The organism is Marivirga lumbricoides (assembly GCF_014636295.1).
GTDB classification, from domain to species: Bacteria; Bacteroidota; Bacteroidia; order Cytophagales; family Cyclobacteriaceae; genus Marivirga; species Marivirga lumbricoides.
Window position 1 is genome coordinate 230687 of the sequence record NZ_BMEC01000009.1, and the last position, 54668, is coordinate 285354.

Annotated in this window: 44 protein-coding genes, 1 tRNA gene and 1 pseudogene (1 of these 46 cut by a window edge); 22 read left to right on the top strand and 24 right to left on the bottom strand. The window is 36.5% G+C overall.

Annotated elements, in window-relative coordinates:
- From IEV85_RS14895 to IEV85_RS14935, 9 genes are all read right to left on the bottom strand, one after another.
- Positions 1–3313: the beginning of a fibronectin type III domain-containing protein gene (locus IEV85_RS14895; protein ID WP_188464776.1), read on the bottom strand. The gene continues 6062 nt to the left of window position 1, outside the view; 3313 of the gene's 9375 nt are visible here — the first part of the coding sequence; it begins with the start codon at positions 3311–3313; its stop codon lies off the left edge, out of view.
- Between the two features lie 431 nt (positions 3314–3744).
- Positions 3745–4788, bottom strand: a complete 1044-nt coding sequence (locus tag IEV85_RS14900) for an acyltransferase family protein (RefSeq protein ID WP_188464778.1) — start codon at positions 4786–4788, stop codon at positions 3745–3747.
- Between the two features lie 51 nt (positions 4789–4839).
- Positions 4840–6294 carry a PorP/SprF family type IX secretion system membrane protein gene (locus IEV85_RS14905; protein WP_188464780.1) on the bottom strand — a complete coding sequence of 485 codons (1455 nt, stop codon included), beginning with the start codon at positions 6292–6294 and terminating at the stop codon, positions 4840–4842.
- On the bottom strand, positions 6294–12209 hold the full coding sequence (locus tag IEV85_RS14910) for a PKD domain-containing protein (RefSeq protein WP_188464782.1): 5916 nt from the start codon (positions 12207–12209) through the stop codon (positions 6294–6296). The genes IEV85_RS14905 and IEV85_RS14910 overlap by 1 nt, the downstream gene beginning before the upstream one ends.
- Before the next feature lie 191 nt (positions 12210–12400).
- The gene (locus IEV85_RS14915) at positions 12401–13276 is read right to left on the bottom strand and encodes a glycosyltransferase family 2 protein (protein WP_188464784.1); all 876 of its coding nucleotides are present in this window, start codon (positions 13274–13276) and stop codon (positions 12401–12403) included.
- 3 nt (positions 13277–13279) lie between these two features.
- The gene (locus IEV85_RS14920) at positions 13280–14485 is read right to left on the bottom strand and encodes a glycosyltransferase family 2 protein (RefSeq protein WP_188464786.1); all 1206 of its coding nucleotides are present in this window, start codon (positions 14483–14485) and stop codon (positions 13280–13282) included.
- A gap of 94 nt (positions 14486–14579) precedes the next feature.
- Positions 14580–15692, bottom strand: a complete 1113-nt coding sequence (locus tag IEV85_RS14925) for a sugar transferase (protein WP_188464788.1) — start codon at positions 15690–15692, stop codon at positions 14580–14582.
- A gap of 5 nt (positions 15693–15697) precedes the next feature.
- A complete protein-coding gene (locus IEV85_RS14930; RefSeq protein WP_188464790.1) occupies positions 15698–16078 on the bottom strand; it encodes a response regulator in 381 nt (126 codons plus the stop codon).
- Positions 16079–16532: 454 nt separating this feature from the next.
- Positions 16533–16739, bottom strand: a complete 207-nt coding sequence (locus IEV85_RS14935; RefSeq protein WP_188464792.1) for a hypothetical protein — start codon at positions 16737–16739, stop codon at positions 16533–16535.
- A 185-nt stretch (positions 16740–16924) separates the two neighbouring features.
- On the opposite strand from IEV85_RS14935, the gene IEV85_RS14940 reads away from it, so the two are divergent.
- Positions 16925–17446: a hypothetical protein gene (locus IEV85_RS14940; protein WP_188464794.1), complete on the top strand. Its 522-nt coding sequence runs from the start codon at positions 16925–16927 to the stop codon at positions 17444–17446.
- 429 nt (positions 17447–17875) lie between these two features.
- Here the strand turns inward: IEV85_RS14940 and IEV85_RS14945 are convergent, their stop codons facing one another.
- The 6 genes from IEV85_RS14945 to IEV85_RS14970 form a co-directional block, all read right to left on the bottom strand.
- Positions 17876–19318, bottom strand: coding sequence for a lipopolysaccharide biosynthesis protein (locus tag IEV85_RS14945; protein WP_188464796.1), 1443 nt, complete (start codon positions 19316–19318; stop codon positions 17876–17878).
- Between the two features lie 156 nt (positions 19319–19474).
- On the bottom strand, positions 19475–20491 hold the full coding sequence (locus IEV85_RS14950; RefSeq protein ID WP_188464798.1) for a threonine aldolase family protein: 1017 nt from the start codon (positions 20489–20491) through the stop codon (positions 19475–19477).
- A gap of 19 nt (positions 20492–20510) precedes the next feature.
- Complete coding sequence (locus IEV85_RS14955) at positions 20511–20729, bottom strand: hypothetical protein (protein WP_229712602.1); 219 nt, start codon at positions 20727–20729, stop codon at positions 20511–20513.
- 36 nt (positions 20730–20765) lie between these two features.
- Positions 20766–22283, bottom strand: coding sequence for a bifunctional GNAT family N-acetyltransferase/carbon-nitrogen hydrolase family protein (locus tag IEV85_RS14960; RefSeq protein ID WP_188464802.1), 1518 nt, complete (start codon positions 22281–22283; stop codon positions 20766–20768).
- A gap of 159 nt (positions 22284–22442) precedes the next feature.
- The gene (lipA, locus tag IEV85_RS14965; protein ID WP_188464804.1) at positions 22443–23330 is read right to left on the bottom strand and encodes a lipoyl synthase; all 888 of its coding nucleotides are present in this window, start codon (positions 23328–23330) and stop codon (positions 22443–22445) included.
- Between the two features lie 25 nt (positions 23331–23355).
- Positions 23356–24066: a hypothetical protein gene (locus IEV85_RS14970; RefSeq protein ID WP_188464806.1), complete on the bottom strand. Its 711-nt coding sequence runs from the start codon at positions 24064–24066 to the stop codon at positions 23356–23358.
- Between the two features lie 62 nt (positions 24067–24128).
- Between IEV85_RS14970 and IEV85_RS14975 the strand changes: the two genes are divergently transcribed.
- Entirely contained in the window at positions 24129–24539 is a 411-nt protein-coding gene (locus IEV85_RS14975; RefSeq protein WP_188464808.1) for an OsmC family protein, read from the top strand.
- Positions 24540–24548: 9 nt separating this feature from the next.
- Here the strand turns inward: IEV85_RS14975 and ytxJ are convergent, their stop codons facing one another.
- The 3 genes from ytxJ to IEV85_RS14990 are packed head-to-tail and all read right to left on the bottom strand — an operon-like array spanning position 24549 to position 28248.
- The gene (gene ytxJ / locus IEV85_RS14980; protein ID WP_345259708.1) at positions 24549–24887 is read right to left on the bottom strand and encodes a bacillithiol system redox-active protein YtxJ; all 339 of its coding nucleotides are present in this window, start codon (positions 24885–24887) and stop codon (positions 24549–24551) included.
- Positions 24888–24928: 41 nt separating this feature from the next.
- Positions 24929–26212: a hypothetical protein gene (locus IEV85_RS14985; RefSeq protein ID WP_188464810.1), complete on the bottom strand. Its 1284-nt coding sequence runs from the start codon at positions 26210–26212 to the stop codon at positions 24929–24931.
- 56 nt (positions 26213–26268) lie between these two features.
- Entirely contained in the window at positions 26269–28248 is a 1980-nt protein-coding gene (locus IEV85_RS14990) for an alpha-ketoacid dehydrogenase subunit alpha/beta (RefSeq protein ID WP_188464894.1), read from the bottom strand.
- Between the two features lie 186 nt (positions 28249–28434).
- Between IEV85_RS14990 and IEV85_RS14995 the strand changes: the two genes are divergently transcribed.
- From IEV85_RS14995 to tpx, 7 genes are all read left to right on the top strand, one after another.
- Positions 28435–29673 carry a M16 family metallopeptidase gene (locus IEV85_RS14995; RefSeq protein WP_188464812.1) on the top strand — a complete coding sequence of 413 codons (1239 nt, stop codon included), beginning with the start codon at positions 28435–28437 and terminating at the stop codon, positions 29671–29673.
- The gene (gene ispF, locus IEV85_RS15000) at positions 29670–30185 is read left to right on the top strand and encodes a 2-C-methyl-D-erythritol 2,4-cyclodiphosphate synthase (RefSeq protein WP_188464814.1); all 516 of its coding nucleotides are present in this window, start codon (positions 29670–29672) and stop codon (positions 30183–30185) included. Before IEV85_RS14995 ends, ispF begins: the two co-directional genes overlap by 4 nt.
- 8 nt (positions 30186–30193) lie before the next feature.
- On the top strand, positions 30194–30877 hold the full coding sequence (mnmC2, locus tag IEV85_RS15005) for a tRNA (5-methylaminomethyl-2-thiouridine)(34)-methyltransferase MnmC2 (RefSeq protein WP_188464816.1): 684 nt from the start codon (positions 30194–30196) through the stop codon (positions 30875–30877).
- 116 nt (positions 30878–30993) lie between these two features.
- Entirely contained in the window at positions 30994–32151 is a 1158-nt protein-coding gene (locus IEV85_RS15010) for a formimidoylglutamase (protein WP_188464818.1), read from the top strand.
- Between the two features lie 8 nt (positions 32152–32159).
- Entirely contained in the window at positions 32160–32891 is a 732-nt protein-coding gene (locus tag IEV85_RS15015) for a DUF6503 family protein (RefSeq protein WP_188464820.1), read from the top strand.
- Entirely contained in the window at positions 32888–33331 is a 444-nt protein-coding gene (locus tag IEV85_RS15020) for a hypothetical protein (protein ID WP_188464822.1), read from the top strand. Before IEV85_RS15015 ends, IEV85_RS15020 begins: the two co-directional genes overlap by 4 nt.
- Before the next feature lie 119 nt (positions 33332–33450).
- Entirely contained in the window at positions 33451–33951 is a 501-nt protein-coding gene (gene tpx / locus IEV85_RS15025; RefSeq protein ID WP_188464825.1) for a thiol peroxidase, read from the top strand.
- A 95-nt stretch (positions 33952–34046) separates the two neighbouring features.
- Here the strand turns inward: tpx and IEV85_RS15030 are convergent, their stop codons facing one another.
- Complete coding sequence (locus IEV85_RS15030) at positions 34047–35009, bottom strand: hypothetical protein (protein WP_188464827.1); 963 nt, start codon at positions 35007–35009, stop codon at positions 34047–34049.
- A gap of 417 nt (positions 35010–35426) precedes the next feature.
- On the opposite strand from IEV85_RS15030, the gene IEV85_RS15035 reads away from it, so the two are divergent.
- Together IEV85_RS15035 and thrC are read left to right on the top strand one after the other, a co-directional pair.
- Positions 35427–36191 (top strand): hypothetical protein, encoded by a 765-nt coding sequence (locus IEV85_RS15035; RefSeq protein ID WP_188464830.1) that lies wholly within the window; start codon positions 35427–35429, stop codon positions 36189–36191.
- 76 nt (positions 36192–36267) lie between these two features.
- The gene (thrC, locus tag IEV85_RS15040; RefSeq protein ID WP_188464832.1) at positions 36268–37569 is read left to right on the top strand and encodes a threonine synthase; all 1302 of its coding nucleotides are present in this window, start codon (positions 36268–36270) and stop codon (positions 37567–37569) included.
- On the opposite strand, the gene IEV85_RS15045 is transcribed toward thrC, so the two are convergent.
- On the bottom strand, positions 37570–39078 hold the full coding sequence (locus IEV85_RS15045) for a hypothetical protein (protein ID WP_229712603.1): 1509 nt from the start codon (positions 39076–39078) through the stop codon (positions 37570–37572).
- A 221-nt stretch (positions 39079–39299) separates the two neighbouring features.
- On the opposite strand from IEV85_RS15045, the gene IEV85_RS15050 reads away from it, so the two are divergent.
- From IEV85_RS15050 to ilvA, 10 genes are all read left to right on the top strand, one after another.
- Positions 39300–40463: a 2-isopropylmalate synthase gene (locus IEV85_RS15050; protein ID WP_188464836.1), complete on the top strand. Its 1164-nt coding sequence runs from the start codon at positions 39300–39302 to the stop codon at positions 40461–40463.
- Between the two features lie 12 nt (positions 40464–40475).
- Positions 40476–41870 carry a 3-isopropylmalate dehydratase large subunit gene (leuC, locus tag IEV85_RS15055; protein ID WP_188464838.1) on the top strand — a complete coding sequence of 465 codons (1395 nt, stop codon included), beginning with the start codon at positions 40476–40478 and terminating at the stop codon, positions 41868–41870.
- Positions 41871–41873: 3 nt separating this feature from the next.
- The gene (gene leuD, locus IEV85_RS15060; protein ID WP_188464840.1) at positions 41874–42470 is read left to right on the top strand and encodes a 3-isopropylmalate dehydratase small subunit; all 597 of its coding nucleotides are present in this window, start codon (positions 41874–41876) and stop codon (positions 42468–42470) included.
- Positions 42471–42628: 158 nt separating this feature from the next.
- A complete protein-coding gene (leuB, locus tag IEV85_RS15065) occupies positions 42629–43714 on the top strand; it encodes a 3-isopropylmalate dehydrogenase (RefSeq protein ID WP_188464842.1) in 1086 nt (361 codons plus the stop codon).
- A gap of 184 nt (positions 43715–43898) precedes the next feature.
- Positions 43899–44789 (top strand): branched-chain amino acid transaminase, encoded by an 891-nt coding sequence (locus tag IEV85_RS15070; protein WP_188464844.1) that lies wholly within the window; start codon positions 43899–43901, stop codon positions 44787–44789.
- Between the two features lie 4 nt (positions 44790–44793).
- Positions 44794–46473, top strand: a complete 1680-nt coding sequence (ilvD, locus tag IEV85_RS15075; RefSeq protein WP_188464846.1) for a dihydroxy-acid dehydratase — start codon at positions 44794–44796, stop codon at positions 46471–46473.
- 1 nt (position 46474) lies between these two features.
- Positions 46475–48202: a biosynthetic-type acetolactate synthase large subunit gene (gene ilvB, locus IEV85_RS15080; protein WP_188464848.1), complete on the top strand. Its 1728-nt coding sequence runs from the start codon at positions 46475–46477 to the stop codon at positions 48200–48202.
- An 11-nt stretch (positions 48203–48213) separates the two neighbouring features.
- The gene (ilvN, locus tag IEV85_RS15085) at positions 48214–48747 is read left to right on the top strand and encodes an acetolactate synthase small subunit (RefSeq protein WP_188464850.1); all 534 of its coding nucleotides are present in this window, start codon (positions 48214–48216) and stop codon (positions 48745–48747) included.
- 49 nt (positions 48748–48796) lie between these two features.
- Positions 48797–49843 (top strand): ketol-acid reductoisomerase, encoded by a 1047-nt coding sequence (gene ilvC / locus IEV85_RS15090; protein WP_188464851.1) that lies wholly within the window; start codon positions 48797–48799, stop codon positions 49841–49843.
- A gap of 66 nt (positions 49844–49909) precedes the next feature.
- Complete coding sequence (gene ilvA / locus IEV85_RS15095) at positions 49910–51178, top strand: threonine ammonia-lyase (protein WP_188464853.1); 1269 nt, start codon at positions 49910–49912, stop codon at positions 51176–51178.
- Between the two features lie 83 nt (positions 51179–51261).
- On the opposite strand, the gene IEV85_RS15100 is transcribed toward ilvA, so the two are convergent.
- The 4 genes and pseudogenes from IEV85_RS15100 to era all read right to left on the bottom strand — a co-directional run.
- Positions 51262–51480, bottom strand: coding sequence for a hypothetical protein (locus IEV85_RS15100; RefSeq protein WP_188464855.1), 219 nt, complete (start codon positions 51478–51480; stop codon positions 51262–51264).
- A 69-nt stretch (positions 51481–51549) separates the two neighbouring features.
- The gene (der, locus tag IEV85_RS15105) at positions 51550–52854 is read right to left on the bottom strand and encodes a ribosome biogenesis GTPase Der (protein WP_188464857.1); all 1305 of its coding nucleotides are present in this window, start codon (positions 52852–52854) and stop codon (positions 51550–51552) included.
- Positions 52855–52936: 82 nt separating this feature from the next.
- Positions 52937–53293, bottom strand: coding sequence for a four helix bundle protein (locus IEV85_RS15110; RefSeq protein ID WP_188464859.1), 357 nt, complete (start codon positions 53291–53293; stop codon positions 52937–52939).
- An 86-nt stretch (positions 53294–53379) separates the two neighbouring features.
- Positions 53380–54276, bottom strand: a pseudogene (era, locus tag IEV85_RS15115) (GTPase Era); the annotation flags it as partial.
- Positions 54277–54386: 110 nt separating this feature from the next.
- Between era and IEV85_RS15120 the strand changes: the two are divergent.
- A tRNA-Met gene (locus IEV85_RS15120) sits at positions 54387–54459 on the top strand.
- Positions 54460–54668 lie beyond the last annotated feature (209 nt).

The window sequence follows — 54668 nt, forward strand, 5'->3', positions numbered from 1 at the left end:
AGACAAAGTCGGGTTTATTTGAGACTGAAAGAGTTAAACTACCAAGCGTTTCATCAATTACAGCCACATCAAAAGTTACTGTATAACCTTCCTTCATGATAATATTATCAATTGAGCTTATAAATGGATTTTCATTATCGCTAATAGTAATTACAAAGCTTTGAGTATCTACGCCTCCAGAACCATCATTTGCACTAATTTCCAGAGGATATTGACCAGCATTACTTATATCTGAATTAACAGTAAGCTGCGCTCTACCATATCCATTATCTGACAGTGACATAAAAGCAGGTAAAGCATTTGAAAAGCTAAAAGTAATAGGATCTCCATCCGGATCGTTAGCTATAATTGGCAACTCAAGTGTAGTACCATATTTTACTGACCTGTTAATTATTGACTCTATTACAGGAGGATTATTATCAGTAGTAATATTTAACACACTTGTAAAATCAGAAAAACTACCCTCTCCTTTTGCCCGTATTCTATAATAATAGGTGCGATTCCCCTGTGTTTGTTGGTCCAGATAGGAATTTACATTAGTCGATGTAGTATGAATTAAAGTGAAGGTAGATACTACTGAGGATGTAGATCTATAAACTTCATACCCCAATTCCGCTGTAGCATTATCTGTCCAGTTTAACCTAACATTACTACTATTCTCTACTATTAAGCTAAAATTAGCAGGAGATGCAGGAGAAGGAGGGTTACCTGTTGTTGTAGCCGAAATTGGGCCAGTAAAATCTGAGCTGCCATTGAAATTAATAGCCTTAATTTTATAATAATAAGTAGTACCTCCAGATAAATCACTATCTGTCCATGATGTTTCATTGGCAGCAGATAAATGTACAAGTTGGTAATTAGCATTCTGATTAAGAGAGCGATAAATTTCAAAGCCTTCCTCGTTATTACTATTATCTGTCCAATTTAAATCTATTTGACTATTTGATATAATTGTGGCTTGTAAATTAGATGGCTGAGAAGGAAAGCCGGATAATTCAAAACTATTATTAAACAACCTGTTATCAGGAATAAATTGCTTACTAATACCAGGGCCTTGCCATCTTACCTCCAGGCATTGTCCTCCACCATTTTCAAACATTAGTACTCTTATTGCAGCCAATCCTACTGGCAAATTAATAACCCCATTTCTTTGCTGACAACCATGTGTACCATCATTATCTACAATCAACTGATTATTTATGAACAATTTAGAACCATCATCTGAATTTGTAAAAAAAGTATAATCTCCTGCAGTAGGAATTTCCACCAAGCCTTCAAAAATGAAAGCGAAACGATCCTCCCGCTCTCTGTTATTCATATTAAAATTATTAACAATGCCTGTTTTAATAACAGTACCATTTGAGACTATTTGATCTACACTATTAAAATTATTGTGATGATAATATGTATACTTTAAGCCTTGGCTGACAGAGGTTTTTGCAGTTACCTGATTACTTGCTAATGAAACATTTCCTGTTGCATCTTTCGCCTTTACAACATAACTATATGTTTGGTCAATAGCCAGGCCAGTATTGGTAAATTGGAACTGATCATTTGGCAATGAAGCTATTAATGCATTATTTCGAAATACCTCATACCCCACTACACCAATATTATCTGTGGATGCAGTCCATTCCACGCTGACACTATTCGTTGTTGATCCAATTAGGTTTAAAAAAGGGGCTGAAGGACTTTCACTATCTACCAATGTTGAAGCACTTTCTTCTCTTGTATATTCTGATCCTCCAGAATTATTTACAGCACGCATTCTGTAAAAATAATTAGTATTTGCATTGAGCGGAGTATCAACATAAGATTGAGGGTTAGCCCCAGTAGTTGCATTTATTCTCTGAACCAGCTTATATCCTGAACCACTCTGTACACTTCTATACAATTCAAAAGCTAATTCATCAGATGAATTATCATCCCAGTTGATTACAATACTGTTATCATTTAATAAGTTGACAAAAAAATTAGTAGGTTTCGCAGGAACATTTAAACCATTTTGTGAGGTGACCACTAATGGTTCGGATGGATCACTAAAACAGGGTTGTGGAGGTGCTTGAAATTCTGAGGGTACTGTTTCAGCCTCGTCTTGCCAAGAGGATTCTTTTTCTGTTCTGACACTTACTGCATATTCACCACCATTGGAAGTGGTAAAAACATAATTAGTAGCACCCGGAATGATGGTAGCATTTCGGAACCATCTGTAGGAATCCATATTCTGCGGACCAGTGATTTCTACGGATTGTTGACCAGCAATAGTAGGCAAATTTAGACTCTGGTTACCAAAGCTGGTAGTAGGCTGAGAGGTCTTATTTAAATTTCTATTCACATGTACGGGTTTCGACCACTTAGTCCAAACTCCATTAGCACGCTGGAACCGCACATAATAGTACCCAATATCTGTAACATTTATAGTATTAGATCCTGAACCAGTTGCAATATAATTTGTACTGGTAGTATCATTTTTAACCCACTGATAATTAGCAAAACCCGCAGTAATTCCGAGAGTAATGTCAATCGGATCATTTTCACAAAAAGAACTTTGCCCATAGAGCACAGTTATATCTGTTTTGTGCTTTTCTAAAAACCAGGGAAAAAATTCTGATTTAGAGTATTGAGCATTCCATGTGCCATGTCCAGTAGTAGGCATATAGCTGTATCGAATGTTTGCTCCCTGCTCTCTCCAACTTATCACTCTATTATTACCTGTGGAGGGTTCGGGATTTTTATCCAAACCACCTTGCGACAGCCAGGTAGGAATAAACCTTGTAACTCCTGCTACATTACCACCTACCACACCTGACATAGGAAAAATAGCAGCGGCATATTGAGGGTATTGAAAGGCAAATCTCCATACACCTTCTGCACCTAACGAAAGCCCATGCACATAAATTCTGTCAGGATCTGCATTACATTTTGCAATAAGTTCATCTAAAATAGCTACTACTGATTGCAGATTACTACCATCCCAACTCACCCCAGTTGTCTGAGGGTAAAACGCTATACCTGGAAATTCACCGCTGTTGATAGCATTAAGGGTTCTTTGCCCTCCATGTTTTAATTGATTTTCGTTATCTGTCCCTCTCTCTCCGAATCCATGTAAAAATAAAATAACCGGATACTTTTTTGTACCAAGAGAGTCAAAATCATTAGGATATTTAATTCTGAAATGTTGTCCCTGATAGCTATAAGATTTATAAGGAGAAGCCCAATTAAACAGTACCTCATTTGGATATTTTGTGAACTGGCTATATCCATGTTGCACAAAAAAAACAGCAAAGAGTAGAATGATGTAATATTTTTTCATTTAAGAATGCATTAGGGATTACGCTTATCTACAAAATTAAAGCTTATTATTTGTAAAATTCAATTATATTAACAAATATTTCACTTTTTTAGATAAACCAAACAATAAAACAGATAAATAAATTCCCTAAGCAGCAAATAAAAGATGTAAGATTAATTAAAAAATATACGTTTGCTTATATTTAGGGGTTGCGTTTTAATTCTGATCTTCCCGCAATTGCAAAATCTTAGTTTACTATGAGTAATGCGCCCTTTTTAATACAGGCTGAAATTAACTGCTCTCCTCAAAGTTAAAGGTATTGTTATGTAGGGCTCCTCATTCTACGAATGTCAGATAGGAGCCTTAATTATTTCATTATATAGGAAAACTACGAAATGCGATATGTTCTTAAATATAAACTAACAACTCTGATGAGCTAGAATCAAAATAACTCAGCAACCAATCAAATACCGGCTCCTTTTAGGGAAAATAAACTTTATTATTCTTACAGAAAGCAAAGAAAGAAGAAGTGTTAAAGCAAATACAAACAGCCAGTTAAAAAGTGAACCAACTAAAAAGTGAGGGAAAGCTTTTTCGAAAATCATTTTCAGCACAAGAAATATTATATAGTGAATAAAAAATACCCCAAAGCTGTAGTCAGCAAAAAAACCTAAAAATTGATTGATCTTCTTGGGAATAGCGCCTTCCATTTTATATAAAAAATAGAATAGTATCCAACATAATAACATTTTCTGAACATATAATAATTGATCATACCAAGCAGCTTGATGGTACAAAAGAGTTAATCCAAATAAAGTAAAGAATAAAACAATAATTATCCACTTGAACTTCTCTGACCAATTTAAAATCTTAGCACTATAATGCGAAAACCACATGCCAAAAGTATAAACTGATAGAAAATGTACGAAATTCTTATGTATGTTGTGCAAATCTCCCCTATTTCCTCTTTCTATAAAAAGAGAAAGTAATATTAAGATAGGCAATATAAACTTATACAGATGAGGCCTATTGTCTAAGTATATAAAAGCAGGTGAAATTAGATAATAGAGGAAAATCATTGGTATAAACCAAAATGGCAATAAGTGAGTACCTGTAACGAGAAAAAAAATCACCTTCTTAATCAAAGACCATTCAAAGTAATCAGGAAAAGCATTATAGACATCCTCAGGTGGGCTTATAAAAAATCTAAATACAATTACTGGAATTGAGATTAGGAGATAAGGTAAAATAACAAACTTAATTTTTTTTACTAAGTAGTCCTTATAGTTATATTTAGATTTCAAGTATTGAAATAAATACCCTGCAATAAAAACAAATAATACTGTACCGTTTCTCCATATGGCATCAAGAATAATTTTAATAACGGGGGTCCCTTCTTCTATTTCCCACAACAAGAATATATGCGCTGCTACAATAAAAATAATGGCAATCCCTCTGAAATTGTGGATATAATTTAAAAATGTTCTGGTTTGCATATAGTCTTAAAATAGAATTAGAAATTTATAAAATCTGAACGAAAAAACAATTTACTCCACCTTGTAAACCCAAACATCGTTAAATTGCTTCATTTTATTATAGATAGATTTCGTATATCTTGCTTCCAGAAGATTATCAGTAGAAAGCTTATAGACATAATAAAATTGATTCTCAGGATTAATTGCCAATTTAAATAAGAAACCCTGATCAGCCATTTTTGCTATAAACTTTTCTGCATTTTCTCTATGATTAAATACGCCAGTAACCACGTAATAACCTTTACTAAGCACCGGGACTCCTTCAATTTCTCTTAATGGGACAACCTCGTTATTAACTAACTCACTAGTTAACGAATCATTAGCTTTAGGTGAAGTTTCTCCTATAACAGAATCAGTAGGTATATGATAGTTTTCCGGGCTTTCGATACTACTATTACTTTTTGGTTCTGTTTTTGAATAGTAAACAGAATCATGTGCTTTTTCCTCTTCTACCGTTACATCTTTTTTATTTTCCTCTTTAGGAACAGGCGTCTCAGCACTTAATTGTTGGCTATCCTGAGCCTGATATTCATTTAGTGTAGTTTCAGATACGTTTTCACTAATTATATTTTTCTTGCTTTTTCTTCCAAAATTATAGCTAAACATTAATTCATGAGAGCCTCCACGGAAGCTATTCAGTTCTTTAGGTGGAAACTCAAAAGAATAACTTAATTTCAAATTTCTAAATAGGTTGAACCCAACAAAAATTGCAGGATTACTCTCATATCGGTAAGCCCCTCCAAGCCAGAATTTATCTTGATAATAGAAAACACCAGCAGCTTCCGCTTGTCTAAAATCAGGGCCTGAACTTCTATACAACAAATAAGGCTCAAATGTAATTGGATTGTTTACAAACTGAAACCGATAACTCACTGAACCTACTATACTCTCTAAATTTGAGAATTTTATGTCTCTAAAGTTCTCCTGCGAATACGGGTTTGCATCAAAAATATTATTGGCTGCAAAACTCAGCTTTAAATCATTAAGCTGATACATAAATCCGAAATTTCCATCCGCATATAAAGTAGAGCTTAAGGCATTACTAAGAGCAGGATCAGAAAGATCTACCTGGCTTAGATCTAATCCGTATTTACCAATTCCTCCAGACAAGCCAAAAGTTAATGAATGATTATAACCTAAAGGCAAACGATACCCCACCGTAAGCAACGCAGCATTATTTTCCAGAATCACCGCACTCTCGTGTATTACTGTTAAACCTAAACGTAAATTAGATTCGCCTGCGTACTGCAAAGTTAGAGTACCTGAAATTGGAGCATCATCCACTCCTAACCACTGCTGTCTAAGAACAGTATTAATTTCTGTACCACCATTACTTCCTACAAATGCAGGGTTATACAAAAAAGGATTAAAATAAAACTGATTATATACAGGTAAATCTTGTGAGTGACCTCTTTTTGCACCTAACAAGAAAGTTACTCCAATTAATATAAATAAAAATTTATGCATTATTTTTTTACTCTTACACCACCTTTTTTAACAAAATTGTTTTCACATGAGATAATATAAAAATAGGCTCCCTCTTCAACCAACCTTCCATTTTGGTCTGTCCCATTCCAATCATTTTGGTAATTCTCTTCTTCAAAAATTTTAACTCCCAATCTGTTAAAAATAATGACTGAACAAGTTCCCAGCTCTTCTAAAATCTCCGAAACCCATACATCATTAATACCATCGCCATTAGGAGTAAATAGCTTAGTAAACTCAGGATCAATAACCGGAGGTTCTTCAGGAGCAATTACAAAAACACGGATTTCCCCTGTTGACCGGAGACCTTCATTATCATCAACTTCCAAAAGAAATACATACCTTCCCTCCTCTAAATTTTCAACCAAAGTCTGCTCTTGATTAGGTGTTGCAAAAGTATACTCACCTCCTTCAATTTTTTTCCACTGATACCTCGAAATACTTCCATCTATATCTTCTGTTTCAGCAGAAAGTAAGGTAGAATTTTCTGGCAACTGAAGTGTAATATCATCTGCCATTGTAATGATTGGAGCCTTATTTTGAGCTTCCTTATTCACTATTACATTTACTACATCAGTAGATTCAGCACCCCTATCATCCACCACGCGGAATTCAAACTGATAACTACCTTCTACCAAATCAGAAATATTGGTTTCAGCAGAGTTAGGACTCTCAATTAATGCGTTATTGGGACCATTTAATTGCACCCATTCAACTGTTACAATACTTCCATCAGTATCTGAACTCTGCCCCACTAGCTTAGCACTGTTTAACGGTAAAGTGACTACAATATCCTCTCCCGCATCAACTAAAGGAGCTATATTCTCAGAGTTATCAACTACTTCAACATTTAGAATATCAAAAGATTCAGCACCTTTATTGTCCGTCACTCTAAACTCAAACTGATATTTACCTACTATTAAATTACTTATAGCAGTTTCGGCCAAATTGGCATTATCTATTTCAGCTTCATTAGGACCACTTAATTGTTTCCATTTATTACCTGTAATTGTACCGTCATTATCTATCCCTTCACCTATTGCTACAAAGTCTGTTACTGGTAAAGCAAGAGTAGTATCCGAACTAGTGAAAGCAAAAGGCGCTTGATTTGCCAATGCATGAACAGTGATAAGATCAAAATTTTGTAGATTTTCACTATTCTTAACTATCAGCCTAAATATATAAGTCCCAACATCTAAATCCGAAACAGAGGTCTCAAAAACAGTGGCATTATCAATTGCCGCAGTTGAAGGGCCTGATAACTGCTCCCAAAGTACTTCTACAATAGTGCCATCCGTATTAGTGGCGGAACCTTCCAATTGGATACTCTCTTCAGGTAAAATAACATTTATATCCTCTCCTGCATTAACCGTTGGAGGAGACTTAGGTATGGCATTATTTACAGTTACCGAGACATCATCAAAATCACTAGCCCCATTATTATCTGTTACCATTATGCGGAAAACATAAAAACCCGCACTTAAATTAGAGACTGAAAGCTCCGCTTGATCCTCACCATTTAGAATAGTACCAGCCGGACCAAATTCTTGCACCCACTGAATAGATTGAATATTACCATCCGGATCAGATGCTTCACCTTCCAGCGTGGTGAAATTCTGGGGAAGAACCAATACTTTATTTGCACCAGCACTGGCATTTGGAGGCAAATTAACACTTTGCTCATTTATTCTGATGCTGAGTTGATCAAAACCAGCAAGACCTTGATTATCTATAGCCTCCAATCTAAACACATAAGTGCCCAATACAAGGTTACTTATTTCAGTATCCACACTACTTGCATTGGCAATAACAGGGGTATTTGGACCACTTATCATTGTCCACAATACAGAACTAATACTGCCATCTCCATCTTCTACATGCCCGCTTACCTCCACACTTGACTGTGGGGCAAAAATCAATTGGTTTTGTCCCGCATTTACTGTAGGTGGCTGATTTGCCAAAGCCTCTAAAACTCGAACATTAACTTCATCAAAAGCAGATACTCCTGCATTATCAGTAACTGTAATCCTAAAAATATATGTTCCTACAATCAGGTTTTCTACTCCTAAATTAAGCGAATTACTATTTGTTAAAGTAGCTGTAGCAGGCCCACTTTGCTGGCTCCATTGAATTGTAGCTATACTTCCATCACTATCAGAAGCAGTGGCAGATAAAGATAAACCAGATTGCGGAAGATTGATTATTTTATTTGTAGTAGCTACTACTATCGGAGGCTGGTTAGCAGGCTCAGGATTAACTCTAACGTTTACCTGATCAAATGCCTCACCTCCATCATTATCCTCAACAGATAACCGAAAGGTGTAAATTCCTTCTTGAAGGTTATCTACCTGAGTTGAATTTTGAGCTGCCATTACAATATTTGCCGCGTTAGGTCCACTTATTTGGGTCCAATTGAAGGATGTTATAGAACCATCAATATCAAAAGCACTTCCGTTTAAAGTTGTAGTTGTAGTCGGAAGAGTAACAGTAATATTGGGACCGGCATCAACAGTAGGTAATTGGTTTCCTGGTGCTGCCAATACAATTATTCTTACATCATCAGAACCTTGGGCACCATCGTTGTCTGTTGCTGTCAAACGAATGGTATAATTACCTTCTGCAAACCCAGAAAATGTAGCTCTTCTTGTATTTAAGTTTCTTCCAGTTAAGGTAGTAGGCCCATTTAATTGCGACCATGTCAAATTGCTAATTGATCCGTCAGTATCATTAGCTGTTCCATTTAAAGTAAGCTGCGCAACTGGTAATGTAACCTGCACATCATTTCCAGCATTTACATTTGGAGGAACATTAGGAGGAGCAGGTTTTACAGTAATACGCACTTCATCATTATCAGCCAATCCATCATTATCCTCTACATGTAGATTGAATATATATATACCCTGGCTCAAATTTGTTACTCTTGTACTCAAACTCAAAGGATTAACAATTGACGCTGTACTGGGACCAGAAACTTGTTCCCACAAAGTAAAATCAACAGTTCCATCAGAATCCGAAGCTGTTCCAGTAAGGTTAACCGTATTTTGAGGTAAGGTAATAGTAATGTCTTGACCAGCATTAGCACTTGGAGTTAAATTGGGTGTATTCACAAAAACTCTTACCTGATCATTTGCAGAAGCACCTCTATCATCAACAACTGTCAATCCAAAAGTGTATATCCCCTCTTCTAATCCTGAAACACTTAAATTTTGCACCTCAAAGTTATCTATATCATCAATATTTCGGTCTCCTGCATCTATAACACTCCAAATATATGAGACAATAGAACCATCTATATCTGTGCCTTGTCCCATAAGTGTGGTGCTATTATCAGGTAGAGTGAGAAATACATCCTCTCCTGCATCAGCAGTTGGAGGAACATTTGCAGGTTCAGGCAAAACTGTTACTGTTACCTGGTCAGTGTCGTTTGCACCAGAATCGTCAGTTACTGTTAATCTAAACCTATAAACTCCTTCAGTAAGTCCCTCGATTAATGTACTAGCTTGCGAAGGATTTACAATAACAGCTGTATTGGGCCCTGTAGACTGGGTCCAATTATAAGAACTAATTACACCATCATTGTCCGTCCCACTTCCTTCTAGTCTTATATTATCATTTGGAAGAGTAATCGTTATATCCTCCCCAGCGTCTGCAGTAGGCACTTGATTTTGTGGAGGAAACACATATATCTGTACTTCATCTTGCGCTGTAGCTCCGTCATCGTCTGTTACAGTAACTGTAAATTGATATATGCCTTCCACTAAATTAGAAATAGTAACTTCTGCGCTATTAAAAGAATCAAATACGGCTGAATTTGGTCCTGATACTTGCTGCCATAAGTAGCTCTCAATAGTACCATCGGAATCGGTAGCAGAAGCAGTAAAACGTGTAAAACTTGTGGGTAAAGTTATATACCTGTCATCACCTCCATTTACTACAGGCGGCTCATTAGGAGGCAAAGGCAAAACTGTTATTTGTACATTATCAGTATTTGAATCACCTTGATCATCGGTAACTGAAAGAGAAAAAGTATATACTCCTTCTACTAAACCTTCTGCTACAGTTGCTTCATTAGCTGGATTTATAATAGTTGCCTGGTTAGGTCCGTTTAGTTGTCCCCAAAGATAGCTTACGATATTTCCGTCAGTATCTGTTCCTGATCCATTCAAATTCACTGTATTTTGTGGAAGTGTAATAGTTTGATCAGCACCTGCATTTGCTTTTGGAGGATCATTCGGAGGCGAAGGCAGTACATTAACTATAACCTGATCGCTGTCTGTGTCACCATCATCATCTGTCACTGTTAAAGTAAATACATATACTCCCTGGATCAAATTACTAATTCCAATTTCAGCCATATTTAAATCACTTGTAGCAGCGGTATTAGGACCAGAAGTTTGCACCCAGGAAAATGATATAACATTTCCGTCCGGATCAGTTGCAGACCCGGTGAGTGTGGCAGTATTTTCAGGTAGGGTTAATTCTAAATCATTACCTGCATTTGCTACCGGAGGAATATTAGGAGGCTCAGGCTGAACTGTTACATTTACATTATCTGTGACTGAAGCCCCATCATCATCTATAGCAGTTAAGCTGAAAATATAACTACCCTCTACTAAATTATCTACTAAAGTATTTAACGAGTTAGCAGATGCTATTCCTGCAACATTAGGTCCGGAAACTTGTTCCCACAGAGTGCTTGCTATAGATCCATCGGGATCGGAAGAGGTACCGTTTAAAGTTAAAGAATTAGTGGGAAGCGTAATTACTTCATTATTTCCTGCGTTTACCGTAGGAGGTATGTTCACGGGTTCCGGCAGAACTGTAATAATTACCTGGTCAGAAGCAATTAAACCATCATTATCTGTAACGGTAATTTTATAATTATACACGCCTTCAATTAAGCCATTTAGAGACAGGGTGAGTTGATCTAAAGGACCTGATGTCGGAGAATTGGGGCCTGATACTCTTTCCCACTGAATGTTAGTTAATTCCCCGTCAGAATCACTTGCTGTTGCAGATAATTCAACTGAGTTTTCAGGCAATGTAATTGTAATATTGTTACCAGCGTTAACTGTAGGTGGACTTGGCGGCTGAACACCTAATCTCTGAGCCAAAAGCCACTGATAAAGATTAGGTGTATGTAGAGAATTATCCACTCGATAAGCCTTATTCCATGTTTCAGAATGCCCTGCATTTTCATAAATAGTGAATATAGGAATAGGGTCAGGATCACACGCAAGCATTCCATTTATAGGTCGCTGTCCGGAAGAGAGTGACATTGCATTGTCAGCATCCCCATGAAAAGCCCATACTGGAATATTGCTTTGAGCTACAAAACAAGCTTTTTGATAATCTCCTCTTCCCGCAATTGGAGCTAAAGCGGCAAAGATATTTTGAGCATTTTCGTCACTATAAGACACCTTCCAGGTTCCTTCCCCTCCCATGCTTAAGCCTGTCATGTAAACTCTATTAGGGTCAATTCGATAAGTCTCTAAAGCATTATTTATAAAAGGTATAATTTCATAACCCACAAAGGTCCACCTATTTGTCTGGGGGGATAAAACGATAAAGCATTCTTCTACTCCATTATACTCAAAGCACATAGTATGTCCATCCCGAATATACTTAGGAGGACCATTTCTTTTTACTTTCTCCAGAGCATTGGGAGACCCATCTCCTCTTTCTCCACTCCCATGTAAAAAAATAATTACAGGATATAAATCATTATTTTCATTATAACCAGGAGGTAAGTACTCTAAGTACCCTTGCCCATTCTCATCTCTCTTTGCCGTTTGCTGGGCTATTGCGCTATGAGCAATTAAATAAAAGAGCAGTATAAAAACTGATACAGGAATTTGCAACCATTTTGTTAGTAGTTTTATACATGCAGTCCGCATAAATATACTCTTTATATCGTGTAGATTACTAAAATTTATTGATAAAATTATAGTATAAAATCTTATAAAAAAAACTAATACAGTAAAAACATACTTATTCTCAGATAATTGACCAATTAAGGATAATATAGGATGAATACAGGTTAATAATCGACAAGTAAAATATTGAAAATTAAAACTGAGGCAGTAAATTAATTAGCAAGGTTCCAGAAAACACCTTTGTAAAAGGACTTTAAACTTTGAAAATCTCTTTTGAAAATATAAAGCAATGTACTTTTAGGCATAGTAAATATTAAGAAAAACAATACCCATGATAGTCTTTTCACTCCTTCTGTATTTCTTCTTAAAAAAAGGATTCTATTCCTTGTCATGTAGTAAAGTTTAAAAGGTGAGTTTTTACCCACACTCATTGATTCTTTATGAAATATAGTAGACTTACCAATTACCCATGTCTCATAACCTTTTTTTTGCGCCCGGGTACACCAATCAAGTTCTTCATAATACAGAAAGAAAGACTCAGGCATTAAACCTATTTCTTCAATCACCTTATCCCTCACTAACAATGCCGCTCCATGAATCATCCCGGTCTTAAAGTTAAAATCATACTGTCCATGATCCTCCTCCTTAAAACCTAAGCGTTTACTCCTTCCGGTTAATAAATTTACTTTGCTATTCCCAGCATACTGAATAATGTTGGTATTAAAATATTTGATGAGGGGAGAAGCCATTCCTGCATTTGGGTGACTTAGAAAATGATCTATTAAAGGCTCTAAAAAATTAATTGGAACCTCCGTATCATTATTAATAAATAGCAGATATTCTCCCGAAGCTTGTTTAATTGCCAAATTGTTACCTCCGGCAAAACCCAGATTCTTCTCACTGATAATAAATTTAATTTCAGGATACTTCTGCGTTAAAGGCTCCAAAGGCTCCTGTTCAGAACCATTATCAACGATAAAAACTTCAACAGGAGAGTAGCTAATCTGCAGAATACTTTTAATAAACTCTTCCGTTATTTTTGTACCATTGAAATGGACACTAATAATGGATACTAAAGGATTGCTCATTCTTTAAGCTTTGCTTTTTGGCGTTTCACCATGTGGAGTATGTATAAACTTTTTATTAGCTCCTTTCAACTTAAACATTAGAAGAAGCATTTTTAAAAAGATGCCAGGCAGTAAGATAATTGACTTTACTAGCCTACCATTCAGATATTCTTTTGAAATAGCAAGAAAAACGCCTACATCCACTAGCACTGCAACTAAAATATATAACCCTAACTGAATTTGTAAAACAGAAAAAACGGCTGTTAGCACTATAGCTAAAACTAGTATAAAATTAACCAAACCTATATTCAGAAGCCTGGGTAATTGAATATTTCGTAATATAATACTGTTGAATAAAACAAAATTACCCTTAAAGAGTGCTGCCAAACCTTCAGTAAAATAAAGTCTTAGATAATGATATTGACTTGATATCCATCTTTTTCGCTGATTTTCAAAAACCTCATTCTTTTCAACCTTTTCATCTCTTATTACTGCATTTTCTGAGTAATAAACCTTCACCCCTTGCTTTACGAGTCTTAATTCTAACTCCCTGTCAAACCCTCCTATAGAGGCCATCTGAGCTAGTTCTGACTTTAGAAGTGCAAAACTAAAGGACATACCTGAGCCTTTTAAAGACGAAGAGCAGCCCAATGCAACACTACCTTTGCCATAAATATTATTATTAATATCCTCACTTAACCCATCAAGGTATGCAAGCGTGGACATATCATTCTTGGCTGCACGTCTTCCCTGAATTGCTTTAAATCCTTGCTGATGCAGCGTGTTCATTCTCTCCAAAAAGCTTTCATCCATCAGATTATCTGCATCCAGAATAACAGCATAATCGTAGCCTGAGCCATCTCCAATCCTACCTAATACTTCATTTAACGCTTTTACTTTCGTACTTTTTTCAAAGGAAACTATTTCTGTATGAATTGGTAATTCAGCTAACTGCTTTAAGGTTTCCTGTTGAAAAGAGTCAGCAATTACAACAATATCAAATTTATCTTGCGGGTAATTTTGTTTAACAGCGTCCTTTGCCACGCTTACTATTACTCCATCCTCTTTATACCCAGGAATTAATACAACAAACCGACCTTTCGCTGTTGAGGCTTTGGTGGCTTTGGATCGATAGAAATGCGAAGCAAATCCAAACATAAAAGTATACAAACCTACATAGAGAAAGTAAGCTACTACTATAAGTTCGAATATTAAAAAGATAGTCTTCAATGGAATGTTCTTTTTTTAAAATAAAATAAAAAAGCCGCTCATAATTACCAAAAGGTTAAGATGAAAACGGCTATTCTAATGTGATTTAAGTGCGTTAAACTCTTTCTTCCTGAACTAAAGCAGGAAATGTTTTCAAAAGGAGTTTCATATCTTTCATGAACGAATTCTCTTTTGCATAGGTAACATCCAAAGAAATTCTTTCTGCTTCCGACATGTCAGCTTTTCCTCTTTTAGTTACCTGCCACAAGCCAGTTATACCAGCAGCGGCCATAAATCTTAAAGCGCACTGATCTTTAGTCAACTGCTGCGCCTCATAAAGAGGAAGTGGTCTGTTACCTACAATTGACATATCTCCTCTCAGAACATTAATGAGTTGAGGCAATTCATCAAGACTAGTATCTCTAAGAAATTTGCCAAATCTTGTAATTCTAGGATCATCTTTTATTTTGAAGAAAACAGGATTAACTCCATTACTTTCTTTATTGCCGCTGTACTGATTTAAGTGATGTAATTTACTTAACTCTTTATCTGCTCCGGCTGACATAGATCGGAATTTCATAAAGTTAAAAACCTTGTATCCCACACCAGCTCTTTTAGAGATATAAAAAACAGGCCCTTTTGATTCTAATTTAATGATTAGCGCAATAACTAACATGAGCGGACTAAGCAAAAGCAGCAATGTCCCTGATACTAAAATATCAAATACCCTCTTTGTAGTAGAAATCTTAAAAGATATTCCGTCCTCCTTTTCACTATTTTCTTCTTTGGCTAATTTCTTAAATAACTTTAAAAAATCGATCCAATAATTAAGTTTCTCAGGATTAAATATAGTAGGAAAGCAATCATCAGCTCCATGCTTCAAAACCTTCTTCTTGTTTTCAGAATCAATTTTATCCGAAACTATAATAAGAGGAATAATGTATCCTGAAGTTCTTATAACATGCCCCAAAGAACTTAAATTCTCAAAAAATATTCCGTCAATATAATTTGTAAAAAATATAACTGCGTCAGGAGCTTCAGAAAATTTTATACTCTCTAAATGTCTTAAAAGAGAGCTTACTGTAAATTTTTCTGTACTCTCAAAATCTTTTAATTGTTCAGTTTCATAGTATTCACTACTCACACAATATAATTTCTTTTTGAAGGTAGGATTTTTTACTAAAACCTCTTTAAAATCTTTGTCTACCAAGTAATTTATGGATTCCATATCTTTCAATTTTCTACTGTAGATTCAATAACTTTATCTAATAATTTATATAATTGTGATGGATCGAAAGGTTTATCCAGAAAACCTCTTGCCCCGGCACTAAAACATCTTTTTTTGAAAGGCTCGTCCGTTCTGCTAGATACCATTATAAAAGGGATATCAGAAAACATTCCACTTTGAGACAAACTGCTAAGGAAATCATACCCATTCATTTTTGGCAATATAAAATCAGATAGAATCACTGACGGCATATTGCCCTCTGCCAACCACTTCATTCCTGACAAGCCATCGTTTTTAAAAACTAACTTGTACTTTTTTTTCAATAAAACATCCAATAGTAATCTCATTGGCTCATCGTCTTCCATTATAAGAATTGTATGCTTCATTCGATGTAACTTATTTACTAATCTTTAATTAATAACTTCTAATACTAAATTAACAAGTTAGAAAAGTATTAATAATTTCTTGTTTTATTTTAAGAATATAAAGATAAGAATTATTCGCTTTGCAAAACAAACATTAGATGGTTATTTTATAGTTAATTTTTAAACTAATCGTTAAGTGCCTTTATTATTTAGTCTAATATGGTAATTTTTAAGATTAAACTATAGTTAATGGGTCAATTTCATACCTAAACATTACATTAAATCAACAAGGATTATCTACTCATTTAGATGATATATTAAATTTCATTCACCTAAAACAACAGATGTAAGAAAGCATGTTTAAACAACGATTTTAACATGTATTAATATGAAATAATAAAACATTTATTTTTTTAGTTGATTATTTTGGTAGTAGCTAAATGACATGACTAAAAATATATTTAAAATGGCGAGACTAATGGTCCAATTCAAAAAATTCATAATCGCTACCTTTTCCGTATGCGGTTAATTCACTTAAAAGATACCTTTCTAATGTATGAATATCTTCGCAAAGAAAATCCTTTTCACCTAACGCTTTAACAGTTGTGAATTCATGATATTCCCGAATGTTTCTTAAAAAATATTTTTTTCCTACTCTTACCGAATCAACAGAAATAGACATGCTTTAATCAAATTAGTTTTAAAAGCGTTTTTAACCAACAATAGCTGAAATCCTTAATTCTCTCTTTGTGAATTTAAATACGCATCTAAAATAAAAGTGTTAAGTGAATTAGTGATAATTTAAATTGAGGGTTTAATTTTGGCCAGTAAAAAAATCATCCCTTATAAATTTAACTCATACATGATATGAATAAGAAATTTGTCATTCTAGGCTTAATATTACTTTTAGCTGTAATTATTTATTACTGGCTTGGTGGTTTTAAATCTATCCGGAAAGAAATCATTAAAGATACCAACATAACAGTGTTGGGTTTCTACTATGAAGGAAAAATAGGGTCTGATTCTCTGCAGAACTTATTTGAACAAGCCAGACAATTAGTTCTAAAGGAAGAATATGCAAAGTCAATAGCTCTTGTTTATTATGGGGAACCAAATGAAAACACTGGAGAAGTGAAAAATTTCATTGGTGTACAAACAGATAATACCGCTATTAAAGCCAAACCGTACAATTGGGAATATAGGAAGTTTAAAAGAAACAAAAGCATTATGGGGTGTATTGAAGCTAATGTATTAGCAATGCCTACACCTGATGATATGGTTTCTGAACTAAAATCTTTCGCCCTAGAAAATGAAGTTGCGCTTGACTCTATTTTTATCGAATATTATAGAGGCCCGAATAATGTTTGTGTAGAGCTATTATCTAAGTAATTAATAAAAAGGCAAAACAACGCTTAAATTTAGCGAAGGCCCCTACAATGGCAAGCAATAATTAAATATCGGAACTACTCTTTTCCAGTTTTTAGCAGTAGACTAAAAAAGATTGATTAGGGGGGTTGAGTTGAAAGAAGGTTGGCTTATAATAAAAGATTTTCAAAGCACGCTCTGATGACACATTTATACGCTAATTAGTTAAAAAAATATTTAACACTTATGCCTTAATGCCTTTCCTGCAAAATTCGCATATTAAAAAGCTTTCAACCTTAAATTGTAAATCGAAAGGCCGCTTCAACAATTCGTCATGTGTCTTATATTATGATTAATAAAATTCAATTCACATGACTCTTCTGAGAGATAGTAGATTCTAACAACTTTAAGAAAACCAAATATAATCCACCTCCATACCTCCAGATAAAACACTTACCTTTTCTTCAAATTGCGGATATACTTTGAAACATTTTCTACCAAAAAAAGGAAGCCTTCAATTTTAACTATGTAACCATAGAAAATGTGAGTTAAACTGAACAGTAATGCAAATAACAGGCGATAATATATACTTTCAAAATTGAAATAATTGTACAAAAACACCACAAATATCAATGGTAGTATGCCTTCGAAAACTTTTCTCAATAGAGTTCTATAATCAATTTTTACCACCTTATAAGTAAAATAAATATTTACGAAAGTCAAGAAAAAATCTGCTATTACTAGAGCTATGGTGAATTCGTAAATACCTTTATAATAAGCTATAAATAGAGGTATTGAAGTAACTAGCTTTCTAAATATACCTAGATAGAAGTTTTCCTTCGATTTTCCTTTACTCATAAAAGCATTAACCATCATGCCATTAATAGGAAATACGCAGACTGCTAAAACTAAGACTTGAAAAATAGCTATAGAGGGAATCCATTTTTCTCCAAATAAAAGTATAATAATATCTGATCCCATTATGTATAGCAGTCCCGTTAAACCATAACTAACAAATGCAACTACTGAAACTACCTTAAAATAAACCCGAGAGTATTCTTTATGCTGATCCTGAAGATTTGAGAGAACCGGATAAAAAACCTTAACTAAACTTTGAGAAGTATAAACTATAACTTGATCCTTTAAAGAAGAAGCCCTGGAATAGAACCCTAAAACTGAGGCAGAAAAAACTTTTCCTATAAAAAGAATATCTAATTGTTTAAAAATGGTAGAAATAAATTGATCAAAAAATACAAATGCACTAAATCCTGTTAATCGCTTAACTTCAAAAAATGAAAATCTTAAATCAGGTTTCCAGCTTGAGGAATACCATAGTAAAATGGTGCTTAAAACAGCCATTGAAATTTGTTGCACAACCAAGCTATATACACCATAACCCTGAAATGCACAAATCACTCCAAGAATTCCACCCGAAGCGCTTGCAATAACATTGCGAAGTGTTAAAACTTTAAAGTTTAATTCCTTTGTGAAAATTGCCGTTTGAACCAGATTCAGGGAATTGAAGACAAAAATCAGAGAAAGCCACCTTATTAAACTAGCAATTTCCGGATTATCATAAAAGTCCCCAATAAAGGGGGCGCTAAAATAAAATATAGCCGTCAAAACCAAACCAGCAGCAAAATTCAAATAGAAAATTGAACTGTAAGTAAGGTTGGTATTATCTTTATTTTGAATAAGTGCCGATGCGAAACCTACATCAATAAACACCTGGCTGACGGTGATAAAAACCATTGCCATACCCACTAAACCAAACTCAGCGGGTTCCAGTAACCTGGCTAAAAATATAGAAATAAGAAATCCACTTCCCTGTTTAAGGATAGTGCCTGCTATATTCCATGCAAAAGCTGTTGCAGAACGATTCTTAAGAGAAGTCAAATTGATTGAATATTATTTAGGATGCTAAAGTTAATGACAAATATTTAATGACAAATCATCCGAGTAAATTTATACCAATAATTTTGAAATGATAATTGATTTTACGCCAACTGGATGAGATGAATATTAACTAAGTATAAACACTATTAGATGAAATTACAGCTTACTTATAATCTCTATACACTTTTCAAGCTGTTGATCATTAAAATCTAAATGGGTAACAAACCTCACGTCATGCTTACCAAAGGTAACCGCCAGTATGCCCGATTCTTTAAGTTTATTCACAAAATCAGCTGCCAGCATTTTGTCAGACAAAGTAAAAATCACAATATTGGTATCAACAGGTAACACCTTTTCCACATAGCTCTTATCCTGTAGCGCATACGCTAGTTTTTTGGCTCGCTCATGGTCTTCTGATAGACGTTCAATATGATTATCCAAAGCATAAATTCCTGCTGCTGCTAAAAATCCAGCTTGTCGCATGCCTCCTCCCAGCACTTTTCTGATTCTTCTGGCTTTTTTAATATCTTCAACACTGCCTAATAACACAGAACCTACAGGGCATCCAAGTCCTTTGGACAGGCAAATAGAAATGGTGTTGAAATGCTCTCCATATTTTTCAGCATTATCTTTTGAGGCAACCAATGCATTAAAGAGCCTGGCGCCATCTAAATGAAGCTTTAAACCTTTCTCTTTACAGAGCTTACTAATTTTCTCAATTTCCTGAAAATCATAAAAGCAGCCTCCTCCTTTATTCATAGTATTTTCAAGTGAGACTAATTTTGAAACCGGAGCGTGGATATCATCAGGATTGTTAATATTGTCAGCTATCATTTCGGCAGTTATTCTTCCTCTATCACCATCCAGCAAGCGCACAGAAGCCATCGAATTATAGGCAATCCCTCCTCCCTCATACAAATAGACATGTGACTTTTGATCGCAAATTACTTCGGTAAGTGGTCCGCTATGCAGCTTTATCGCAATTTGGTTAGTCATAGTGCCGGAAGGACAGAATAAACCCGCCTCCATTCCAAAATAATTTGCTGCTTTCTTCTCAAGGGTATTAATGGTAACATCTTCACCAAATACGTCATCACCCACCTCTGCTTCCATCATTACCTCTTTCATGGTTACTGTCGGACGTGTTACTGTATCGCTTCGTAAGTCAATCATTCAAGTAAGTTGCTATTAATTAAAACAAGTTAGGTAGACGGATTTGGTCTGTATAGAATTTATTTCTCGAGTTTTTCTTATCAAAGGGAATTATCTTTTCAATTCTATCTGTTTTAGGGTGATAAAATGCCTCTACATAATAGCCATGCACTAAAAAAAGATTTACTTTATACCTGTAATATCGAATAGATGTGACAAACTCACCCTCTTCATATAAGGTCTTGATCTTTTTAAACAAAGAAAGGTTTTTAAACTCTTCTATTCCCACCTGCTGCTATTTCTTTTTTAATAAATATAAATCTTTTCTTCTGTCATTCAAATTTCTAACACTGCCATAAGTATGCAGTTCCTTAAGGAGATTAACATCTACATCAGCTATTAAAGTCATCTCTGTATTTGGCGTTGCTTCTGCTTTAACTCCATTGGTAGGAAAAGCAAAATCAGAAGGCGTAAATACACCAGATTGGGCAAACTGGATATCCATGTTATTCACTTTTGGAAGGTTACCTACGCTACCCGCTATAGCAACATAACATTCATTTTCAATTGCCCTTGCCTGTGAACAATGTCTAACACGCATATAGCCATTTTGCGTATCTGTCAGAAACGGCACAAATAACAACTTAACACCATCATCTGCCAGTAAGCGTCCCATTTCAGGGAACTCAACATCATAACAAATGAGTACGCCAATTTTTCCGCAGTCAGTATCAAAAGCCTGAATTTTCCTTCCTCCTGACATACCCCATGCGCTTACCTCTGCAGGAGTCATATGAATTTTTTCATAGGTTTCGAAAGTCCCATCTCTTCTGCAAAGAAACCCTTTATTATAAAGCTTGCCTCTGCTGATTACAGGCATGCTTCCTGTGATGATATTCACATTATAATTAATAGCATACTCCTGAAATATTTCCCTTAAAGGCTCTGTATATTTAGCCAACTCTCTGATAGCACTCGCCTCATCAAGGTGATTAAATTCAGCCATTAAAGGAGCATTAAATAGTTCCGGGAAAAGAATGAAGTCACACTTGTAGCCACTTACTACATCAATAAAGAATTCTATTTGCTCCTGCATGGTCTTTAAAGAAGGAGTGGGCCTCATCTGCCATTGTACCAAACCTAAGCGAATAATTGTTTTAGGAATATTTACATACTTATCTGAAGGTTCAAAGTAGATATTATTCCACTCAATAAGCGCAGCAAATTCCATGGACTGCTTATCCCCAGGCAAGTAACCTTTAAGCACTTTTTTTACATGGAAGTCATTTGAGAGCTGAAATGATAATGTCTCGTCAAAAACTTCCTTAGCAATTACTTTCTGAATGTACTGTTTTGGAGTGAGTTTTTCGGAATACTTTGAATAACTTGGCAACCTTCCACCAGCAACAATAGACTTTAAATTGAGCTGCTCAACCAAATCTTTACGGGCATCATACAGCCTTCTTCCCACCCGCATCCCTCTGAATTCCGGGTGCACAAATATATCAATCCCATATAAAACATCCCCTTCATCATCATGTGTTATAAAGGTTTCGTTGCCGGTTATTTCCTGATAGGTGTGATTATCTCCAAAGGTTGAGTAATCTACAATAATTGATAAAGCACAGCCAGCTACTTTTCCATTCACTAAAACGCATAGCTGTCCTTCCGGAAACTTCTCAATAAGCGTTTTAATATGTTTTTCCTCCCATAAATCATCCCAGCCTGCATATGCCTTCTTCATAGAAGAGATTAAACTTCTGTAATTTTTAAGCTTTAAATTTTCAAGTGTAATAATTAAATTATCCTGCATGTTCTCTTTCAACTAAAATCAATAAGAAATACCTTTTTGCCTGTTTAAGCAGCTTACTGATTTGTTTTATAAAATGTTATAAAAATACGACAATAAAAATGCCACAGCATTATTCAATAATGAATAATTAACACTGTGGCATAATTATTAAAATTCCCTTTAAATAGGAACATTCACGTGTCTTTCGGCATGATATGATGACCTCACCAATGGTCCTGATTCAACATATTTCAACCCTCTCTTCAATCCTTCCTCTTCATACATTTTAAATATATCCGGATGAACATATTCAATTACTTCATGGTGCCTTTTAGTTGGCTGTAGGTATTGACCTATGGTTAATATATCAAGTCCATGAGCTACTAAATCATCCATAGCCTGAAACATTTCATCCTGAGTTTCTCCTAAGCCTACCATAATGCCCGACTTAGTTCTCTTACCAAATTCTTTGGTAAGTTTAATTTGATCAAGGCTTCTTTGATATTTTGCCTGAGGCCTAACTCTTCTATATAAACCCGGAACTGTTTCAACATTATGTGAAACAACTTCTTGTCCTGCTTCTATCATTCTGTACAGGGCATCCCAATTGCCTTTCACATCAGGAATTAAGGTTTCTATTGTAGTAGCTGGAGACAATTGCTTTGTTTGAACTACAGTTTGGTACCAAATCTCAGCACCTCTGTCTTTCAACTCATCTCGGTTTACAGAAGTAAGCACCGCATGTTTTACCCCCATATTCCTGATAGCTTCCGCCACTCTTCCAGGCTCCTTCTCATCATACTCTGGTGGGCGACCTGTAGCCACAGCACAGAAGGAACAACTTCTTGTGCAAACATTCCCTAAAATCATAAAGGTAGCAGTACCGGCACCCCAGCACTCACCCATATTAGGGCAGTTTCCACTTTCACAAATAGTATGCAATTTATGCTCATCAACAAGCTTTCTTACCTTGGCATATTCTTTACCTACAGGAAGCTTTACACGAAGCCAATCCGGCTTTTTTGCTTTTTTCTTTTCTTCCTGACTTACTACCGGTAAATCTATCATAACAACCTTTCTTTTATTAAAATGATTATTTTCTTGTTCCAAATAAAATACTTACAAATGCAGCCGGATAAAACTGATAGTTTTTGGTGGCCTGCGGAACAATTTCTATTTTCTTATTGAATATTTCAGCTAGGAACCCTACTTCAAAGCCAGTAATATTGCTTTTAAAAGAACCAAATTCAAATAATAGGGAAGCACGAACATGAAGACCTAAAGCCATTTCCAGGTCACTTAAACCTGCAAAATAACCAGCTGGCCCAATGATATTTCCATTTTGTGTTTCCGAATAGGTAAGTAAATTACCTGTTTCATCTCTTAAATAATATGTAGAAATAAAGCCTAATGAAGGCCCTCCTGTGAGCACTCCATTAATCTGAACACCCTTTTGCTCTGCTTTTCTAAATAAAAGGGCATCATACCCATACATCAGCCGGGTACTTATTAAGTATTTTTCCTTGCCTTCATAAAAGGAAGACGAATTAAAGTACAGGGTGCTTCTAACCCTTCTTTCCTGAGGATGACGAATATGAGCAAATTCAATTCCAAAAGTTTGAAACAATCGATCAGTTTTCTTTGCGCTATAACGGAAAAAACCTCCTGAAATGAGTCCGCTGCTGGTACTTTTTGAAACACCAAACAAATATTCCTGCCCATACTCAAATGGATCTTCTTCCTGCGCTACAGCTTGGCTGAATGACATCGCAAGAAAAAATAAAATTGCTAATAGGCGTTTCATAAGTTACAAATATTGTACAAATTTAAACTTTTAACTCAAACGATAAAAAAACCTGATAGTTTATGTCTACCTCCACCATCATTTACCGACCTTTTTTAAAAACAGATGCTACTCATAATCGTTCAGGAGTAACTATTACCACTGATGCTCCTGTTGATAACAATGGGCAAGGAGCTTTTTTTTCTCCTACTGATTTAGCTGCTACTTCCCTTGCCAGTTGCATGCTTACTGTTATGGGCATTTATGCTGATCAGAACCAACTTGAATTAGGAGAGATTGACTGTTCACTTACTAAAGTGATGGCTGCTAACCCAAGAAGAATCTCTGAAATACACATAGAAGCTAACTGGAAAACAAAACTGCAGGACAAAGAAATAGAAAAACTTAAAAAAGTGGCTTATACCTGCCCCGTTGCTAACAGCCTCCATCCTGACATAAAACAAGTAATAAACTTTAATATTACCAGACTATAAAATAAAATGCTAAACCTGCTCTTTTAGAGACTGATAATTGATCCCCATGTGCGAGTTATTATAAATGCATTGCCCATTTTTAATAACCAGCACTTGTGGCGATTCATGATCTACCCCAAACTTATCTGCAATAGCATTGGAAATATCTCTGTAGGAAAGTAAATCAAGATAATAAGCATCAACTTTATCCATCTCATCACCATTCCAACTTCTTTCAAGGCGGTTTAGCGCCATAGCACTAATAGAGCAACTTGTACTATGCTTAAATATTACAAAAGTTTTATCAGAATGATCTTCAGCAATAGCCTTAAGCATGTCTTTGTCATCTAATTTTTTCCAATCAATCATTTACTTTTCAATTAAATAGCTAAAAATAGGGCTTTCTACTTCTAATTTTTCTGACCTGATTCCGGCTTGGCTTCTGCGTTCCTCCACTCATCAGGGTGTACAGAATTATCCCAGATCTTACCTTCGTTCTTATCCCTTCTGTGCTTAGGCTTCTTCTCAGTAACATACTTGGGCTGAATATTAGAGTCCCATAATCCAGACCAGAACAAAGAAACTGCTATTTGGGTTCTTTTCAGCCAAGGCATTCTATGTCCTTTTGAAGACATATATAGAGTTCCAGGGTGAGAATTTTTAGTAATGTTAAAATAGCGCTCATAGTTTCCATCATATTTAGCAATGTCATCAGATACACGTTTCATTGTTGCGGTAGGATAATGCCGTTGCTCTACGGTTAATAACTTATCACCATCCAATGTGGCTCTTTTAATTTTCGGAACGGTAACTAAAAGCCTGTCGTCATGCAAGCTTTGATTTTTACTCTTAGCCACCTCAACAGTCATTAGTTTTTTATCATCAAAAGGTTTCGGTTTATCCTTATCCACCTTAATCGTCATCATTTTTTTATCATCAAAAGAGGGGGATTTATCTTTATCTACCTTTGAAGTCATCAGCTTTTTGTCATCAAAAGCCTTCTTACCCCTGTCTACCTTAGAAGTCAATAGTTTATCATCATCCATTTTATTCTTCTTATAATCAGGAGCTGACGATACCATTAATTTTTTATCCTCTAATTTGTTATCAGAATGATCCTGTTTTTTTGCTACCTCCAGCCTATCATTATCCATAGGTTTTCTCTTTTTATCATCCCGCTTAGTGTAAAGTTTTTTATCCTCTCCTTTCTTCTTCCCTTTCATCTCCCTTTTCTTCAACAGCACAGGCCCCTCTTCTGAAACACGAGAGTCAAATGGAATTAATGGATCTTTGAGTTTAACATCTGAATCACCCGGTTTTCGCCTTGCAGTTTCATAATTAGGCGTATTGTCATATTGTTTGAACTTAGTTTTTTTATTAGGATTGTAATCATAGGTTTTATAATCGCTCTTTTTGGCCTTAAACCACAGGATTTTATTCCAATTCCATTTATTGGGTTTAATCCTTTTTACTTTATTAATGCTTTTATTAGGATTACCTTTTACTTTGGTCTTTCTACTCGTTTTTACTTTACTTTCTTTCATTTTGGCAGCAGACGCCTTTTCAGAGGTCCGGAGCTTTTTACCACTAGTTTCCTGCCCCAATGCAGTACCAAAACTCAGTGAGATAATAAAAAGTACAGCCAACAAACTTTTCAGCAAGAGACTTAATTGATATGGTTTAAAGTATTTCAATAAAAGCTATTTACAATTTCTTTAGTTATAAAAGCAGGACTCGATTTTAAATTTAGTTAAAATTTAGCTAAAGCTTCTAACTTCTTTTTAATTCGTTGCTTAGGCAGAAAGTCTTTTTCTAACTCACTATTAAATGGAACAGGAGTATCCAGACTTCCTTCACGCATAACTGGTGCATCCAGCCACTGAAAGCAGTTCTCTGCTATCCAGGCTGCAATTTCACCGGAAATGCTTCCAGTCAGGCAATCTTCATTAAAAATTAACACCTTTCCTGTTTTCTTTACACTTTTAGCTACCGTTTCTGTATCCCAAGGCAACAGTGTTCTTAAATCAATTAATTCAACAGAAAGTTCCTGAAAGTCATTGAGTAATTCCTGAGCCCATTGAACTCCCATCCCGTAGGTTACTAAGGTAATATCTTCTCCTTCCTTCAGCACACTCGCCTTACCTATTTCCAACGTATAATAGTCATCCGGAATATCATCAGAAACAGACCTGTACATTACCTTATGCTCGAAATACATCACAGGATTAGGTTCCTCGATGGCCGCTGTAAGTAGCCCTTTGGCATCATAAGGGTTGGACGGATAAACTATTTTTAAGCCTGGCGTATGAAAAAACCATGCTTCATTACTTTGTGAATGGAAAGGGCCTGCTGCAACTCCCGCTCCTGTTGGCATCCTGACTACTACATCTGCATTCTGCCCCCACCGATAATAAGATTTAGCCAGGTTATTTACAATCTGATTAAATCCGCAGGTTACAAAATCTGCAAACTGCATTTCAATAACAGCTTTTTGCTTTTTGATGCTCATGCCTAACCCTATACCAATGATGGCAGACTCACAAAGCGGTGTATTACGAATTCTATCTTTCCCGAATTGTTGAACAAAACCTTCAGTGATTTTAAAAACTCCACCATATTCAGCTACGTCCTGGCCCATAATTACCAGCTCAGGAAATTCCTCAAGCGATTGCTTCAGCCCATCCGAAATAGCATCTACATATCTTTTTGTAGACTTAGCACTCCCTATAGAATTAACTAATTTAGCCTCATAAGGAGCATAAACATCCTTAATTTGTAGTTCAGAGCTCACCTCAGGATAAACATCCTCATCTGCCAGATTCAACCCTTCATTAATGCTCTTTTTAATGTCTTTTCTGATTTTATCCACTTCTTCAGAAGAAATAACACCTTCTTGCAGTAAATACCGCTCGTAATTTTCAACAGGGTCTTTCTGAGCCCACTTTTCAAATAGCTCTTGCGGCACATATTTGGTTCCGGAGGCTTCTTCATGCCCCCTCATCCTGAAAGTCATCGCCTCAATTAAAATAGGCCTTGGATTTTTTCTTATTTCATTAGCTGCTTTATCTACAGCTTTATAAACTTCCAGGATATTGTTACCATCTACCTGAATGCTTTCAATTCCGTAGCCGGGTCCTTTATCTATAAAATTCTTAAACTTAAATTGCTCTTCACTTGGTGTTGAGAGACCATAGCCATTATTTTCAATCATAAAAATAACTGGTAAATCCCACACAGCCGCTACATTTAGCGCTTCATGGAAATCACCCTCTGAGCTTCCACCATCACCACTAAAAACTAAAGTAGCTTTATCTTCCCTGGCGAGCTTATTAGCTAATGCAATTCCATCGGCTACAGCTAACTGCGGCCCCAGGTGGGAGATCATGCCTACGATATGAAAATCATTCGTACCAAAGTGAAAGGAACGATCTCTACCTTTGGTAAAGCCAGTCATTTTCCCTTGAAATTGAGCAAATAATCGTGAAAGAGGGATATCTCTGGTAGTAAATACACCGAGGTTTCTGTGCATAGGCAGAATATATTCATCTTTATGAAGTGCCACCGTAGCTCCTACCGAGATGGCTTCCTGGCCTATACCTGAAAACCACTTACTAATTTTATTTTGTCTGAGTAGAATTAGCATCTTCTCTTCTATTAACCTCGGCAACAATATTTGTTTATACAGGTTAATTAACTGGTCTTTCGAAATATTTTCTTTGTTGAATTGCATCATAAAAAAAGTTCCGCACAAAAATGCATTAAAAAGATTAAATGAGATGTTTTTGCCCGTTAATAATAGAAGGCTTGCAATAAATTTTACTTTTGTGGTGCGCTTTAGTTTAAAAACAAAATTAAAGTAAAGCTTCGGTCTGCAAAAGGCTGTTATATTTTTTATTTTTGGAATTCAAATTAGCTTATGATTAAATATAATTCTTTCACTCTTGATAATGGTCTTCGTGTTTTTGTACATGAAGATAAAAATACCCCACTGGCAGTTTTAAATATTTTGTATGATGTGGGTTCAAGGGATGAGCGATCCGATAAAACCGGATTCGCACATTTGTTTGAGCATTTGATGTTTGGTGGTTCTAAAAACATCCCTAATTACGATGAACCTTTACAGCGTGTAGGAGGCGAAAATAATGCTTTCACCAGCCCTGACATAACCAACTATTATGTTACTATTCCTGCCAAGAATATTGAAACTGCATTTTGGCTTGAGTCAGACAGGATGATGTCTTTGTCTTTTGACCCAAAAGTACTGGAAGTTCAGCGAAGCGTAGTTATAGAAGAATTTAAACAGCGTTACCTTAACCAGCCTTACGGAGACCTTTGGCTAAAGCTAAGACCACTTGTTTATGAAAAGCATCCCTACCAATGGGCTACTATTGGGAAAGAAATTAGCCATATTGAAAATGCTACAATGGAGGACGTGAAAGATTTCTTTTACACTCACTACAGGCCAAATAATGCCTACATGGTTGTTGCTGGAAATGTGGACACAGATGAAGTAAAAAAACTTAGTGAAAAATGGTTTGGAGAAATCCCGGCTGGTGAAAAGAAAGAGCGAAAACTACCCACAGAACCTAAGCAAACGAAGGCTAAATTTCTGGAAATAACCTCTGATGTTCCGGTGGATGCCATCTACAAAGCCTACCATATGCCTGCTAAAACCGATCCTGATTACTATGCCGCAGACTTAGTGAGCGACCTTTTAGGAAGGGGCAAGTCTTCCAGGCTATATCAAAAACTCGTAAAAGATGATGCTATTTTCTCTTCGCTTTCTGCCTATGTAACCGGTTCTGTAGACCCAGGCTTAATGATTATTAGCGGACAGGTTTCTGATGGTATAACTATAGAAAATGCTGACTTAGCTACTGAAGGTGTAATCAACGAGTTTCTGGCAGCGGATTTAGCGAATAAAGAAATTGAGAAAGTGAAAAACCAGGCAGTTTCAACAATAGTATATGGAGAGGTGGAATTATTAAACCGGGCTATGGGAATAGCTTTTGGTGCAGCAATTGGCAACCCAAATTTGGTAAATGAAGAAACTAATCTGATTAAATCAGTTAGTAAAAGTGAAATTGAAAAAGCTGCCAGAGAAATATTAGTGCCTGAAAATTGTACCACTGTTTATTATAAAGCAAAGAAATGAATATCAGAGTAGGATATGGTTATGATGTACATCAACTAGCCGATGGAGAAGAATTTTGGTTAGGAGGTATTAAACTGGATTACCACAAAGGTGCTGTAGGGCATTCAGATGCTGATGTATTAATCCATGTAATTTGTGATGCGCTCTTAGGCGCTGCCAACTTAAGAGATATCGGCTATCACTTTTCTGATACGGATCCTCAGTTTAAAGGGATTGATAGTAAAATATTATTAAAAAAAACTGTGGAACTCATCAGATCTAAAGGATACGAAATAGGTAACATTGATGTGACTGTTGCATTACAAAAACCTAAAATCAATCCGCATATTCCTGAAATGAAAGCGTGTCTTACCAAAGTGATGCACATTAAAGCAGATGATTTATCCATTAAAGCCACTACCACTGAGAAATTAGGCTTTGTAGGGCGGGAAGAAGGCGTAGATGCCCATGCAGTAGTCTTAATATATAAAGTGGAAAATAGTACAGATATCAAAAATCAATACGCAAATTAATCAGTGAAATGAGTAAGGTGAAAATCATTACTACAGAAGACGGCTCACATTCTCTTTACCATGAAGAACTTAAGGAAACTTATCACTCTTTTCATGGTGCACTTCAAGAGTCAAAGCATGTTTTTATTGAAAAAGGTATAAGATTTTGGAGAAACAAAGAGGGATTACCCGACTTTCTTAAAGTATTTGAAGTAGGGATGGGTACAGGGCTCAATGCCTTACTGACTGCCCAATTGGCTAAGGAAAATAATATCAGTATTGAGTATACCACGCTGGAACCGTTCCCTCTGGAAAATGAACTGATTTCGCAGTTGAATTACCCTGATCAATCTGACGATCCTAAATTAAAAGAGATTTTTAAAAGAATACATCAGGTTGCCTGGGAAGAACCAATAGAACTTTACCCCTACTTTCAATTGACCAAGCATCGTTTAAAACTGGAAGATTATAAAATTGGGAAAGAGCAGTTTGATGTGCTGTTTTTCGATGCATTTGCGCCTAATAAACAAGCAGAGCTTTGGGAATTAAGTGCGCTTAAAAAATGCTACTCTTTATTGAAAAGGGGAGGCGTATTTACTACCTATAGCGCTAAAGGCCAGTTGAAAAGAGATTTAAAAAGCTTAGGCTTTGAAGTTGAGACATTGCCAGGCCCTCCGGGGAAAAAAGAAATGGTGAGGGGAGTGAAACAGTAGATTTTAAAACCCAGAGTCTAGAGGCTAGGCACTTTTAACAATAGACGGTAACTAATGAGCAACCACTAATTTCCATCGACTACTTACTAATAACTAAATTCTACTAACTTCATAAAATGGATTTACGACTTTTTTTCAGCCCTGTTCCTGAATCAGTATTTGCTGATGTTAGCAAGCAAAATAGTTTTTTTAAAAGCATTACTGTATACCAGGAAATCTTTCCTGACTATAAATCTGCAGACATTGCCATTATAGGCATAACGGAAAACAGGAGTGCTCCGGAAGGCTCAGGAATTGCTGAGGGTGCCAATGCTACACGTAAAAAGCTGTATCATTTAATGAAGGGTACAGGAGCTTATAACATCGTGGATTTAGGTAATATTTCAGAAGCTATAGATGTGGAACAAACCTATGGCAGGGTACAAGAGGTCTGTCGGGCCTGTTTAGAAAACAATGTATTGCCTATACTAATAGGAGGCCCCCACGAAATGACTTTTGCTCAATACCAGGCATATGAGGAAATGGAAAAACTTATCAGCCTCATAAATATAGATGCCTTTTTGGATATGGAAGGGAACGATGCACCTGAGAACAAACAACATGTTCAGAAATTGTTAATGCACCAGCCTAACTACTTATTTAATTACAGTCACCTGGCGTACCAAAGTTACCTTGTAAATCCTAAAGCTATTGCTACTTTAGAAAAGCTTTATTTCGAAGCTCATCGAATTGGTGCGCTCCGCCACGACATTAAGGAAATGGAACCTGTGATCAGGCAAGCAGATATGTTAAGTTTTGATTTAAACGCAATCCGCTCTTCTGATTTCCCTGCAGGAACACAGGCTCAGCCATTCGGATTAACAGGAGAAGAGGCCTGCCAATTGTGCTGGTATGCCGGTATAAACGAAAAATTAAGTGCTGCGGGTTTTTATGAGTTTGATCCTTTACTGGATGATCAAGCGGGTAAATCCGCATCCGTGCTGGCAACTATGATCTGGTATTTTATTGAAGGCTTTTACCACAGAAAAGATTCCAGAGATTTTAGATCTAATGACTATATCAAATATGTGGTTTCAATGCCCAGCGAACCCGAAACACTGGTATTTTATAAAAGTAATGTAAGTGAAAAGTGGTGGATGGAGGTACCTAATCCCTCCCAAAGCACGATGTACCACAGGAACTCTATTGTACCATGCAGCTATACTGATTATCAACAAGCCGGAAAGGGAGAACTACCTGAAAGATGGATTGTTATGCATTCAAAGTTATTTTAGAAATTCTTATGAAGTATTCATTTTTACTTATTATAACAGCTTTTTGCCTCTCATGCCAGCCAGAGAATGAGTCAGCTTCAGATATTATCAATAAATCCATTAGCTATCATGGTGGACCAGCTTATGATACTGCTCAAATAAAATTTGAGTTCAGAGATAAGTATTACTTCCTTCAGCACAACAATGGCCTCTACACTTACAAAAGGTTATTCAGTGATTCTTTAGGCAACAAAATCGTTGATGCTCTTAATAATAAAGGTTTTCAAAGACAAATTAATGAAGCCGATACTTTATTATTGGCCAAAGATTCAGCTGCATTTGCTAATTCTGTAAACTCAGTTCTCTATTTTGCCCTGCTTCCCTATGGTTTAGATGCTCCATCCGTAATTTCAGAGAGATTAGCAGATGCAGAGATTAAAGGAAATAATTACTACACAATAAAAGTAACTTTTCAGCAAGAGGGTGGAGGCACCGATTATGAAGATGAATTTGTCTATTGGTTTGATCAGGAGGATTACTCTATGGATTATCTGGCCTATTCTTACCATACTGAAGGTGGGGGCATCAGATTTAGGGAAGCTGTAAATCCAAGAAAAGTGAACGGAATTATTTTTCAGGATTATAATAACTATAAGGCGGAAAAAGATACACGTTTAGAAACATTGGCAGAGAAGTTTTCTAAAGGAGAATTAGAATTGCTCTCTGAAATAGATTTAGAATTTACAGAAACTCAAAAATGATTATATCGAAGCCACGCTACCAAACACTTTTTGCTTTAGGGGTTTTTCTAATCCTGGTATTTGGTTCTTTCTTTTTGCTTTTAAATAGTTTACTCAGCTCGCCCGAAAGCTTTTTCATTTTAAAAATCATACTTGCTCCTCTTACTTTAGTAATTGCGCTATTGGTGCTTTCAAAATTCATTGCAGCTATTAAAGTGGTAAAAATTGGTAATAATAAAATCAATATCACGTATCTGATCAGTAGAAGCAAAGCTGAAATTGCTATTGCTGATATAAAAGGCTGGACTGAAGAAATTGTAAAAACCAAGCAAGGGGACTATAAGGAAATCAAAATTCTCTTCGGCCAAAAGAAAATATTAAAGCTCTCTAATAAGGAAAATACAGAATATGAAAGAGTAGTTAAATATCTCAACGCAAAGGCAAAAAAAGTGAAAAGGTAGCACTTAAGTTAAAGTATCTCATTAGTATTCTAATTCCTCCTCTCAATCTAAAATTTATCACAACCATTTTCCATTAAAGAAGTTTGTACAATATCTTATCAAACTAAACTTAATAGATTATGGCAAAAGTAACATTAGGCGGTAACCCTGCCAATACAGCAGGGAATTTACCGGAAGTAAATCACCAGGCACCTGCATTTACATTAGTAAAAACAGATTTATCCGAAGTCTCCTTAAGTGACTATAAAGGTAAAAATGTTATCCTTAATATATTTCCCAGTGTAGATACAAAGGTTTGTGCCACTTCAGTAAGAAAATTTAATGAACAAGCCACGGCTCTTGATAATACAGTTGTATTATGTATTTCCAAAGATTTACCGTTTGCTCAGGCAAGGTTCTGTGGAGCTGAAGGAATTGAAAACGCAATTCCGTTGTCAAATTTCAGAGATGATGATTTTGGAAAAAGCTACGGAGTAACTTTAGCAGACGGAGCATTTAAGGGACTAAATGCCAGGGCTGTAGTTGTAATTAATGCGGATGGAAAAGTAAGTTATACTGAATTAGTACCTGAAATTGGCAACGAGCCAGATTATGATAATGCTTTGGCTGCTGTGAAATAAAATCCCCCCTATTAAATTAACAGCATAAAAAAACCAGACTGATTTCAGCCTGGTTTTTTTTATGGATTATTTCTAAAAATTTTAGAAATCAAATATTATTCAACAGTAGATTGCACTTTAACTTCAATAGTAATAGTACCTTCACCATTTGTATCATTAATTGCAGTAACATGGATTAAACCTACATAATCACCTCTATCTTCATCCAACTTGAAAGCAACAACACTTCCCACAGCTAATTGAGTAGCAGCAGTATTAGTGTTCAATTCAGACGCTGCAGATGCTACTAAATCGCTATTATTTTCTATTGCATTAAAATCAGCAGGGCTTAATTCTGTAACTCTAAACCTTGTGGAATTCCTTGTCCCAAACACACCACTAATTGGCAAATCAACGCTATTATAAACACTATGTAATCCGGCATCATCAATAGCAGCAATTGAATTTTTATTATTAGATCCCCAATAATAAGCAAAATCAACAGGCGAACCACTTGAACCTGAAGCTTCTCTTGCCTCAGCATAGCCATATCTTATATTGCTAATAGCATTGTAAAAACCTTCTTCAGCATTACCTTGCGCACCAAATAGAACTTGCTCATAAAATTCTATCCCTCTTTCTTCTACTACCAATTCTGCATTCGCAGTACCAGTTCTTCCTTCACTATCTTGCATAGTAATTTCAAAAGTTAAGGTAGAACCAGCAGCTTCTTCTGGGATAACAAATCCTGATATTGTAAAATTTCCTTCTTGCACACCTGCAACATTAAAAAAGTTCAAGTCTACAACATTACTTACTATTCCTCCATTACTTATAGTTAGATCGAAATCGTTCTCCTCAGTAGAAACATCAACAGAAGCTCCTACTACATTGGCTGTAGAAGTAAAATTAACTTCGAAATTAACCGTTTCTCCAACACTGTAGGTATCTTGCTCATCAGCAACCTCAATACTTACTGATGGGTTACTTGAAACCTCATCCTCATCATCACAAGCCGTGAAAAATAATGTACCTGCTATTGCAGACAGCATCCATGCATTTCTAAATAATTTTTTCATTGGTTTTTGTTTTGTTCGTTTTGATTAAAAAAATTAATATTATGCGGGAATAGTTTATCGTTGACCCGCTCTTTTATAGACTCCTGTAACGGTAAAAAGGTTGTAATCATGCATAAAAAGATACTTTTTTTTCTTTTCAGCCATTGATTTCAAAGTAATATTTAATATATTGATGTAATAAATAAAAGAGCACAAAAACTTTAATTACCTCATTATAAAACCATTACAAATGTAATCGCTTTTGCAATGACTTATTTTTTAAGGTATTTCATGTAATTAATATAATTTTATTGATAGAAATTTTGAGAAATTAATTATAAATTGCATCGAGATTTATTGTATTTTTATTTACATTTATAAATTGTAAATACATTAAGAACGAAAACTAAATTAATCATCACTAAAGAAAAATGAATTATGGCAGAGAATAACCAAAGCATCTTTGACATGATACACCAGTATGGCCCTTATGTGGGCATGGGTATTATTGGTATAGCCGTCCTGCTCGTTTTACTGTATTATTTGCGTTTAGCGACACTAAAGGAATTTAAACAGAAATACGATTACATTAATAAAAATGAAATAGATTCTCTATGGAGAGCTACAGTCATTTTATTAATTGGAGCCGTAATCTGGGTTAATGCCATCTTTGGAGAAACCGAATTATTATGGTTTTCCGTGAAAGTTTTCGTTTCTGCCATGCTGGCCTTAATTATTGGTGTAATTATTCAAAATATTTTACGCTTCTACTATCCTTTCTACATTGAAAAAAGATTAAAGAAGTTGAGGTACACTCCTCGCGTTTCTCCTAAAACAGGTAAGCCAATGAAACTTCTTTCTGAAGAAGAAGAAGATGTTTACCTTGATGAAGGTATGCAAGCTGAAGAGGATATTTTCTCTGTTGACTATGATGTATGGGTAGATGAAGAAACAGGCTACACCAAAATAGAAAAATATTCAGGTCACTTACATGCTTTACAGTGTTCAGAATGTAATTATCAAACACTTAAAGTAGTGAAAGAGGAAATTATTAAATCTCCTACAACTATGGAAGAAGGTGAATTAATGAAGTATTTCAAATGTTCTTACTGCGGCCACAAGGCAAGGAAAACTTTCCACATTGCTAAATTAAAAGAGGCTTCAGCTGTTAGTGAAACTTCAAAAGTGACTTCAGCATCTTAATCAAAAAAAAAACATTAAATCTAAAGCCTCTTCTTCAACGGAAGAGGCTTTTTTTTTTTGCACAACCATAAGAATAATGCACTATTACAGCACACTGAACAAGAATAATAAAGTTGGCTTCAGGGAAGCAGTTATTGAAGGTCTACCGGGAGATAATGGCTTATTCATGCCCTCTGAAATCAGTAAGTTACCCTCTGAATTTATACAGAATTTACCGGATTTGCCTTTACAAGAGATAGGTTTTCAGGTGCTGAATCCTTTTGTTAATAAAGAAATTCCTGAGACCACATTAAGGAATATAATTAACAAAACTCTGTCATTCGACTTCCCCCTTGTAGAGATTGACAATAACACATTTGCTCTGGAACTTTATCATGGCCCCAGCTATGCATTTAAAGATGTGGGCGCAAAATTTCTAGCCCAATGCCTTGACTACTTTTATAGAGATGCAGATGAAAAATGTACTATTCTAGTAGCCACTTCAGGTGATACAGGGGGTGCTGTGGCCGCAGCTTTTTCAGAGACTGAGAATATTGAGGTAATCATTCTTTATCCTTCTGGAAAAGTAAGTGATTTACAGGAGAAGCAATTGACTACTTATGAGAAGAATGTAACAGCTTTAGAAATTGCCGGTGATTTTGATGATTGTCAAAGACTAGTAAAGTCAGCATTTCTTGATGAGGAACTAAGAAAAAAAATACAAATCAGTTCCGCTAACTCTATTAATATCGCCAGGTTTCTTCCACAGGCTATTTATTATTTTGTTCCATTCCAAATTTTTGGAGAAGAGCAGTCTATTGCATTTTCTGTTCCAAGCGGAAACTACGGAAACTTAACTGCCGGACTAATCGCTCAAAAAATGGGCTTACCTATATCCTCCTTTATTGCTTCAGCTAATAGAAATGACGCTGTGCCCCGCTATCTGTTTTCAGGAAATTACGAGCCTAAACCTACTATTCCCACCATTTCTAATGCAATGGATGTAGGTGCTCCTAGCAATTTTCAGCGAATGCTTGACCTGTATGATAAGGGTCATGACAAAATGAAAAAAGCCATTAAGGGATATAGTTTTACTGATGAACAAACACTGCAAATTATGCAGAATGTTTATAAGGAGTTCGATTATTTGCTGGATCCTCATGGCGCAGTAGCATATGGTGGCTTAAAAGAATATCTCAAGACAGCTAACAAAAATGAAATAGGGGTATTACTTGAAACTGCCCACCCATGCAAATTTATGGAAACAGTAAAAAAAGTAAGCAAAGAGGATATTTATCCTGACTCTGCTTCTCAATTTCTAAATAAAGAGAAAAAAAGCATTAAAATGACAGCAGATTACAATGATTTTAGAAGTTTATTATTAAAAAAGTCTAACTGATCACTCGCTGAGTATTCTTATTTTTGCCTTTTCCTGAATCACTTCCTGCACTGTTCTATGTTGAATTTTGCTTTCGAGCCAGCTTATAATGTCAAAATAAATGAATGCTCGCTTTTCATACCTTATCTCCTGAAGAGGTTTAAGTTGTTTTAATAATTTTTCAAATTCGGGAAGAAGGTCTTCTTCTTTGAAACCAGAAGAAAGCTTCCGAAGAAAGCGTAAAATGTATTTTTGAAACAAATGCAAATCGCCCTTTTTTAGTAAAAATCTATAGGTAGACCGGATGTAGTATTCTATCACCTCCATATTACCCATCTCGTAATGAGCAATTAAACCTAAAATTCTTGCAAAAGAGTGGATATCTTCTCTGAGCTCCATATTCTCATCATTCTGAACGCGGTTTATCCATTCTAATGCTTCTTTATACTGACTATTACCAAAGTATAGGCAGGCAATTTTATAAAATAAAATAATGCGGCTATGTTCATCCGATCTATGAATAAATCCCTGTAAATCCTCTCCTATTTTTTGCAATAATGAAACGCCAATATTAAACTTTCCAAGCATAAATATTCTGTTAAACTCATGCACAAAAACGTATTTCAACAATTTATACCGAATGTTCTCATTTACTATATTTCTTGTTTGTACATTCAGCAACTGTAACCGCTTCCTTGTCTTCATAAAAGCTGCATAATAAAAAAGCTTATACTCAGCTATCATTACCTGGTTAATAGCATTTAAATATTCATCCGTTTGCGCCTTTTTCATTTCAGGATGATTATCAAACAATCTTAACCACTTCAATGCATAATGATAGCCCCGCCCCATATTTTCGATAAAATAGTTATAATTAACATACAGCCTGTACAGGTTCAGCTTTTCGTAAAGCGAAAGATTTTCCTCATCATATTGAGGCAGATTCTTATCAAATAAAGATTTTATTTCTTTATAGTGGCTATCATTTCTGATATATCCCGTCTTCACATAAATGGCATTTAATTGTACTGATAAGTTTGTCAACTTATTGATAAGATTGATTTTCCTGTTTGCATCCTCCACCTGGTCAATTATTCTATGAACCTTCTGCCTGTAAAATGGCCCAACAGATTTTCCCAGAATATTTTTTTCCCACTTTAACAACTCAAGTTTCAATTCCAAAAGATCAGTTTTAAGCACTTTCTTATTGGCCTTGGCTAAAATCTCAGCACTCTGCCTGTACAGCCCCCTGTTAAAAAGAACCTGTACATAGTCTATCATTTCCCTGATCTGAATTTCAGTTACTTTCTCAAGTTCATACTGCCGAAGGCTTTGTAATATACGCTTATATAAATGTGCTTTCAGGTTACTAAATTGAAGAGGACTAAAAGAGGGCTCACTTTTTAATATAGCAGAATCATCAAATTTTCTTTGATGGTCAATTTTATCAAATAACAGCACAAACTTGGCATCAGACTCTCCCTGGCCTGACACATATAATTTGAAATAGCGCTTTTCACTACTCTTCATTGATTTAATTAATGAAAATAGATGATCTGATCTTTCCTTTGACATCGTAATTATTACCTTCTGATTTTATACTGAATAAGCAATATAGGCACTTATCTTCCAATTAGAAATCGTAATAAATAAAATATTTGGCATTACATCCCCTAAAGTTTACTCCTACATTAGATTTTAAATACTATAACATTTCATACACTTATTGTTAGTCAATAAATATAAAGCGAATGCATAACAGAATTCAAATTTTTGACACTACACTTAGAGATGGGGAGCAAGTGCCCGGCTGTGGTTTAACGAAAACCAAGAAACTGGAAATTGCCAAATCTTTAGAAGCACTTGGTGTAGATGTAATTGAGGCAGGTTTTCCTATCTCCAGCCCCGGAGATTTTGAATCTGTAAGATTATTATCCAAAGAGATTAAAAATGCTACAGTTTGCGGCTTATCGAGGGCTGTAAAGAAAGATATAGAATGTGCAGCAGAAGCCTTAAAAGGGGCTGCAAGACCTAGAATCCATACCGGATTAGGCACCTCAGACCAACATGTGTTAACTAAACTAAAAATGACACATGCTCAGGTTATTGAAAAAGCAAAAGAATGCGTAAGCTTCGCAAAGAACTTTGTAGACGATGTAGAGTTTTATGCTGAAGATGCAGGAAGAACTGATAATGCATTCCTGGCGCAGGTAGTAGAAGCCGCAATAGCAGCAGGTGCAACAGTGGTAAATATTCCTGACACAACAGGTTTCTGTATGCCGGAAGTATATGGAGCTAAAATAAAATACCTCATTGATAATGTTAAAAATATTGATCAGGCTATCATATCTGCCCATTGCCATAATGACTTAGGTCTTGCCACAGCAAATAGCATTGCTGCTATCCGAAACGGAGCCAGACAAATAGAGTGTACCATTAATGGTATTGGGGAAAGGGCAGGTAACACCTCTTTGGAGGAAGTTGTGATGATTATGAAAAAGCATGAGTGGCTGGGTTTCGAAACTGGAATTAATACCAAGCATCTTTATCCAATAAGCCGAATGGTTTCAGAAACTATGTGCATGCCTGTGCAGCCTAATAAAGCCATAGTCGGAGCAAATGCATTCTCTCACTCTTCGGGTATTCACCAGGATGGCGTTATCAAAAACAAAGACAATTATGAAATCATTGATCCATACGAAGTAGGGGTCAATAAATCAAGCATCATTTTAACAGCTAGAAGCGGGAGAGCCGCACTTAACTTCAGGTTAGCAGAAGTAGGAATTGTGCTTTCTAAGGATGAGCTGGAAGAAGCGTACAAGGAATTTCTGGTTCTTGCAGATGAAATCAATATAGTGGAAGACGATGATCTGAAACACTTAGCGAGAAAATTTAATAATGTAGCAGTAAAGTAAGCTGTAATAGAAATGGGAAAAACTCTATTTGATAAAATTTGGGATGCACATGTGGTACATACTGTTGAGGACGGGCCTCAGGTGGTATATATTGACAGGCATTTCATTCATGAAGTAACCAGTCCGCAAGCATTTGCAGGCTTAAAAAGTCGTGGAATTCCGGTTTTCAGACCTAAACAAACGATAGCTACTGCCGACCATAATGTACCTACGGAAAATCAGCATCTGCCAATAAAAGATGCTCTTTCGAGACATCAAGTGGATACCTTGATAAAAAACTGTAAAGACTTTGGGGTTGAATTATATGGCTTAGGCCATCCTTATCAGGGAATTGTACATGTGATAGGTCCTGAACTGGGGATTACGCAACCTGGAATGACTATTGTTTGCGGTGACAGCCATACTTCAACCCACGGAGCATTTGGAAACATTGCTTTTGGCATAGGCACAAGTGAGGTAGAGCAGGTTTTAGCTACACAATGTGTGTTACAGCGCAAACCCAAAACAATGAAAGTACAAGTGGATGGGGAGTTGAACAAAGGAGTAGTATCAAAAGATATTATTTTATACATCATATCTCAATTATCTGCCAGTGGTGGCACAGGCCATTTTATTGAATTCTGCGGAACTGCTATTGAATCACTTTCAATGGAGGCAAGAATGACAATCTGCAACATGAGCATAGAAATGGGCGCAAGAGGTGGATTAATCGCTCCGGATGAAAAAACTTTTGAATACATTAAAGGAAGAACTTTTGCTCCAAAAGGAGCAGAATGGGATAAGAAGTTATCTTATTGGAAAACTTTAAGAACTGATGAAGATGCGCAGTTCGACTCTTCTTATCATTTTAACGCTGAGGATATAGAGCCAATGATTACCTATGGAACAAATCCGGGTATGGGCATTGGTATCACTCAGTTTATCCCGCAAGTCAATGGCAATTCCGTGGCAGGGCTTGAAAAGTCATTGAAGTACATGGAACTTCAGGGCGGAAGCCAACTACTGGGGCGCGAAATTGACTTTGTATTCATCGGCAGCTGTACTAATTCACGAATTGAGGACTTGCGATTGGTAGCTGAAATGGTAAAAGGAAAAAAGAAAGCAGACAGAGTGCAAGCTATGATTGTGCCAGGCTCCAGACAGGTAGAACAACAAGCCATTGCTGAAGGATTGGACAAGGTTTTGAAAGAAGCCGGGTTTGAACTACGCCAGCCGGGTTGCTCAGCTTGCCTGGGCATGAATGAAGATAAAGTGCCGAAAGGGAAATATTGCGTATCCACTTCCAACAGAAATTTTGAAGGAAGACAAGGACCTGGTGCAAGAACAATGCTGGCCAGCCCTTTGACTGCCGCTGCAGCTGCATTAACAGGCCGAATAACTGATGTAAGAGACTTTTATAAAGATTAAATCATGGAAAAATTCACTCAATTATTTTCAAAATGTGTGTTGCTTCCTGAGGAAAATGTTGACACTGACCAAATTATTCCAGCCAGATTTCTTAAAGCTGTAAGCAGAGAAGGATTTGGCGATAACTTATTCAGAGATTGGCGCTACCTGGATGAGAGTACTCCTAATCCCGATTTTGTACTAAATCAACCGGGAGTAGAAGGTCAGATATTAGTGGCAGGCAGAAATTTTGGTTGTGGTTCAAGCCGTGAGCATGCCGCATGGGCTTTATATGATTACGGTTTTAGAGTGATTATATCAAGCTTTTTTGCTGACATTTTTAAGAATAATGCTCTGAATAATGGGTTACTTCCTGTACAGGTAAGCGATGATGTACTGGCAAAAATTTTTAAAACTGTAAATAACGATCCTGCAACACTGGCAGAAGTAAATCTGGAAGAGGAAAGGTTAGTGATAGAAAAAGCCGGGATTTCAGAAAATTTTGAAATAAACAATTATAAAAAATACTGTATGATCAATGGCTTTGACGACATCGACTTTTTAATCAATAAGTCAGAAGAAATAAAAGCCTATGAGCAAAACAGAGAATTAGTAATTTAAATACCCGTTTAGGTTACGCCCTTTTCTCCCTGCTGCAAAATCTCTACAATTGATTGACTGATATATCCCTATTGATACGGGAGGGATTGAAGCAAACAGGAGTTAAGGGCTACCTTTAAATAAAAGCAGATTAAAAGAAATTAGATTTTAACAATAGAATGAGTAAATCAATAGCCATATTAGCCGGAGACGGCATCGGCCCGGAAGTAACGAAGCAAGCGGTAAAATGCCTTGATGCCATTGCAGAAGTTTTTAACCATAAAATTTCTTATCAGGAAGCTTTAATTGGTGCTGCTGCCATTGATGCAACAGGAAACCCCTTCCCTGAAGCTACGGAAGAAATTTGTAAAGCTACAGATGCTATCTTATTTGGCGCCATCGGACATCCTAAATATGACAATGACCCAACAGCTAAAGTAAGGCCTGAGCAAGGATTACTGGCTATGAGAAAGAAATTGGGACTCTTTGCTAATGTGCGACCAGTAAATAGTTATGAAGTACTTTTACCTATTTCTCCATTGAAAGAAGAAATTATAAGAGGTACAGACTTTGTAGTTTTTAGGGAGTTAACAGGAGGTATTTATTTTGGCGAGCCGCGTGGCAGATCTGAAGATGGAAATATTGCTTTTGACAGCTGTGTTTATACCAAACATGAAATTGAGAGAATAGCCCATTACGCTTTTAAAGCAGCTGAAAAAAGACGTAAAAAAGTAACCCTTGTTGACAAAGCCAATGTATTGGCGACTTCAAGACTATGGCGTGAAACAGTGACCGCACTTGCTAAGCAATACCCTGAAATAAAATTAGATTTCATGTTTGTGGACAATGCTGCCATGAAAATCATTCAAAATCCAAAACATTTTGATGTAGTTCTTACAGAAAATATGTTTGGCGATATTATAACTGATGAAGCTTCTGTGATATCAGGCTCATTAGGCATGTTGCCTTCAGCCTCTTTAGGAACAAATCAGAGTCTGTTTGAGCCAATTCATGGATCATACCCGGAGGTAGCAGGTCAGAACAAAGCTAATCCAATCGGAGCAATACTTTCAGCTGCTATGTTGCTGGAATATGCTTTCCAGTGGCATGAAGAAAGCAACCTGATTAAAAAAGCAGTGGCCAAAACTCTTGATGAAGGTTTTACTACTGAGGATATTTTTAAAGAAAATGCCAAAGGCACTGAGGAAGTAGGAGATAAAATAGCCTCTTTCATTAAATCAGATTCTAAAGTTTTAGCCAATTAAATAAATTAAGAAATATGAGCACAATTTTTAAATTCTCAGACAGCGTCATTATTACAATTATTGAAGTCATTATCCTTAAAACTAAAGGATGACAGATAGCTCATATATAAAAACTGAGAAGACGTCATCCCAAAAGGATGACGTTTTTTTTAAGCAAAAATTAAGAAGTTAAACCCTCACAAATATGTACTACAAGGATAACACACTCGTATTTTTAAATGGTGAATGGCTTCCTGCCAAAGAGGCCAACACGGACCTTTATAGCCAAACTTTACACTACGGTAATGGCGTTTTTGAAGGAATCAGAGCTTATAAAAATGACTTAGGTTTTAACATTTTTAAAGCGCATGAGCACTATGAAAGACTGCATTATTCAGCGCAATTAATGCATATTGACCTTCCTTATTCAGTTGAGGAATTGGTAAGCATCAGCTATGAATTACTTGATAAAAACAATTTAACGGATGCCTATATCCGGCCTTTAGTGTATTTAGGGGCTAACATGGCTTTAGAGCCAGTGAGTGAGGTTAACCTTTTTATTTGTGCTTGGAAATGGGAGAAATACCTTGGAAACAAAGCTGTAAGAGCTAAAATATCCTCCTACCAGAGAATTCATCCGGCATCGCAGCATGTGGAAGCAAAAGTTGTGGGCCATTATACTAATTCCATTCTGGCTACCACTGAAGCTAAAAAGAATGGGTATGATGAAGCCATTTTGCTGGATCATTCAGGCTATGTTTCAGAAGGATCAGGAGCTAATATTTTTATAGAGAAAAATGGTGAGCTTTTTACTCCCTCACGTGGGAATATTCTACCCGGAATTACGCGAAGCACAGTAATTGATTTAGCAAAGGAGCTAGGCATTAAGCTTACTGAAAAGCCAATTACCAAATCACAGCTATTGGATGCCGATTGTGCCTTCTTTACAGGAACTGCCGCTGAAATAGCTCCTATTGCAGGAGTGGATAAAACCACCTATCCTCTTAAGTGGGAAGATTCACACGGATTTAACCTTTATCAAATGTACAGGCAAAAGGTATTATACAACGATTTACAGAACCAAACAATCATTTAATATTATGGCGCAAGAGCTGAATAAATATAGTAAAGTAGTTACCCAGGACCCGACACAGCCGGCCGCACAAGCTATGTTGCACGCTATTGGTTTATCGGATGAAGACCTTAAAAAACCATTGATAGGAATTGCCAGCACCGGATTTGAGGGAAATCCTTGCAATATGCACCTCAATGATTTAGCGGTTGAAGTGAAAAAAGGAGTAAGCGCAGTGGACTGGGTTGGATTAATATTTAACACCATTGGTGTGAGCGATGGTATTTCCATGGGAACGGACGGAATGCGATACAGCCTTCCTTCAAGGGATATAATTGCCGACTCCATGGAGACTGTAGTAAACGCTCAGGCTTACGATGCACTAATTGCAGTAACGGGATGCGATAAAAACATGCCCGGAGCTCTGATCGCTATGGGCAGACTAGACAGGCCTTCTATTATTATTTACGGAGGAACAATAGCACCCGGCTGCTACAAAGGAGAAGCACTAGATGTTGTTTCTGCATTTGAGGCTTTGGGCAAAAAACAGGCAAATACGATCTCAGAAGAAGATTTTAAAGGAGTTGTAGCCAATGCCTGTCCGGGACCGGGAGCCTGTGGCGGTATGTATACTGCCAACACAATGGCTTCTGCTATAGAAGCATTAGGGCTATGCCTTCCTTACGGATCATCTAATCCTGCTCAAAGTTCACAAAAAAAGGAAGAGTGCTATCAGGCGGGAAAAGCCATGAAAGACTTAATAAAGAATGATCTGACACCAAGAAAAATTGTGACAAGAGCTTCATTTGAAAATGCAATTGCCTTAGTAACTGTTTTAGGAGGTTCTACAAATGCTGTTTTACACCTTTTAGCGGTGGCACATGCTTTTGACATACCACTTACGCTTGAAGACTTTGCTGAAATAAGTTCAAAAACACCCTATCTGGCAGATCTTAAGCCTAGTGGAAAATACCTGATGGAGGATCTTCATAAAGCAGGAGGAATTCCGGGAGTTATGAAATTAATGCTGGAAAAAGGATTACTGAATGGTGATTGCATGACAGTTACCGGAAAAACTATAGCTGAAAATTTAGCTGATCTACCTGAACTTAATAGTTCTCAGGACATCATCCACCCTATTGAAAAACCACTAAAGAGTTCTGGCCACTTACGAATTTTGAAAGGAAACTTGGCCCCTGAAGGAGCAGTAGCTAAAATAACAGGAAAAGAAGGGGAAATTTTTGAAGGAGCCGCCAGGGTATATGATGGAGAGTTTGCCGCCAATGATGGAATTGCAAAAGGAGAAATTCAAGCAGGCGATGTGGTGGTAATTCGATATGAAGGCCCTAAAGGTGGCCCTGGTATGCCTGAAATGCTCAAACCTACCTCAGCAATTATGGGGAAAGGCCTTGGAAAGTCAGTGGCACTAATTACTGATGGTAGATTTTCGGGAGGCACACATGGATTTGTTGTAGGCCATATTTCACCTGAAGCTTTCACAGGCGGCCCTTTAGCTTTAGTAGAAAACGGAGATATTATCAGAATAGATGCCATTGAAAACAGCATTAGCCTAAAGGTTTCAGGCGAAGAACTGGATAAAAGGAAGCAGAAATTAACTCCAAGAGCTGCGAAACATCATTCAGGCACACTTTACAAATATGTAAAACTTGTATCATCTGCATCATTGGGATGTATAACTGACCAATAATATGGAATCAACGAAATTAAAAAAACCGCAATCTGTAAAAACCACAATAACTGGAGCTGAAGCCTTGGTAAGGTGCCTTATTGCTGAAAATGTGGACACTATGTTTGGCTACCCAGGTGGCGCAATTATGCCAGTTTACGATGCGCTTTATCATTACGAAAATGAGATAAAGCACATCATGACAAGGCATGAACAGGGGGCTTCACATGCTGCACAAGGTTATGCCCGTATTTCAGGAAAAGTAGGAGTATGCATGGCTACTTCCGGACCTGGAGCTACAAATTTAATTACCGGCCTGGCAGATGCTCAGCTTGACTCCACTCCCTTGGTATGCATTACAGGGCAGGTTTCAAGCAAAATGATTGGTTCAGATGCATTTCAGGAAACAGATATTGTTAGTATATCAATGCCTGTAACGAAGTGGAACATCCAAATTACCAAAGCTAAAGACATTCCTGAAGCAATAGCCAAAGCATTTTATATTGCCAGAAGTGGAAAGCCTGGCCCTGTTTTAATTGACATTACCAAGGATGCTCAGTTTGAAACTTTCGAGTTTGAATATGAGCCATGCCTCCATATCAGAAGCTATATTCCTAATCCGCAGGTAGACCCAAAAGCAATAGCATTGGCTGCCAGAGTAATTGATTCAGCCAAAAAACCACTTATCCTCTTCGGGCATGGCATCTTACTGGCTAATGCTAAGCAGGAATTTAAAGATTTTGTAGAAAAATCAGGTGCACCAGCTGCATGGACTATCATGGGCTTATCTGCTTTGGATACAGACCACCCGCAAAATGTTGGCATGTTAGGTATGCATGGAAATTATGCCCCCAATATTATGACCAATGAATGCGATGTTTTAGTAGCTATAGGAATGCGCTTCGATGACAGGGTGACAGGAGATGTTTCCCGCTATGCTAAACAGGCTAAAATTATCCATCTGGAGATTGATCCGGCAGAAGTCAATAAAAACGTGGGTGTTGATGTACCCGTACTAGGCAACTGCAAAGAATCGTTGACTCAATTAACTGAGGCCATAACTAAAAAAAGTTATCCAGAATGGAATGACCGAGCTGCACAATTAACTGCCAGAGAAAATGAAATGGTAATAGAAGATGAGCTATTCCCTCCTGAAGAAGACAAAATTACCATGGGAGAAGTGATAAGGCATATTTCTGATATTTCCAGAGGAACTGCTGTAATTGTAACAGATGTAGGCCAGCACCAGATGGTTACGCAACGCTACTATAATTATAAAGAGTGGAAGAGTAACGTGACATCCGGAGGTTTGGGTACAATGGGCTTTGCACTTCCCGCAGCGATAGGTGCTAAATTTGCAGCACCTCACCGACAGGTGATTGCAGTAATAGGTGATGGAGGGTTTCAGATGACCATTCAGGAATTAGGCACTATTTTCCAAACAAAAATTGACGTTAAAATCCTTATCCTCAATAATGAATTTCTGGGTATGGTACGCCAGTGGCAGGATCTGTTTTTTGAAAAACGTTACTCCTCTGTTGATATGATCAATCCGGATTTCCAAATGATTGCAAAAGGTTACGGCATTACAGCAGAAAAAGTAACTGAAAGAGCAGATCTCGAAAAGGCTATCCATAGATTTTTATCCTCAGAAGGCAGCTACCTTTTAGAGGTTTTAGTAGGTAAAGAGAACAATGTATTTCCGATGATCCCAACTGGAGCAAGCGTATCTGAAATTAGATTAAGTTAAACAAAATACTCATGAAGGAACAATTCACTATCTCAATTTATACTGAAAACCTGATAGGTTTACTTCACCGGATAACCACCATTTTTACCAGAAGGCATTCTAATATTGAAAGCATTAATGCGTCCGAAAGTGAAGTGAGTGGAATTCACAGGTATACTGTAGTAATAACAGAAGAGGAACGCAAGGTTAAGAATATTGTTAAACAGATTGAGAAGCAAATTGATGTTTTTAAAGCTTTCTATCATCCCAATAAAAACATTGTATATCAGGAAATAGCATTATACAAAATGCCTACTAATATACTATCACAAACACGTGAGGTTGAACAGATTGTAAGAAAACACCATGCAAGACTTCTTGCAGTAGAACCAGAATTCACCATTATTGAAAAAACTGGTTTCAAAGAAGAAACTCAAGCACTTTTTGAGCAATTAAAACCTCACGGCATTTTGGAATTTGTCAGATCAGGACGTATTTCCATATCAAAACCTATGAAGGAATTTCAGGATTATTTTTTAGAAGTAGAGAAAGCCTCAAAACTCTAAAATCAATTTTTATTAATAAATCATTCATTATATATCAAAACAAAAAACAATGGCAAAATTAAAATTTGGTTCAGTAGAAGAAAACGTAGTAACAAGAGAGGAATTCCCCTTAAAAAAAGCGCAGGAAGTATTAAAAGATGAAACTGTTGCAGTTTTAGGCTATGGAGTACAAGGGCCGGGACAAGCGCTTAACTTAAAAGACAACGGCATTAATGTAATTGTAGGCCAGCGTTCAGGCTCTAAAAGCTGGGATAAAGCCGTGGAAGATGGCTGGGTGCCGGGCGAAACTCTATTTGAATTGGAAGAAGCTGCTGAAAAAGGTACAATCCTTCAATATTTATTATCCGATGCAGGTCAAATTGCTCAGTGGGAAACTGTAAAAAAGCATCTTACCCCTGGAAAAGCTTTGTATTTTTCTCACGGTTTTGGAATAACCTATGCTGACCAAACAGGCATTGTTCCGCCAAAAGATGTGGATGTAATTTTAGTAGCTCCCAAAGGATCAGGCACCAGTTTGCGAAGGTTATTTGTGGCAGGAAGAGGTTTAAATTCCAGCTTTGCTATCCACCAGGATGCTACAGGGAAAGCTCATGACAGATGTGTAGCTTTAGGAATAGGTGTAGGTTCAGGTTACCTGTTTGAAACAAACTTTAAAAAAGAAGTTTATAGTGATTTAACCGGTGAAAGAGGAAGCTTAATGGGCGCTATCCAGGGCTTATTTGCTGCTCAATATGACTTATTAAGGTCAAAAGGACACTCTCCTTCAGAAGCTTTTAATGAAACAGTTGAGGAAGCTACTCAGTCTCTTTATCCTTTAGTAGCTGAAAATGGTATGGACTGGATGTATGCCAACTGCTCCACCACTGCCCAAAGAGGTGCTTTAGACTGGTGGAAAAAATTCAGGGACGCGGTCAAACCTGTTTTTGAGGAGTTGTATGACAGCGTAGCCACAGGAAACGAGGCCAGGCTAACAATTACGGCTAATGAAAAAGAAAATTACAGAACAGAACTTGAAAAAGAATTAAAAGAATTACAGGAGTCTGAAATGTGGCAGGCAGGTGCTGCAGTAAGAAAACTCAGACCGGAAAACGCTTAATCTGATTATTAAGGGAATGGTTGATTTTAAATCCATTCCCTTATTATTTACTTCAAATTTTACTCAATGCTTGACACCACCACAACATACTATCCCGATTTAAAGGATATAGAAAAAGCTGCAGAAAAACTTAAAGGAGTAGCTTTATACACTCCTTTACTACCTAATATGGCACTTTCTAAAGAGTTTAATGCCAATATTCAGTTTAAAAGAGAAGATTTACAAACTGTAAGGTCCTACAAAATCAGAGGTGCCTATAATAAAATTAGTTCGCTGGGCAACAATGAACTTAGCAGGGGCATTGTTTGTGCAAGTGCAGGAAACCATGCGCAGGGAGTAGCCTTTTCCTGCAAGCTTTTAGAAGTGAAAGGTACCATTTTTATGCCCTCCCCTACACCTAAGCAAAAAGTTGAACAGGTAAGAATGTTTGGAGAAGATTATGTTGAAATAGTTTTAACGGGAGATACTTTTGATGACGCTTACAACTCAGCAATGCATCATTGCGAGCAATCCAATGCATTATTTATCCATCCTTTTAATGATCCGAAAGTAATTGAAGGCCAGGGAACAGTTGGCCTGGAAATATTGGAGCAAACTGCTAATAATAAAATAGATTATCTCTTTCTTCCTGTAGGTGGCGGTGGCTTATCTGCGGGAGTAAGCACTGTTTTTAAAGCTTTTTCACCCAATACCAAAATTATCGGTGTAGAGCCTGCCGGGGCTCCTGCCATGAAAAACTCGTTACAACTTGGCCATAACACAGCACTTGAAAAAATTGAAAAATTTGTGGATGGGGCAGCTGTAAAAAAAGTAGGAGACTTAAACTTTGAAATCTGTAGAAAAAACCTTTCTGAGGTAGTAACTGTAGATGAAGGGAAAGTCTGCGAAATTATATTGCAAATGTATAATAAGGATGCAATTGTGGTGGAACCTGCCGGTGCTTTATCCATTGCAGTTCTAGAGCAGTACCGGGAAGAAATAGCTGGTAAAAATGTGGTGTGTGTAATCAGCGGAAGCAACAATGATATCACCAGAACGGAGGAAATTAAGGAAAGAGCTTTACTTTACAGAGGCTTAAAACATTACTTTATTGTAAAATTCCCTCAGCGTGCCGGTGCATTAAAGCTCTTCGTAAATCAGATCCTAGGTCCTGATGATGACATTACTCATTTTGAGTATACAAAGAAAAATTCCAGAGAAACAGGAGCTGCCGTTGTAGGCATTGAATTAAAGAATCAGAATGATTTTGACTCTTTACTGGCAAGAATGAAAGCTTCAGGGTTTTATGGCGACTACTTAAATGATAAGGAGTATTTAATGAATTTACTGGTTTAAGCCACTCTACATTCTCTTTGCAGAGACTATAGTCAAAAAAAAAGCCCTGAAATTTCAGGGCTCTTCATTGTTATTAAAGAATATTATTCTTCGATTACTTCTTCTGTATCATTCATTACAGTGTCAGCAGCTTCGTTGATTTCTTCTTTAGTTTCTTCTGCTGATTCTTCAATAGCATCACCAGTTTCTTCTGCAGCTTCTTCTATTGCATCAGAAGCTTCTTCTTTTTCGCTTTTAGTTTCGCAAGCAACTACTGCAAATGCAAATGCAGCAATAGTGAACAACGTGAATAATTTTTTCATAGTTTAAACGGATTTGGTTTTTAAAGAGTCAAATGTATGCAAATATTTAATCAATAATCAAATAAAAAACTATTTTTTTCTAAAAACCAGTTTAATTGGAACGCCTTCGAAGTCAAAATTAGCTCTTAACCTGTTTTCGAGGTATCTTTCATAGGGTGGTTTAATATATTGTGGTAAATTACAGAAGAAAGCAAAACAAGGTGTATAGGTGGGCAACTGCGTCACATACTTGATTTTAATATGTTTCCCCTTTAATGCAGGTGGAGGATAATTCTCAATTTCTTTAAGCATCACCTCGTTAAGTGCGGAGGTAGTCACCTTATCATGCCTGCTTTCACAAATTTTCATAGCTAATTCAATGGCCTGGAAAATCCTTTGCTTTTGAAGCACAGAAGTAAAAATGATAGGAATATAACTTAAAGGACCTAACCTTTCCTCAATCTCTTTCTTGAATTTATCGTGCGTTTTAGCATCTTTCTCAATCAGATCCCATTTATTTACCATGATCATAATACCTTTCTTGTATTTGTGCGCTAAAGATATGATTTGCATATCCTGCGCCTCAAAACCTCTTTCTGCATCAATCATAATAATACAAACATCGCTGTCCTGCAATGACTGGATGGCCCTTATCGTAGAATAAAATTCAATATCGTCTTTTACTTTGGTTTTCTTCCTAAGCCCGGCTGTATCGGTTAATATAAAATCCTTACCGTACAACTTATAATGAGTGTTGATGGAGTCTCTTGTAGTTCCTGCAATGTCAGTAACAATTGTTCGCTCTCTTCCCACCAAGGCATTCAGAAAGGAGGATTTTCCTGCATTAGGCCTTCCTAAAATAGCGATTCTCGGTACACCTTCATAAGGATCTTCATGGTCAGGCTCAAGAATTTTCACCACTTCATCTAAAATCTCTCCGGTGCCGGAACCACTGGCAGAGGAAATAGGGTATACTTCATCAAAACCTAAAGCGTAGAACTCTCCCATAGTATAGCTTTTTTCTGCTGTATCCGCTTTATTAGCCACAACAAAAACAGGTTTGCTAATTTCCCTCACAATTTTGGCAAAATCCTTATCCAGGCCTGTAAGGCCGGCATGGCAATCCACCATAAACAAGATTACCGAAGCTTCATTAAGTGCTTCTTTTACCTGCTTCCTTATTTCCGATTCAAATATATCTTCAGAGCCTGTAACATAGCCTCCTGTATCTATTACAGTAAATCTCTTACCATTCCATTCAGCCTCACCATACTGCCTGTCTCGCGTTACACCGGACTCATTATCCATTATGGCTTGCTTCTTCTCAACTAGTCGATTAAAAAAAGTTGATTTTCCTACATTTGGCCTACCTACTATTGCTACTATATTTGACATGTTAAATTAATTTCGAATTATGAATTAGTTCAATTAGGAATTTTTCAAACTGAATAAGAGAATAACACCCTAAATTTCCAGTTTACATTCCTTTTTCTCTCATTGTTTTTTGTATAGAACCTATTATTTTCATTATCTCTTCACACTTAAGAATCATTTCATCAGCCAGATTTAGTTCCAAAAAGCCCGAGTCTCTGACCAACCTCAACCAATAATGCGTCTCTCTGGATTCTTTATAAGAAATAGCTAGCTTAGAAAAAAAGTCTCTTCTAGATTGACCTCCAATGGCCTCTTCCACATTTGCCCCTATAGAGGTTCCTGCCTTTAACAACTGAGAAGAAATTTCAAAATGAGTGTCCTTCTTTAACAATTGAGCCACTTTAATTATCTCAAGTGCAAACTGATAACTCTTTTCCTGAATAATATTGTTAGATTTCATATATAACAAGGGTTTCACATACGAACCTACTACCAAAACTAGCAGGTTTTTAATTCCTAATTATATAATTCCTAATTACTAATTAGTTAATATCCGAATCTCTTCAACTTCAGGTCTTTCTTACGCCAATCCTGCTCTACTTTAACAAAGGTTTCCAGATGGATCTGCTTGGCAAAAAATGTTTCCAGCTCAGCTCTTGACTCTATTCCTACTTTCTTGATGGCTTCTCCACCTTTTCCAATAATAATACCCTTTTGAGATTTTCTTTCCACATAAATTTCTGCTCTTATACGGATTATTTTCTCATCTTCTTTAAACTCAGTGACCACTACCTCACAGCTGTAAGGCACTTCTTTTTTATAGTTTTTAAAAATTTTCTCACGGATAATTTCTTCCACGAAAAACTTTTCAGGCTTATCCGTTAATTCCTCCTTAGGAAAATACGCAGGGTGCTCCGGCATTAAGTCGAGCAGCATGGTAAAGAGTTCATTTATATTAAGCTGCTCTAAAGCAGAAATCATTATCTGATGATCAGGCTTTATAATCTCTGCCCAATATTTCATTTTATCTTCTGCCTGGCTTCCTTTCGCCTGATCAATTTTATTCATTACCAAAATGGTGGGTATATCAGTATTGGCAATGGTATCGATCAAAGTATCGCCTTCTTCATATTTTTCGTACAAATCTGTTACAAAAAGCAACACATCGGCATCCTCTAAAGAGCTTTTTACAAAGCGCATCATAGACTGATGTAATTCGTACTGCGGCTTCAGAATGCCGGGAGTATCAGAATATACAATTTGAAAATCTTCTCCACTCAAAATTCCCATAATGCGATGCCGGGTTGTTTGCGCTTTTGAAGTTATAATGGAAAGCCTCTCACCCACCATGGCATTCATGAGTGTAGATTTCCCCACGTTTGGTTTCCCAACTATACTGACATAGCCTGCTTTATGTGATTTTTCTTCCATTAAAAATATTTTCTTTGCAAAGGTACTTGATTTTTCGAAACTTTGTGTTACCTTTGTATTCCTTTTGAGGGAAACATCAAGATATTATGTGAAAAGATGTAGAAATCCGAAGCGAATTATATTGCGAGATGGAGCAGTTGGTAGCTCGTTGGGCTCATAACCCAAAGGTCGCAGGTTCGAGTCCTGCTCTCGCTACTACTTAAAAGGTTAATCGGAAACGGTTAACCTTTTTTGTATCTATACTATCCTGGTTTTTTGCGGATCAACCCGAAAAGTTGGATCAACCCGAAAAGTTGGGGAGTAGTAATTTCAAGCATAGATTCTTGAGAGTCTATAGAGGAAGAAAGCTACGTTTTTGACCCCTCTGAACTGAGCTCTAAAGGCTTTGATCTTTGCATTAAATG

Excerpts from the sequence above, each read along its gene's own strand:
- der (WP_188464857.1), bottom strand. The coding sequence starts at position 52,854 with ATGTCAAATATAGTAGCAATAGTAGGTAGGCCAAATGTAGGAAAATCA.
- ilvA (WP_188464853.1), top strand. The coding sequence starts at position 49,910 with ATGCTTGACACCACCACAACATACTATCCCGATTTAAAGGATATAGAA.
- IEV85_RS14925 (WP_188464788.1), bottom strand. The coding sequence starts at position 15,692 with ATGGAATCCATAAATTACTTGGTAGACAAAGATTTTAAAGAGGTTTTA.
- IEV85_RS14970 (WP_188464806.1), bottom strand. The coding sequence starts at position 24,066 with ATGAAACGCCTATTAGCAATTTTATTTTTTCTTGCGATGTCATTCAGC.
- ilvD (WP_188464846.1), top strand. The coding sequence starts at position 44,794 with ATGGCGCAAGAGCTGAATAAATATAGTAAAGTAGTTACCCAGGACCCG.
- IEV85_RS15015 (WP_188464820.1), top strand. The coding sequence starts at position 32,160 with ATGAAGTATTCATTTTTACTTATTATAACAGCTTTTTGCCTCTCATGC.
- IEV85_RS14910 (WP_188464782.1), bottom strand. The coding sequence starts at position 12,209 with ATGCGGACTGCATGTATAAAACTACTAACAAAATGGTTGCAAATTCCT.
- IEV85_RS15030 (WP_188464827.1), bottom strand. The coding sequence starts at position 35,009 with ATGAAAAAATTATTTAGAAATGCATGGATGCTGTCTGCAATAGCAGGT.
- IEV85_RS15070 (WP_188464844.1), top strand. The coding sequence starts at position 43,899 with ATGTACTACAAGGATAACACACTCGTATTTTTAAATGGTGAATGGCTT.
- leuD (WP_188464840.1), top strand. The coding sequence starts at position 41,874 with ATGGAAAAATTCACTCAATTATTTTCAAAATGTGTGTTGCTTCCTGAG.
- IEV85_RS14950 (WP_188464798.1), bottom strand. The coding sequence starts at position 20,491 with ATGATTGACTTACGAAGCGATACAGTAACACGTCCGACAGTAACCATG.
- IEV85_RS15020 (WP_188464822.1), top strand. The coding sequence starts at position 32,888 with ATGATTATATCGAAGCCACGCTACCAAACACTTTTTGCTTTAGGGGTT.
- IEV85_RS14975 (WP_188464808.1), top strand. The coding sequence starts at position 24,129 with ATGTCTACCTCCACCATCATTTACCGACCTTTTTTAAAAACAGATGCT.
- ytxJ (WP_345259708.1), bottom strand. The coding sequence starts at position 24,887 with ATGATTGATTGGAAAAAATTAGATGACAAAGACATGCTTAAGGCTATT.
- IEV85_RS15110 (WP_188464859.1), bottom strand. The coding sequence starts at position 53,293 with ATGAAATCTAACAATATTATTCAGGAAAAGAGTTATCAGTTTGCACTT.
- IEV85_RS15035 (WP_188464830.1), top strand. The coding sequence starts at position 35,427 with ATGGCAGAGAATAACCAAAGCATCTTTGACATGATACACCAGTATGGC.
- IEV85_RS14995 (WP_188464812.1), top strand. The coding sequence starts at position 28,435 with ATGATTAAATATAATTCTTTCACTCTTGATAATGGTCTTCGTGTTTTT.
- IEV85_RS15050 (WP_188464836.1), top strand. The coding sequence starts at position 39,300 with ATGCATAACAGAATTCAAATTTTTGACACTACACTTAGAGATGGGGAG.
- IEV85_RS14900 (WP_188464778.1), bottom strand. The coding sequence starts at position 4,788 with ATGCAAACCAGAACATTTTTAAATTATATCCACAATTTCAGAGGGATT.
- IEV85_RS14960 (WP_188464802.1), bottom strand. The coding sequence starts at position 22,283 with ATGCAGGATAATTTAATTATTACACTTGAAAATTTAAAGCTTAAAAAT.
- lipA (WP_188464804.1), bottom strand. The coding sequence starts at position 23,330 with ATGATAGATTTACCGGTAGTAAGTCAGGAAGAAAAGAAAAAAGCAAAA.
- IEV85_RS15010 (WP_188464818.1), top strand. The coding sequence starts at position 30,994 with ATGGATTTACGACTTTTTTTCAGCCCTGTTCCTGAATCAGTATTTGCT.
- ilvB (WP_188464848.1), top strand. The coding sequence starts at position 46,475 with ATGGAATCAACGAAATTAAAAAAACCGCAATCTGTAAAAACCACAATA.
- IEV85_RS15100 (WP_188464855.1), bottom strand. The coding sequence starts at position 51,480 with ATGAAAAAATTATTCACGTTGTTCACTATTGCTGCATTTGCATTTGCA.
- tpx (WP_188464825.1), top strand. The coding sequence starts at position 33,451 with ATGGCAAAAGTAACATTAGGCGGTAACCCTGCCAATACAGCAGGGAAT.
- leuC (WP_188464838.1), top strand. The coding sequence starts at position 40,476 with ATGGGAAAAACTCTATTTGATAAAATTTGGGATGCACATGTGGTACAT.
- IEV85_RS14905 (WP_188464780.1), bottom strand. The coding sequence starts at position 6,294 with ATGCATAAATTTTTATTTATATTAATTGGAGTAACTTTCTTGTTAGGT.
- ilvC (WP_188464851.1), top strand. The coding sequence starts at position 48,797 with ATGGCAAAATTAAAATTTGGTTCAGTAGAAGAAAACGTAGTAACAAGA.
- IEV85_RS14940 (WP_188464794.1), top strand. The coding sequence starts at position 16,925 with ATGAATAAGAAATTTGTCATTCTAGGCTTAATATTACTTTTAGCTGTA.
- ispF (WP_188464814.1), top strand. The coding sequence starts at position 29,670 with ATGAATATCAGAGTAGGATATGGTTATGATGTACATCAACTAGCCGAT.
- IEV85_RS15045 (WP_229712603.1), bottom strand. The coding sequence starts at position 39,078 with ATGAAGAGTAGTGAAAAGCGCTATTTCAAATTATATGTGTCAGGCCAG.
- IEV85_RS14915 (WP_188464784.1), bottom strand. The coding sequence starts at position 13,276 with ATGAGCAATCCTTTAGTATCCATTATTAGTGTCCATTTCAATGGTACA.
- IEV85_RS14990 (WP_188464894.1), bottom strand. The coding sequence starts at position 28,248 with ATGCAATTCAACAAAGAAAATATTTCGAAAGACCAGTTAATTAACCTG.
- IEV85_RS14935 (WP_188464792.1), bottom strand. The coding sequence starts at position 16,739 with ATGTCTATTTCTGTTGATTCGGTAAGAGTAGGAAAAAAATATTTTTTA.
- thrC (WP_188464832.1), top strand. The coding sequence starts at position 36,268 with ATGCACTATTACAGCACACTGAACAAGAATAATAAAGTTGGCTTCAGG.
- mnmC2 (WP_188464816.1), top strand. The coding sequence starts at position 30,194 with ATGAGTAAGGTGAAAATCATTACTACAGAAGACGGCTCACATTCTCTT.
- leuB (WP_188464842.1), top strand. The coding sequence starts at position 42,629 with ATGAGTAAATCAATAGCCATATTAGCCGGAGACGGCATCGGCCCGGAA.
- ilvN (WP_188464850.1), top strand. The coding sequence starts at position 48,214 with ATGAAGGAACAATTCACTATCTCAATTTATACTGAAAACCTGATAGGT.
- IEV85_RS14930 (WP_188464790.1), bottom strand. The coding sequence starts at position 16,078 with ATGAAGCATACAATTCTTATAATGGAAGACGATGAGCCAATGAGATTA.